The following is a 57,671-nucleotide window of genomic DNA, read 5'->3' as shown; positions in this document are numbered from 1 at the left end:
AAAAAGTTTAAGAAAAGATACTAATGATATTGACTTTATGAAGACCATAGCTCCTGCTTCTGGATTACATTTATACAAGGTAGATTTCAAAAAATAAGCCCATCTTTTTTGATGAGCTTATTGATTGTTTTTATATCAACGGTTAACCTTTGATTAAACTTCTTGAAATTACAATTTTTTGAATTTCTGAAGTCCCTTCGTAAATCTGTGTAATTTTAGCATCGCGCATTAAACGTTCAACATGGTATTCTTTTACAAAACCATTTCCTCCATGAATTTGAACAGCTTCAACTGTATGTTCCATCGCTACTTTAGAAGCATATAATTTTGCCATGGCACTTTCGCGATCGTAATTTTCACCCGCATCTTTTTTACAAGCGGCTTCCATTACCAAGTGACGAGCAGCGGCAATTTCTGTATACATGTCTGCTAACTTAAAGGCAATTGCTTGATGATTGCAAATCTCCGTTCCAAAAGCTTTACGTTCTTTAGAGTATTTAAGCGCGAGTTCATAAGCACCAGATGCAATACCTAACGCTTGTGCAGCAATACCAATACGTCCGCCAGACAAGGTTTTCATGGCAAACTTGAATCCGAATCCATCTTCACCAATACGGTTTTCTTTAGGAACTTTTACGTCGTTAAATTGCAACGTGTGCGTATCAGAACCACGGATTCCCAATTTATCTTCTTTCGGCCCGATATCGAAACCTTCCATACCTTTTTCAACGATAAAAGCATTGATTCCTCTATGTCCTTTACTTCTATCCGTTTGTGCAATTACTAAATATGTATTTGCACGACCACCATTGGTAATCCAGTTTTTAGTACCGTTTAGTAAATAGTAATCACCCTTATCAATGGCAGTAGTTGCTTGTGAAGTAGCATCAGAGACCTGCTTCGGGCTCACTCAAACAAAAAGCTCCGATATGCTCACCAGTAGCTAGTTTCGTTAAATATTTTTGTTTTTGTTCTTCGGTACCATAGGCTTCTAAACCATAGCATACTAATGAATTGTTAACAGAAACCATAACAGAAGCTGAAGCATCAATTTTAGACAACTCTTCCATAATCAATACATACGAAACAGCATCCATTCCGCTTCCTCCATATTTAGGGTCTACCATGATTCCCATAAATCCTAATTCACCCATTTTTCGAACCAGTTCGTCGGGAAATTGTTGTTTTTCATCTCTTTCTATAACTCCTGGTAATAACTCTGTTTGAGCAAAATCACGTGCGGCATCACGAATCATTAAATGCTCTTCTGTAAGATTAAAATCCATTATTTATTTTATATATTATTAAATTCGTAAAAAATGTGCTCAAAGATACTTTTTTAATAGCAATTTTTCAATAGACTTCCTATTTTTACTTTATGAAAGAAACATATATTTATGGCATCGGGGTAATGTCTGGAACTTCATTAGATGGTATTGATATAGCGTACATTAAAATACATCAAAATATATACAAAGATTTCAAAATTTTAAAGGCAGAAACGATTTCGTATAATAGCTATTGGAAAGAAAAACTTCAAGAAGCTATTAACTACAATGCTGCTGATTTAGAAGAATTAGACATAGAATATGGTAAGTTCTTAGGGCAGGTTATTCATAATTTTATAACAAAGCATACTGTTTCAAGGTTAGATTTTATAGCCTCACATGGGCATACAGTATTACATCAGCCTGAATTAGGAGTAACATTACAAGTGGGGAACGGGCAAGAAATAGCCAATATCACTAAAAAAGAGGTTGTTTGCGATTTTAGAACACAAGATGTGGCATTAGGAGGGCAAGGGGCTCCACTAGTACCTATTGGAGACAAGTTGTTATTTGCTGATTATGATTATTGTTTGAATTTGGGAGGTTTTGCAAATATTTCATACGAGAAGAACAATAAAAGAATAGCTTTTGATATTTGCCCTGTAAATATTGTTTTAAATCACTATACAAGAAAGTTAGGACTTGATTTTGATGAAGGAGGAAAAATAGCCTCAAAAGGGAAGATAAATGATGCGTTATTAGAAAGTCTTAATTCACTCAACTTTTATGCTACAGAGCCACCCAAATCTTTAGGTTTAGAATGGGTAAAAGAGCATGTTTTTCCTTTAATAGATCGTAAAGAGACCGATATTTCTACTATTTTGAGAACTTTTGTAGAACATTCGGCAATGCAAATAGCCAAGATAATAACAAAAAAATCGAAGATTTTAGTAACAGGAGGCGGAGCTTTTAATAGTTTCTTAATGGATAGAATTGCGTTTTATTTAAAAAAGCCAATTCCGTTGGTTACGAGAGAGTTAATTGACTATAAAGAGGCGTTGGTTTTTGCATTTTTAGGATTGTTGAAAAGGAAAGGCGAAGTAAACTGTTTACAATCTGTAACAGGAGCGAAAGAAAACCATTCCTCGGGAAAATTTTTTTACCCACAGAAATAATTTTAAACTATTTGAGTAATGTAGTTTTTTATGATAAATTTGTTCGGCAACAACTACGCTTAAAAACCAGTTATAATGAATCAACTTTAGCTTCCCTTTTTGGGAAAAACAGCAGAGGACTTTTTAAATGTGAAAAAGAAACAGATAAAGTTGAAAATCATCTATTATAAAACTACAAATGAAAGAATTACTAAAAAAATACGAAGAAAAACAACCAGAAATAGTATTTAATTGGAAAGACCCAGAAACAGAGGCAGAGGGATGGACGGTTATCAATTCATTAAGAGGAGGTGCTGCAGGTGGTGGTACACGTATGCGTGAGGGTTTGGATAAGTATGAAGTAATGTCGCTTGCTAAAACAATGGAAGTGAAATTTACCGTATCAGGTCCTGCGATTGGAGGAGCAAAATCGGGGATTAATTTCGATCCGCACGACCCGCGTAAGAAAGGAGTGTTAGAGCGTTGGTACAAAGCAGTAGCACCTTTGTTAAAAAGTTATTACGGAACTGGGGGAGATTTGAATGTTGATGAGATTCATGAGGTAATTCCTATTACTGAAGATAGTGGAGTTTGGCACCCTCAAGAAGGCGTTTTTAATGGACATTTTAAACCTACCGAAGCAGATAAAATCAATCGTATAGGGCAATTGCGTCACGGAGTAATAAAGGTATTGGAAGATGAAGACTTATCGCCGAGTGTGGCTAGGAAATATACGGTAGCTGATATGATTACGGGGTATGGAGTTGCTGAAGCAGTACGTCATTATTACGATATTTATGGAGGAACCGTAGAAGGAAAACGTGCTGTCGTACAGGGTTTTGGTAATGTAGGGTCTGCAGCAGCATACTATTTGGCACAAATGGGAGCAAAGGTTGTAGGAATTATTGATAGAGTAGGAGGCGTAATTAAAGAAGAGGGCTTTTCTTTTGAAGAAATAAAAGAGCTCTTCTTGCATAAAGATGGAAATACCTTAGTTTCAGAAAATATGGTTCCTTTTGAGGAAATGAATGAGCGTGTTTGGAGTTTACCATGCGAGATTTTTGCACCTTGTGCAGCATCTCGATTAATTACTCAAGACCAAATTAACACAATGATAAGCTCAGGGTTAGAAGTGATTTCATGTGGTGCGAATGTGCCTTTTGCAGATAAAGAGATTTTCTTTGGTTCAATCATGGAAGATACCGATAAAAAGGTTAGTTTAATACCCGATTTTATTTCAAACTGCGGTATGGCAAGAGTTTTTGCCTATTTTATGGAGCGTAGAGTAGAAATGACCGATCAAGCTATTTTTGAAGATACTTCAAATACTATCAAAAAAGCATTGCAAAGAACGTTCGCAAGAAGTGCTTCTAAAACTAAAATAAGCGAAACAGCTTTTGAAATAGCTTTGAAAGAACTATTATAAATTTATAAATACATCAACTATGTTTAAATATTTTTTAGGGAATAGTCCTAAATGGTTTAAAATGACCATGATTAGCTTTTTAATCTTTAACATTTTTTCTTTCTTTTTTATTGGAAAAACAGTAACAGCATGGCTTTTCATTGGAGAGTTTATTTTTACCCTAGCAATGGCTTTAAAATGCTACCCTCTTCAATCAGGAGGGCTTTTAGCAATTGAAGCATTAGCATTAGGGTTAACTTCACCAGAAAAAGCGTATCATGAAGTAGACCAAAACTTAGAAGTGATTTTGCTTTTAGTTTTTATGGTGGCGGGAATTTACTTTATGAAACCACTGTTAATGTATATTTTCAGCAAAGTATTTACCAAGATAAAGTCTAAAGTAGTTTTATCGTTACTATTCGTTTTTTTGTCTGCAATACTATCAGCGTTCTTAGATGCCTTGACGGTTACAGCTGTTTTAATTAGTGTTGCGGTTGGTTTTTATGGAGTGTATCACAAAATTCACTCTAAATCAACATCAGATTATGATAATGATGGTGTTTTAGATAGAAAAAGTTTAAGTGGTGAAACCTTAGAACAATTCCGAAGTTTCCTTCGTAGTTTAACAATGCACGGTGTTGTTGGTACTGCACTAGGAGGAGTATGTACATTGGTAGGAGAACCTCAAAATTTATTAATTGGGGAACGCATGGGATGGGATTTTATTGAGTTTTTCATGAAAATGGCCCCAATTACGATTCCAGTACTTATAGCAGGAATGATTACTACCGTAATTCTTGAAACAACAGGATGGTTTGGTTTCGGAGCGAAATTACCAGATGTAGCTGCAAGAATTATAGAGAAATACACCGAAGAAGAAGATGCCAAACGTACACACAAAGAAAAATACGGTTTAATGGTGCAAGGAATTGCAGCAGTTTTGTTAATAGCAGGATTGGCAACCCATATTGCCCCAGTAGGTTTTATAGGCTTAGGCTTAATCATTATACAAACTGCTTTTATGGGTATTATTGAAGAGCACCAATTAGGACCTGCTTTCGAAGAAGCACTCCCATTTACAGGGTTATTAGTAGTGTTTTTCGTAATTGTAGCCATGATACACGACCAACACTTATTCAGTCCTATTATTGCATGGGCATTAGAACAAGACCCAGCATCACAACCAGGATTATTCTATATTGCTAACGGAGTGTTGTCTGCAATTAGTGATAATGTTTTCGTCGCTACCGTATATATTGGCGAGGTGCAAGAAGCATTTAAAAATGGCGTAATTTCAAGAGAACATTTTGAAAAACTGGCAATAGCGATTAATACAGGGACAAATTTACCTAGTGTCGCTACACCTAACGGACAGGCAGCATTTCTGTTCTTGCTCACCTCTTCTTTAGCACCTCTAATCGATCTGTCGTATGGTAGAATGGTAAAAATGGCATTACCGTACACTATTGTTTTAGGAGGCTTAGGTTACATTATGGTAAAAATAGTATTAGGATAGTCGAATAAAAACAATCTATTCAAAATCCTGAATTTTAAAAATTCAGGATTTTTTTAAACAATTAAAAAAGAAGTCATTCGTTAATACTAAAATAGATTTAAAAACAATTTAATGGTAGCATATTTTCAAGAACAAGAAGCGTTATTAGAAGAAGTTGCACAAGAAAAAACATTATCAATCTATAATTTGATAATGGATGGAGGTGTAGGAGGACAAATCATAATAGCCCTACTGTTTGTATTATTAGCGGTAGCCTTATATATTTATTTTGAACGATTTTTTGCCATAAAAGCAGCATCGAAAGTAGATATAAACTTTATGGATCAAATTAGAGATCACGTTACTAGCGGAAGAATCGATAGCGCAAAATCACTTTGTGACAATACCAATACACCCACAGCAAGATTAATAGGTAAAGGAATTTCTAGAATAGGAAAACCTTTAGAAGATATTAATACGGCGATAGAAAATGCGGGGAAGTTAGAAGTATATCAACTCGAAAAAAACGTATCAGTACTAGCAACCATTGCAGGAGCAGCTCCTATGATTGGTTTTTTAGGAACCGTAATTGGAATGATTGTTGCAATACACGAAATAGCAAACTCTGGAGGGCAAATTGATATTAAAATGTTATCAGACGGTTTGTATACAGCAATGACAACTACTGTTGCAGGTTTAATTGTGGGGATTATAGCCTATATCGCATACAACCATTTAGTGGTTAGAACAGATAAAGTAATCTACCAGATGGAAGCAAAATCGGTAGAATTTTTAGATTTACTAAACGAGCCAGTGTAACTAAGTGTAAAAGTTACAAAGTTTTAAAGTGGTAAAGTAACTTTCAAAACTTTCAACTTTTAACTTTCAAACTAAATCCGAATGAACTTACGAGGAAGAAATAAAGTCAATCCAAATTTCAATATGTCATCTATGACTGATATTGTTTTCTTGCTATTGATATTTTTTATGCTAACGTCAACATTGGTAACCGTTAGTGCTATTGATGTACTATTGCCTAAGGCTGGTGGAAAAACAGAGAACAATACTTCAGTAGCAGTAACCATTACTAAAGATGCTTCTTTCTATATAGATAAAACCAAGGTGAGTAATGCTAATTTGGAAAGAGAATTGGTAACAAAAGTAGGAAGCGATAAAAAGAAAACTGTTGTAATTCGAGGAGATCAAAATGTACCCTATAAAAAGGTAATGCAAGTAATTGATATTGCGAATAGAAATAAGTTAAAAATGACTTTAGCAGTAAAAGGAGGTAAATAAATGAAAGTTTTAGATACCCAACATAAACGTAAATCGGCTGTAATCACAGCTATTATTCTAATACTCTTATTAATTGGAATATATAACTACGGAATGAAATATCTCGATCCGCCTATTGAGTACGGATTAGCGATTAATTTTGGGAATTCAGATGTAGGAAGTGGTGAACCTGTTGAAAAAACAAAAGCTCAAGCTACTCCACAACAAGAAGAAGTGGTAGAAGAACAAGAAGAAGAAGTTTCTGAAGAGACAGTTAAAGAAGAAATGATTACAAATGATACTGCGGAAGAGGTGCCTGTAGTTGAAAAAAAGAAAGAAGAAAAAAAAGTAATTAAAGAAGCTCCGAAAGAAACAAAACCAAAAGAAAAACCCAAGCCAAAACCCTCGAAAGAAGCAACAGATGCCTTAAACAGTTTGCTAAACGGTACTTCAAATAACGGAGCCAATAAAGGTGAAGGAGACGATAACCAATCTGGAGTAAAAGGAAACGAACAAGGAGACCCTAGTTCAGATAAATATTATGGAAACTCGGGCAGTGGTTCAGGAGGAAATTATAACTTAGCAGGAAGAAAAGCACTCTCGAAACCTATAGAAAAGCCAGACTGTCAAGAAGAAGGAACGGTGGTAGTAATTATAGAAGTAAATCAAAATGGAAAAGTAATCAAAGCTACTCCCGGAGCCAAAGGAACCACCAATTCTGCTTTTTGTTTATACGACGCAGCAAAAAAAGCAGCATTGAAAACAACATGGAATGCCGATGGAAATGCACCATCAAAACAAAGAGGAACAATCATCTACAAGTTTTCTCTTTCAAAATAACATATCTTTGCAGAAAATTAGTAAATAAAGAAGTTCGATATCAAATTTAATTAACTAAAAATCAAAAGTGTGTCATCTCAATAATAAGAGTTACTTGTTTAAATGAGATTTTTTTCTCTTGTCAGAATGACACTCAAATGATTTTAAAAGGTATAATAAAAAATGAAAACAGGAATTACTTTCAGTGCATTTGATTTATTGCATGCAGGACATATTAAAATGTTAGAAGAAGCCAAGCGCCAATGCGATTACTTAATCTGTGGTTTGCAAACAGACCCAACCATCGACAGACCCGATAAAAACAGACCCGTACAATCGGTAGTTGAGCGATATATCCAGTTAAAAGGCTGTAAATATGTCGATGAAATCGTTCCGTATGCAACTGAGCAGGATTTAGAAGATATTCTTCGTTCCTTTCATATAGACGTACGAATTATAGGTGATGAATATGCCAACAAACAATTCACAGGAAGAGATTTTTGTGAGAAGAAAGGAATCAAATTGTACTTTAATAAAAGAGAACACCGTTTTTCTAGCAGTGGGTTGCGAAAAGAAGTTCATGATAAAGAAAGTTTGAAATCAAAAGATAAATAATAAATATGAAACTAGCTGTTATCGGAACAGGCTATGTAGGCTTGGTATCAGGAACCTGTTTTTCAGAAATGGGAAACAAAGTTACCTGTGTAGATATCGACCCCAAAAAAATAAGTAAGCTTCACCAAGGAATTATACCAATTTACGAACCAGGTCTAGAAAAGATGGTATTGAAAAATGTAGAGAAGAACAACTTATTCTTTACAACCAAGTTAGAAGAAGCCCTTGAAGAAGTTACTATTGTTTTTATAGCCGTAGGTACTCCTATGGGAGAAGACGGTTCGGCAGATTTGCAATATGTGTTGGCAGTGGCTAAAGAAATTGGTCAAAAGATGAACCACCGATTGATTGTCGTAAATAAATCTACCGTACCTGTGGGAACAGCCGATAAAGTAAGGGTAGCTATTCAATCGGAATTGGATAAAAGAAATGTGGCTATTGAATTTGATGTAGTTTCTAATCCCGAATTTTTAAAAGAAGGCGATGCCATCAACGATTTTATGAAACCTGATAGAGTGGTAATTGGAGCGGAGTCGGACTATGCTTTTGAAAAAATGCGCCAGTTGTACACTCCTTTTACAATGACCAACGACCGATTCATTACCATGGATGTACGTTCCGCAGAAATGACCAAGTACGCCGCCAATGCAATGCTAGCCACCAAAATATCGTTTATGAACGAAATCGCCAACATTTGCGAGCGCGTGGGAGCTGATGTAAACAATGTACGTGCAGGAATAGGGTCCGATTCACGAATTGGTTATAGTTTTATTTATCCCGGTGCAGGCTATGGAGGTTCTTGTTTCCCGAAGGATGTGAAAGCATTGAAAAAGATAGCAGAAGAACATGGTTATGAAGCCCAATTGATCAAGTCAGTAGAAGAAGTGAACAACCGCCAAAAATTTGTGATTGCAGAGAAAATCATCAAAAGATTTGGAGAAGATTTAACAGGAAAAACATTTGGTTTATGGGGATTGGCATTCAAACCAGAAACCGACGATATGCGTGAAGCCCCAGCGATTTATGTGGTAAAAGAACTGGTGAAGAGAGGGGCAAAAGTACAAGCATACGACCCAAAAGCGATGGAAGAAGCAGCACATTTTTATTTAAAAGATGTGGAGAACATCACTTACAAGAAAGCTAAATATGAAGTATTGGCTAATGCAGATGCGTTGATTTTATTGACAGAGTGGAAGGAGTTTCGTTCACCAGATTTTTCAGAAATTCAACAGCAACTGAAAACCCCAGTTATTTTTGATGGAAGAAATCAGTACCATAGCTATCATTTAGAAGAAAGAGGATTTGAATATTATCAAATAGGAAAGAACTCATGAAGATTTTAGTTACAGGAGCAGCAGGGTTTATCGGGTTCCATTTAAGTAAAAAATTACTAACTGAAGGACATGAAGTAGTAGGAATCGATAATATTAACGACTATTACGATGTCAATTTAAAATATGCTCGGTTACAACAATTAGGAATAGATAGAAAAAAAGCTGAGGTATTTCATCAAGAAATGACAAGTGCTACTTTTAATAATTTTAAGTTTATACGATTGAACTTAGAAGATAAAGAAGCACTATTTCAATTATTCACTACCGAAAAATTTGAAGTAGTTTGTCACCTAGCAGCCCAAGCAGGAGTGCGTTACAGTATCGAAAATCCCGATGTGTATATTCAAAGCAATATTGTTGGGTTTTTAAATATTTTGGAGTGTTGCCGACATCATGAAATCAAACATTTGGTGTATGCCAGTAGCTCAAGTGTGTACGGCTCCAACAAAAAAGTGCCTTTTTCCGAGGGAGATAGGGTTGATACTCCCGTGAGTTTGTATGCAGCTACGAAGAAAAGTAACGAATTGATGGCTCATACCTACAGTCATCTATATAAAATGCCCACTACAGGATTGCGATTTTTCACGGTGTACGGACCATGGGGACGACCCGACATGGCACCTATACTGTTTGCTGATGCCATTTCAAACAACCGTCCCATCAAAGTGTTCAACAACGGAGATATGGAACGAGATTTTACTTATGTAGATGATATAGTAGAAGGGGTACAAAGAGTACTAGAAAAATCGGTTGAAGATAGAGAAGAACTCTATAAAATCTATAACATAGGTAACAACGATTCAGTAAAATTGTTAGATTTCATTACAACAATGGAAGCCAATTTAGGAAAAGAGGCGGTTAAAGAAATGTTACCCATGCAACCAGGGGATGTCAAAAAAACCTGGGCAAATGTGGATGGTTTAATAAAGGATTATAACTACAAACCTCAGGTAAAAATAGAAGAAGGAGTACGTCGTTTTGTACAATGGTATCAAGAATATCACAGTTAATTTTTCATCTTAATTTGTTTTAAAATTCACATGACTTACGAACAAGTACTAGACTGGATGTTTGCACAGTTACCCATGTACCAACGTCAGGGGCAAACAGCATTCAAAAAAGACTTAACCAATATTATTGCGTTTTGCAACGAACTTGGAAATCCACAGCAAAAGTTCAAAACTATTCATGTAGGAGGAACGAATGGAAAAGGCTCTACCAGTCACATGATAGCTTCCATACTACAGGAAGCAGGATATAAAGTAGGCTTGTATACCTCTCCTCATTTGAAAAGTTTCACAGAACGCATTCGAATCAATGGAGAAGAGATTTCTAGAGAAGCAGTAGTTGAGTTTATCGAAAAAAACAAAGCTTTTTTAGAAAAGCAACGATTGTCATTTTTTGAAATGACCGTAGGAATGGCATTTGAAGAATTTGCCAGTCAAAAAGTAGATATCGCCGTGATTGAAGTTGGTTTAGGAGGTAGGCTAGATTCAACGAATATCATTACACCTGAAGTTTCAGTAATTACCAATATCGGATTAGACCATACCCAGTTTTTAGGAGAAACCCTACCTGAAATAGCTTTTGAAAAAGCAGGAATCATCAAAAAGAATGTTCCCGTAGTGATTGGTGAGCGACAAAAAGAAACAGAAGAAGTGTTTGTTATGAAGGCAAACGAATGCAATGCTCCCATTGTATTTGCTTCGGATACTAAGCAACACTATAAGACTGATTTATTAGGTGACTATCAACAAAACAATGTAACCACAGCAGTAACCACCATTCATCAATTAAAAGAATTTACAATTTCCGAGGAAAACATCACAAACGGATTGTTACATGTGGTTTCCAATACCAACTTAAAAGGTCGCTGGCAAGTATTGCAAGAACATCCAAAGGTAATCTGTGATACAGCACACAACAAAGAAGGGTTGTTGTACACATTAAAACAGTTAGAAAAAGAAAAATACAAGCAATTGCACATTGTTTTAGGAGTCGTTTCTGATAAGAATTTGAACGAAGTTTTACCGCTGTTTCCAAAAAAAGCAAGCTATTATTTTTGCAAACCCAATATTCCCCGAGGATTGTTTGTAGATAAATTAAAAGAACAAGCAGATGTGTTTAGTTTGAAAGGAAAGGTGTTTGATTCTGTAAATCAAGCTTTTGAAAAAGCAAAAAATAATGCTTCCGAAGAAGACGTTATTTATGTGGGCGGAAGCACGTTTGTAGTAGCGGAAGTTTTATAGAAAAAAATAAAAAAAGTTATTGTCAATCTCTAAAACTGTTATATATTTGCATCCGCAATTAACAAGTAAGGGCGCGTAGCTCAGTTGGTTCAGAGCACTTGGTTTACACCCAAGGGGTCAGGGGTTCGAATCCCTTCGCGCCCACAACTCTTACAAAAGTTAATTTCAAACGGGCGCGTAGCTCAGTTGGTTCAGAGCACTTGGTTTACACCCAAGGGGTCAGGGGTTCGAATCCCTTCGCGCCCACTAAAAGTCTAATCATTTAATGGTGAGACTTTTTTTGTTTTATAATCTTTTGTTCATACTATTTTTTGTAGTTTTGCGGACTTAGAAAGTGGAAACATGAATAATCAAAAAATTGCCGTAATAGGGTTAGGGTATGTAGGATTGCCTTTAGCAAGATTATTTGCAACAAAATACTCTGTAGTAGGCTTCGATATAAATAAGGAAAGAGTTGCAGAGTTAATGTCTGGAGTAGATGCTACTTTAGAAGTTGAAAATGAAGTGTTACAATCGGTACTGGTAGAAAAACCATCGGATGTGAATGGGCTTTTTTGTTCAGCATCGTTAGAAGATATTAAAGATTGTAATTATTATATTGTAACAGTGCCTACCCCGGTAGATAAGAATAATCGTCCTGTACTTACTCCATTAATTAAAGCGAGTGAAACGGTTGGGAAGGTTTTAAAAAAAGGGGATATTGTTATCTATGAATCAACAGTATATCCTGGAGTGACTGAGGAAGAATGTATTCCAGTATTAGAACAGGTTTCTGGATTAAAATTCAATGAGGACTTTTATGGAGGATATTCTCCAGAACGTATTAATCCTGGAGATAAAGAACATACGGTTGAGAAAATTTTAAAAGTAACTTCTGGTTCTACACCTGAGATAGGTAAGAAAGTAGATGATTTGTATAAATCGGTGATTACTGCAGGAACGCATTTAGCACCAACGATTAAAGTAGCAGAAGCATCTAAAGTGATAGAGAATTCTCAACGAGATATCAACATTGCTTTTATAAATGAGTTGGCAAAGATTTTTGGATTGATGAATATCAATACTAATGATGTGTTAGCAGCGGCAGGAACCAAATGGAACTTTTTACCGTTTAAACCCGGATTAGTTGGAGGACATTGTATAGGAGTAGATCCGTATTATTTAGCACAAAAAGCACAGGAGTTTGGGTATCATCCAGGGATTATTTTAGCAGGAAGAAGAATGAATGATGGAATGGGAGAGTATGTAGCTTCTCAGGTTATTAAGTTAATGATTGATAAAGATATCAAAATTAAAAAAGCTGAAGTATTAATTTTGGGAATTACGTTTAAAGAAAATTGTCCAGATGTACGTAATACCAAGGTTGTAGACGTGGTTAAGAGCTTGAAAGAGTATAATACAAATGTAACAATCTATGATCCTTGGGCTGATGTAGAAGAAGTAAAGAGAGAGTACAATTTACAATCAATAAAAGAATCGCCACAAGGTAAATATGATGCGGTTGTATTAGCTGTAGCACATAATGAATATAAAGGCATGGATTTAAAATCAATTATGAAAGATGGAGCTGTGGTGTATGATGTTAAAGGAGTATTACCTGAAGAAATAGTTGATAGGACGTTGTAATGAAAAATTTTTTGCTTATTATGAGTATCAGGATATGTTGTTCCACTTTATTTAAAAATGGTTAAAAATGCAAGTAATGTCATGTAGCTGAATTGGGAAAAATGATAAGTAATATTAGGAAGTTATTTTTTCAAAAGCTGATTTTTTTGTGGAGTTTGAGCATTTTGATAGTTATATTAAAAAATTAAAGCATCAGTGAAATGTTTAGTTAGATATGACTATAAATAGAGAAGAGATTTAGTTCAGCTCATGGTTTCGATTTACAGACTACAAGTCGTCGAGAGGTGTTGATAGAGATGGATTAGGTTTACAAGATGCTAGGTAATAGATGGAGGTTGTTCATGATATCCGAAATATGGAGTTGACAAATATTGGAAAGTAGCATTGCTTTTTTATAAAAATATGAATAAGTAAATTATTGAAAACAGGAATTACTTTCAGTGCATTTGATTTATTGCATGCAGGACATATTAAAATGTTAGAAGAAGCCAAGCGCCAATGCGATTACTTAATCTGTGGTTTGCAAACAGACCCAACCATCGACAGACCCGATAAAAACAGACCCGTACAATCGGTAGTTGAGCGATATATCCAGTTAAAAGGCTGTAAATATGTCGATGAAATCGTTCCGTATGCAACTGAGCAGGATTTAGAAGATATTCTTCGTTCCTTTCATATAGACGTACGAATTATAGGTGATGAATATGCCAACAAACAATTCACAGGAAGAGATTTTTGTGAGAAGAAAGGAATCAAATTGTACTTTAATAAAAGAGAACACCGTTTTTCTAGCAGTGGGTTGCGAAAAGAAGTTCATGATAAAGAAAGTTTGAAATCAAAAGATAAATAATAAATATGAAACTAGCTGTTATCGGAACAGGCTATGTAGGCTTGGTATCAGGAACCTGTTTTTCAGAAATGGGAAACAAAGTTACCTGTGTAGATATCGACCCCAAAAAAATAAGTAAGCTTCACCAAGGAATTATACCAATTTACGAACCAGGTCTAGAAAAGATGGTATTGAAAAATGTAGAGAAGAACAACTTATTCTTTACAACCAAGTTAGAAGAAGCCCTTGAAGAAGTTACTATTGTTTTTATAGCCGTAGGTACTCCTATGGGAGAAGACGGTTCGGCAGATTTGCAATATGTGTTGGCAGTGGCTAAAGAAATTGGTCAAAAGATGAACCACCGATTGATTGTCGTAAATAAATCTACCGTACCTGTGGGAACAGCCGATAAAGTAAGGGTAGCTATTCAATCGGAATTGGATAAAAGAAATGTGGCTATTGAATTTGATGTAGTTTCTAATCCCGAATTTTTAAAAGAAGGCGATGCCATCAACGATTTTATGAAACCTGATAGAGTGGTAATTGGAGCGGAGTCGGACTATGCTTTTGAAAAAATGCGCCAGTTGTACACTCCTTTTACAATGACCAACGACCGATTCATTACCATGGATGTACGTTCCGCAGAAATGACCAAGTACGCCGCCAATGCAATGCTAGCCACCAAAATATCGTTTATGAACGAAATCGCCAACATTTGCGAGCGCGTGGGAGCTGATGTAAACAATGTACGTGCAGGAATAGGGTCCGATTCACGAATTGGTTATAGTTTTATTTATCCCGGTGCAGGCTATGGAGGTTCTTGTTTCCCGAAGGATGTGAAAGCATTGAAAAAGATAGCAGAAGAACATGGTTATGAAGCCCAATTGATCAAGTCAGTAGAAGAAGTGAACAACCGCCAAAAATTTGTGATTGCAGAGAAAATCATCAAAAGATTTGGAGAAGATTTAACAGGAAAAACATTTGGTTTATGGGGATTGGCATTCAAACCAGAAACCGACGATATGCGTGAAGCCCCAGCGATTTATGTGGTAAAAGAACTGGTGAAGAGAGGGGCAAAAGTACAAGCATACGACCCAAAAGCGATGGAAGAAGCAGCACATTTTTATTTAAAAGATGTGGAGAACATCACTTACAAGAAAGCTAAATATGAAGTATTGGCTAATGCAGATGCGTTGATTTTATTGACAGAGTGGAAGGAGTTTCGTTCACCAGATTTTTCAGAAATTCAACAGCAACTGAAAACCCCAGTTATTTTTGATGGAAGAAATCAGTACCATAGCTATCATTTAGAAGAAAGAGGATTTGAATATTATCAAATAGGAAAGAACTCATGAAGATTTTAGTTACAGGAGCAGCAGGGTTTATCGGGTTCCATTTAAGTAAAAAATTACTAACTGAAGGACATGAAGTAGTAGGAATCGATAATATTAACGACTATTACGATGTCAATTTAAAATATGCTCGGTTACAACAATTAGGAATAGATAGAAAAAAAGCTGAGGTATTTCATCAAGAAATGACAAGTGCTACTTTTAATAATTTTAAGTTTATACGATTGAACTTAGAAGATAAAGAAGCACTATTTCAATTATTCACTACCGAAAAATTTGAAGTAGTTTGTCACCTAGCAGCCCAAGCAGGAGTGCGTTACAGTATCGAAAATCCCGATGTGTATATTCAAAGCAATATTGTTGGGTTTTTAAATATTTTGGAGTGTTGCCGACATCATGAAATCAAACATTTGGTGTATGCCAGTAGCTCAAGTGTGTACGGCTCCAACAAAAAAGTGCCTTTTTCCGAGGGAGATAGGGTTGATACTCCCGTGAGTTTGTATGCAGCTACGAAGAAAAGTAACGAATTGATGGCTCATACCTACAGTCATCTATATAAAATGCCCACTACAGGATTGCGATTTTTCACGGTGTACGGACCATGGGGACGACCCGACATGGCACCTATACTGTTTGCTGATGCCATTTCAAACAACCGTCCCATCAAAGTGTTCAACAACGGAGATATGGAACGAGATTTTACTTATGTAGATGATATAGTAGAAGGGGTACAAAGAGTACTAGAAAAATCGGTTGAAGATAGAGAAGAACTCTATAAAATCTATAACATAGGTAACAACGATTCAGTAAAATTGTTAGATTTCATTACAACAATGGAAGCCAATTTAGGAAAAGAGGCGGTTAAAGAAATGTTACCCATGCAACCAGGGGATGTCAAAAAAACCTGGGCAAATGTGGATGGTTTAATAAAGGATTATAACTACAAACCTCAGGTAAAAATAGAAGAAGGTGTGCATTGTTTTGTTAGATGGTTTATAAGCATTCAAGAATCTAAATTTATAATATTTAATGGGTGATTTAAAGAAAAAGATGTTAAAAGGATCTTTGTGGTCTTTAACAAGTCAGTTAGGATATTTGATAATTATACTTTTAACTAATATTATCTTTACAAGAATTTTACCCCCAAGTGAATTTGGTAAAATAGGGGTTGTTATGTTTTTTATTTTAGTTTCAGGAGTCTTTGTAGAAGGAGGGTTAGGAGCAGCACTTGTTAGGAAAGAAAAAATAAAAAAAATAGACTATTCTACAGTATTTACTTTTAATTTAATACTTGGTGTTTTTTTCTTTTTTATTATTTGTTTCATCAGAAAAAATAGCGGATTATTATGAAGATAATAGCTTTATAAACTACATAAAATTATCATCTGTAATTCTTATAATTAACTCTTTTCAAGTTGTTGGTAGTACAATGTTGATAAGAGATTTTAAGTTTAAAGAAAGAGGAATTTATCGTTTTTTTTCTATGCTTTTTGCGTCAATAATTGGGGTGTTATTAGCTTTATATAGTTTTGGAGTATGGGCATTAATACTTATTCAATTATTATATTCTCTTTTTTTTCGATTTTATTAATAGTTTCACAGAAATATTTTGTACCTCTTAGGTTTAATTATACATCTTTTAAAACTTTATATAAGTTTGGTATAAATACATCAATAACTTCAGTTTTAAGTTCTATTTATGATAATATTTATCAAGTAGTATTGGCTAAGTATTTTTCTCAGACTCAAGCGGGGTTTTATTATCAGTCAAAAAGATTACAAGATGTTCCTAATAATTTAATCAACTTGCTTTTGCAGAGCGTAGCTTTTTCAGGACTTTCTAAAGTACAACAAGATTCAAAAAAAATGAATGCGGCTTTTTTTAAAATATCAACATATGTCTCCGTTATCATGGGAATTTTAATAGTTGTTGTAGTTTCTTATGGAGACGATATATTAAAATTAGTATATGGAAGTGAATGGAGCGAAGGATATTTTTTTATACAAATATTATCAATATCTTCTTTTTTCTTTTTACAAGAAATGTTAAGTAGAGTTTTTTTTAAGGTTATTAATAAAACTGAAAAGATATTACATATTGATTTATTAAAAAAAGCATACAAGCGATATCTATTCTTTTAGGAATATTGTATAGAAGCATAGAGTTTTTATTGTTAGGACTTTTAATAACAAATATTTTAAGTTATTTAATTAGTTTTTATTCTTCATCTAAAGAAATGGTCATCAAAGATAACAGGTTTAAGGAAGTATTTAAAATAATTTTTACTTCGTTAATATTAATTTTTTGGTCTTTCTTCATAAAGGCGTATTTTTCATTTTGGATATACAGTATTAATGTGCTGTTTATAATTATAGTTTACTTTTTAGTGTTAAGAACATTAAATATATTTGATATTTTTATTGAGTTAAAACAAATAAAAAAAGTCATTAAATAATATATGGAACAATTAAAACATAGATTCTTAATTTTTATATTTTTAATTTTAAGTTTAACTTTCTTGTTGTTAGGGTTTTATATTTTGTCTATTTCTATGCTTTTTATTACTTCGATAATAATTAGTAAAATATATATAAATTATTCATCTTTTATATTGCACTGGGTTAATCCTTTCATGTTATTACATAACTTTAGTTATTATATATATTTACTGATAATAGTAGATAATCAAAGTTTAAACCAAGGATTTATTAGACCAATGCTAATAATGGGGTATATCTCATTTACAACATTTAATTTATTAACTATTTATTTTTTTGAAAGAAATAAAAAAAGAATGAGTAAGTTAAAAAAAATTAAAATAGATCCATATGTGTTCAAGATTATTTGGATTTTATCTCTTTTATCTGTTTTAATTTACTTAAGTGTTATTTATACAACAAATAGCTTAAATACTAAGAGAATGATTAAAAATTTTATTGCTGATAATCCAGTTTTAAGATATTTATATGCTATTACAGGTTTGCTAGTTACACTTTCAATTTATAATGTATATAAGAATGGGTATAATAGAAAATTAATGTTGCTCTATGGTTTTTTATTTTGTTTTATATTTTTGTTTTTAGGGGAACGAGATTTATTATTTACTTATATCATAGGGGTGATTTTTTTTTATGGTTATAAAAAAAAATGTTTTCCAATATTTATCTATTATTCCTTTTTTATATTTGTAGCTTTATTGGCTCCTTTAACACAGCAGCTCAAGTCAGTATTAGTGTCTGAAGATAAATTAAATATTGAAAGTGATTTTAAAAGTATGGGGTTTAATGAATTTATGACTGTGGGCAAGAATATTCATAGAGTATACGGTGTAAATAAACTTAAAACAATTGAGGATAAAAAATTGATTATAGATGATTTTGGTAATTTTTTAGGGATAACAAGAAATTCAGGTAATTGGTATAATAGAGTTTTCCTTGAACGGCCTCAAGGTTCTACAGGTTTAGGGTATTCCTTACAACTGTCTGGATATATGGATTTTGAATATTTTGGGGTTTTTATTGTTTATTTTATTGTGTCAATTTTTACATCAAAGTATTATAATTATCTCAATTCATCAGTTTTAGGGCTATCTTTTTTGGTAACCCTTGTTTCACTGTTAATTTATGTCCAAAGACAAGATTTGGCATACTTTTTAAACTTTTCAATAAAGTTTATTGTCGTCCCCTTCATAATTTTAACAAAAACTAAATTGGTTAAAAAATAATAAAATAAATAATAAGAAGAGTGAGAAATGAAAGCATTATTTATACATGATCATTATTTTGTACATGATAAAGTTAATGATAAATATTATGATGGATCTGGAGGTAGTTTTACCAAATATATGTGGGATAGGTATTTGTCAGTTTTTGATGAGTTATTAGTTATAGGAAGAGAAAAGGAAAATTTACCAAATAAATTAGTGATTTCTTCTTCTAATAATGTGGGTTTTGTACTTATTGATGATATTAAATCTTCTAAAGATAAAATTCTAAAGTATAAGATAATAAAGAAAAAAATAAAAACAGAAATAGAAAAGGTAGATTTTGTAATATCTAGGTTGCCTAGTACTTTAGGTTTTTTTGCTATTGATATATGTAAAGAAATAAATAAGCCATACCTGATTGAAGTCGTAGGCTGTCCTTTTGATGCCTATTGGAATTATGGTGGGATGCTGACTAAAGTTATAGCACCAATACAGTATTTTAAGTTAAGAAATTATGTCAAAAAGTCTGAAAACATAATTTACGTTACACAGAAGTTCTTACAATCAAGATATCCAAATAAAAAGCAAACAATAGGAATATCAAATGTAAATTTGAAAGAAGTACAAAATGTAGGTTCTGTATTAAGCTTTTATAATAAAAGTTTTGAAACTTTTAATATAGGATTAATAGGGTCTTTTCATGTTAAATATAAAGGACATGTTGAAGCTATAAAGGCTTTAAAATATCTTGTAAATAAAGGACAAAAGAATATAAGGTTAAATTTAGTTGGAACAGGAGACTCTGGGTGGTTGCTGGATATAATTCAAGAATTAAATTTAAATCAATTTGTGAATATAATAGGTTTACTTGAAGCAGGAGAAAAAGGAATTTTACCTTTTTTGGATAAACAACACCTGTATATTCATCCATCTAAACAAGAAGGATTACCTAGAGTTGTAATTGAAGCAATGAGTAGAGGGCGTTTAGTATTAGGAGCATCTGTGGCTGGAGTTCCAGAACTTTTAAGTGAAAAATTTTTACACAAACCAGGAGATTGGAAAAAGTTAGCAAATCAGATAGAATATATTTATTCATCCAAGTATATGTGGGAGAAAATGATAAAAGAGAATATTGAAATAGCATTAAAGTATAAAGAAGGAATTCTTCAAGAAAAGAGAGTAAGTTTTTTTAAAAAAATAATGAATGAAAGAAATTAAAAATCAGTTAAGATATGTTTTACCATTGTGGCTTGTTTCTTTAATAACTAGCTGGCTGCCAGATAACAGGATTGTGATTAGAATTAGAGGTTTTTTGATGGGTTTTTTCTTAAAAAAGTGTGGGAAAAATTTTACTGTAGGTAGAGATGTTACGTTGTTAAATACATTTAATTTGACAGTTGGGGATAATGTGTATCTAGCTAAAGGGTGTTGGTTAAATGCGATGGGTGGTTTAGAAATAGAAGATGAAGTTGTTTTTGGTCCTTATGTAGTTATTAGTACTTTACAGCATACTTTTAAAAATAAAAGTGTAAAGCAAGGAGGTAGTATTGCGAAAAAAGTACATATAAAGAAAGGAAGTTGGTTGGCAGCAAATAGTTCTGTAAAGTGCGGTGTTACTATAGGGAAAGGAAACTTAATAGCAGCTAATTCCTTTATTGTAGATGATACTGAAGATAATAAAGTATTAGGAGGTGTGCCAGCCAAAGTAATAAAAGAAAATGTAGATACAAATGATACAAACGTGTTTTATTCAAGAAATAAACTAAATAAATAATTTTGAAAGTTTTAATAGCAGTATCGGATTCTTTTTGTGGTAATTTTATCAGGGGGCAGGCAAGGTATTTAAAAGAAAAAGGCAATGAAGTAGTATTAGTTTCACCAAAAGGAGCTGAAGTAGAAAAGATAGTGAAAAGTGAAGGATGCAAGCATATTGAAGTATCTTTTTCAAGAGAAATATCAATAATTAATGATATAAAGTCTTTCTTTAAGGTAATTAAAATACTTTTAAAGGAAAAACCTTCAATAGTAAATGCAGGTAACCCAAAGACAGGATTACTTTTTACTCTAGCGGGTGTGTTTTTTCCCAGTAGACGAATTGTTTTTACTTTGCGAGGTGTAAGATCAGATACATTAAAGGGGGTAAAAAAAGAAATTGTCAGGTTTACTGAGTTTATTTCATGTTATTTAGCAGACAAAGTAATTGTAATTAGCCCTTCGCTTTTCGAGCATGCTGTAAAAATTAAAATTTTAAAAATAGATAAAGGGATTTTAATAGGTAAAGGAAGTAGCAATGGAATAGATACATCAAAATTTATGTTGTCTGAGCGTAATGTTATAAAAGGGAAGAAGTTAAGAGATAATCTGTCTTTAAATCAAGATGATATACTAATAGGTTTTGTAGGAAGAATTGTTAGAGATAAAGGAGTTGAAGAGCTATATGAAGCATTTAAAATAGCATCTGAGAAAGAAGAAAACCTTAAGTTAATATTAGCTGGGCCAATTGAAGAAAATGACACTATAAGCTATAAGGTTTTAATTGAAATGAAACAAAATAAGAATGTTTATTTTTTGGGGAAGAAAGAAGATGTCACAGAAGTTTTTGCAGCAATAGATGTTCTAGTTTTATATTCTTATAGAGAGGGTTTTGGGAATGTAGTACTTGAAGCATCGTCTATGAAAAGACCAGTTATAGTTTCTGATATACCAGGAGCAAGAGATACTGTTTCAGATAAAAAAAGTGGTTTTTTGATCCCTTTAAACAACATAGCATTGCTGTCTGAAAGCATCTTGATTTATGCTAGGAATCCTGAGTTGAGAAATATGCATGGAGATTATGGAGAGAAAAGAGCAAGAAAATTTTTTAAATCTGAAGTAATCTGGGAGGGCCAACTTGATTTATATAAAACGTTGGTATATGAAACATAATTTAATAATTACTGGAATTTCTGGCTTTGTAGGACAAAACTTAGAAAACTATTTAAATAAGCAATATGTTTTGGATGGTGTTTCCAGAAGTAAAATTGACAATAATTTAAGTTATAAAGACTTATCAAAAGAACTATTATCATCATATAATACTTTTATTCACCTCGCAGGGAAAGCACATGATTTAAAAAACACATCAGAAGAAAAAGAATATTTTGAGGTAAACACTGAGTTGACTAAAACTTTATTTGATAATTTTTTAAACAGTGACTGTGAAGTTTTCATTTATATGAGTTCTGTAAAAGCTACTGCTGATGAAGTTGAAGGTATACTTGATGAAAATCATAAGTCAAATCCGGTTACAGCCTATGGAAAATCAAAGTTAGCTGCTGAACAGTATATTTTGTCAAAAGAAATTCCGGAAAACAAAAGAGTTTATATTTTACGTCCTTGTATGATTCATGGACCTAATAATAAAGGAAACCTGAATTTGTTATATAATTTTGTATCCAAAGGAATTCCTTATCCTTTAGGGAAATATGAAAATAAACGATCATTTTTAGCAGTTGAAAATCTTTGTTTTGTAATCAAAGAATTAGTAGAAAATAAAGATATTCAGTCGGGTGTGTATAATGTAGCAGATGATGAATCCTTATCAACAAATGAATTGGTGAAAACAATAGGTGTAGGAGTTAATAAAAATGTGAGGATATTTAACACTCCTAAAGTATTCATTAATATGTTAGCAAAACTTGGAGACATATTATCATTTCCAATTAATTCAGAAAGAGTTCAAAAATTGACAGAGGACTATGTGGTTTCAAACAAAAAAATAAAAAGTGCCTTAGGAATTAATGAGTTCCCATTGAGTACAAGAGAAGGAATAATAAAAACAATTAAAAGCTTTACGGAATAACTATGATACGATTTTTTGATTTTGTATTTTCACTTTTTGGAATTTTACTTTTATGGCCAATAGGGTTAGCCATATATGTATTAGGGTTGTTTGATACTGGTTCACCGCTTTTTAAACAAGAAAGAGTAGGTAAAAATCAAAAGTCATTTACGCTATTAAAGTTCAGGACTATGAGTGTTAGTACTCAATCAGTAGCAACGCATCTAGCTAATAGTAGTTCAGTAACAAAATTAGGAACTTTTTTAAGAAGTTCAAAATTAGATGAATTACCACAACTTATTAATGTATTAAAAGGAGATATGAGCTTGGTAGGACCGAGACCTAATCTTTTTAATCAAGAAGAGTTAATTAAAGAGAGGAGTAAAAGAGGAGTATATAACTTTTTACCAGGTATCACTGGTTTAGCTCAAATAAATGAAGTAGATATGTCTACTCCTAAAAAGCTTGCAGAGATTGACGCTGAAATGTTAGAATCGTTAACGGTAAAAAAATATTTTCATTATATTTTAGCAACAGTTGGAGGTAAAGGTTCTGGAGATAGAATAAAAGAATAAATCTATATGAAAGGCATCATACTAGCAGGCGGATCAGGAACACGGTTATATCCTATCACTAAAGGAGTCTCTAAACAGCTGCTTCCTGTGTACGATAAACCGATGATTTACTATCCTTTATCGGTATTGATGTTGGCTGGTATTCGAGAAATTTTGATTATTTCTACTCCAGAAGATTTGCCAAGTTTTCAAAAGTTATTAGGAGATGGAAGTGACTTAGGGATTCAACTGAGTTATGCCGAACAACCTTCACCAGATGGATTGGCGCAAGCATTCATTATTGGTGAAGAGTTTATAGGAAGTGATGATGTATGTTTAATCTTAGGAGACAATATCTTCTACGGACATGGATTACCTGAACTATTGCAAGCTGCGATAAACAATGTTAAGAAAGAAAATAAAGCCACTATTTTTGGCTATACTGTCAAAGACCCACAACGCTACGGTGTGGTGGATTTTGATGATGATGGAAGGGCGATTTCTATCATCGAAAAACCAACGAATCCAACGTCTAATTATGCCGTAGTTGGCTTGTATTTTTATCCGAATAATGTGATAGAAGTAGCTAAAGATGTACAACCTTCTCAAAGAGGAGAATTAGAAATTACGTCCGTGAATCGATATTATTTAGAAAACGACCAGTTAAAAGTTGCATTGATGGGTCGTGGCTATGCATGGTTAGATACAGGAACGCATGATTCTTTATTAGAAGCAAGTCAGTTTATTGAAACTATAGAAAAACGTCAAGGGTTAAAAGTAGCTTGTATAGAAGAGATAGCTTTGTATATGGGGTATATCAATAAAGAACAAATTAGAAAATTGGCAGCACCCTTGCAAAAAAGTAGCTACGGACAATACTTAGTTAACATAGGAAAAGAGTAACGATGAATTTTACAAAAACGGATATTCCTGAAGTTGTTGTTATTGAACCCAAAGTTTTTGGAGATCAAAGAGGGTATTTTTTTGAATCGTTCAACCAGAAAGAATTTGAAGAAAATATAGGGCAAGTAAACTTTGTGCAAGACAATGAATCGAAATCGACTTTTGGTGCTTTACGAGGCTTGCATTTCCAAAAACCACCGTATGCTCAAGCAAAGCTAGTGCGTTGTGTACAAGGAAAAGTCTTAGATGTAGTAATAGATGTTAGAAAAAACTCGCCTACTTATGGAAAGCATATTGCTGTAGAATTATCCGAAGAAAATAAAAAGCAAGTGTTTATTCCGAGAGGTTTTGCTCATGGATTTGTAACTTTATCTAAAGAAGCTATTTTTGCATATAAAGTAGATAATTGGTATGCCCTTGAATACGACTCAGGAATTGTTTGGAACGACACAACGTTAAATATCGACTGGAAAATCAATCCAAAGAAAGTGATACTTTCTTCAAAAGACCAACAGCTTTCTACTTTTAAAGCATTACAAACTCCATTCATTTATTAGTAACTTTGAGGAGTTTATATACTAAACTTTTTATGAAATACATTTTAATAACAGGAGGAGCAGGTTTTATAGGTTCACATGTAGTTCGCTTATTTGTGAATACCTACCCTGAATATCATATTGTTAACTTAGATGCGTTGACTTATGCAGGCAATCTAGAAAATTTAAAAGATATTGAGGGGCGTCCGAATTACACCTTTGTTAAGGGTGATGTTTGTGATGAAGATTTGGTAAAAAAACTGTTTACTAAGTATATATTTGATGGTGTCATTCACTTAGCTGCAGAGTCGCATGTAGACCGTTCTATTACCAATCCATTATCATTTGTAAGAACGAATGTTTACGGAACATTGAATTTGTTAGAAGCGGCGAAAAATAGTTGGAATGGTAATTTTGAAGGAAAACGTTTTTATCATATTTCTACCGATGAGGTCTATGGAAGCTTGGGAGACGATGGCTTTTTTACAGAACAGACTCCTTACAATCCAAAATCGCCTTATTCAGCATCCAAAGCATCGTCAGACCATTTTGTAAGAGCTTATCACAATACCTATGGATTGCCGATTGTAATTTCTAACTGCTCCAATAATTATGGTTCGCATCAATTTCCTGAGAAGCTAATTCCATTATTTATCAATAATATTTGTAAAAACAAGCCTTTACCAGTCTACGGAAAAGGAGAAAATGTTCGAGATTGGTTATATGTAGAAGACCACGCTCGAGCAATCGATCGTATTTTTCATCAAGGAAAATTAGGAGAAACCTATAACATTGGCGGATTTAATGAGTGGAAAAATATCGACTTGATACATCTTCTTATAAAAACAGTAGATAAGCAGTTAGGTAGAGAAGAAGGAACTTCTGAAAAACTAATTACGTATATTAAAGATAGAGCAGGGCATGATTATCGTTATGCAATAGACGCATCAAAACTTAAAATGCAGTTAGGTTGGGAGCCTTCTTTACAGTTTGAAGAAGGAATTAAAAAAACGGTACAGTGGTATTTGACAAATGAAGATTGGGTACATAATGTAACGAGCGGAGACTACCAAAAGTACTATCAGCAGCTATACGAATCATAAAAAAATCCGAAACTAATGCTATAATTTCGGATGTGATTACTTTTATTTGAAGTAGGTTATCTTAATCTGCTTAAACTAAGATCTCTATTATATTTAATAACAAACAAACCCCTATTGTAGCTGCTTCCAAGGACTTTCTTTTTATAATCAAACTTATTTTCAACACGTAAAGAAACTCCCTTTTCGAAGGTTTCTTTCAGGTCATTTCCAGAAGCCAAACGCATGAGAATATCATACGTAATGTCAAATCCTTTGATAGCATAATCGGTGGGAATTGTATTATTCTTCTGGAAGTATTTCTTGTTAAAAGCTTTTGTTTCTATAGCATCTTCATCTGTATACGTGTTAGAAACATACGTAAAGTTAATTTGAGCTAACTTATTATTATCAATTTTGTCATAAGCTTCACCCTTGTCAATAGCAAAAACTTGCACATTGATCTTGTCAGGTAGGCTAATCATACTGTTCAAAGCATCTGCCACAACGACATTATCATCAGAAGCAATAATGACCCAATTATGTCTTTCCGTAGGCATTTTTTCAGTAAATCGTACTCTTTTTATATAGCCATTTTTTGGTTTTAAAACATGAATATCATGAATACTATCATGTTTTTTTAATTCGGAAATGATTTTAGAAACTCTTGTATTTGTTGCTTTTTCATCATCACTTACAATGAAAATCTCTTGATCTTTATAACTAGCTTTTAAGTAGGAAGCTAGGTAATTTGTATAGCTTTCTTTTTCTGGTGAGGTTTTTATCAACTTAGAAGAAGAAAATTTATTTTGTTTGCTAGAGTAGTGAGGAAAAACAACGGGTACATTTATATCACGAGCCACCTCTTCTGCTTTATCAGAATAAAAAGGACCAACAATCACATCGGTATTCTCTAACTTGTTGTCATTCAGTATGTCAGTAATATTTTCTCCTCTATTACCTGTGTCAAAAACAGCTACATTAATCTGTATTCCTTGTTTTATAATAGAATCAATAGCTATTTCAGCACCCATATAAAAATCGGTTACCATATTTGCTAGTTGATTTCCATCAAAAATATCGTTACTTGTTTTTTCTGAATATTCATCAGCTTTGAAAGGAAGTAAAATGGAAAGGTTAATAGAGGTGTCTTCCATTATTTCATCCTTGTAAAAGGTGTAATTTTCCTCTTCGTTTACTTCTTCAATAGGTTTAATTTTAAGTAATTGCCCAATTGAAAGATTGTTGTCAACTAAATCAGGATATTCAGGATTCAATCGTAGTAAATCTTCTTTAGTGATATTATAGAAACGAGTTAAGCCAAAAACAGTTTCATCCTTAACTACAGTATGAGTTAAAAAATTCTTTAAAACCGCTGCTTTATCTATCGTAATTGTTTTTTCGATAGCTTTTACTTTCAATACCTGACCGATGCTTAAATTGTTGCTTTGAATATTGGTGTATTCAGGATTGTATTTAATTAAGTCGTCCTTAGTAATACCGTATTGTCTCGTAATTCGATATACGGTTTCTCCTTTTTGCACCGTGTGAGTTTCATATTCAACCACGGTCTGCTTGAAAATAGTATCGTTAGCTTCAGAAGTAAGGTCTTCATTATTGGTATTATCATCTACTGTTTCCTTTTCTTTTGATGAAGAAGCAGTATCACTAGATGAAGAAGTACTTTTTTTAATTTTAGGATTCGGAATTACAATTACCGTATTGGCACCTGGGTTTCTTCCAACATCGGGATTTAAACGTAATAAATCCTTTGTCTTTATATCCAAGCGATTCGCAATATCTCTCATAGTTTCTCCTTCTTGAACTTTATAAGAGATGTAGCGTTTTTGCTGCCCACAAGAAATGGTGAAGGTTAAGATAAAAGCTAAAAATAAAAACTGTAATTTCTTCATCTAATTTGTTGTTATTTGTAAAAAACTATTCCCACTCTATAGTTGCTGGCGGTTTTGAGCTGATATCATATACAACTCTATTCACACCTTTCACATTATTTATTATTTTATTCGATGTTTTTTGCAAAAATTCATAGGGCAAATTTACCCAATCTGCAGTCATACCATCGGTACTTTCTACGGCACGTAACGCTACTACTTTTTCGTAGGTTCTCTCATCACCCATTACCCCTACAGAATTTACAGGTAATAAAATGGCACCTGCTTGCCATACCTTGTCGTACAAACCATTTTCTTTCAATCCATTAATGAATATAGCGTCTACTTCTTGTAATATACGAACTTTTTCTGCCGTAATATCTCCTAAGATTCTGATACCTAAACCAGGTCCAGGAAATGGGTGACGTCCTAACAGCTCTTTGTCAATCCCCATAGAAGCACCTACACGACGCACTTCGTCTTTAAAAATCATACGTAATGGTTCTACTACTTTTAGCTTCATAAAATCAGGTAAACCACCTACATTATGATGACTTTTTATCGTTGCCGATGGTCCTCCGTTTACAGAAACCGATTCAATTACGTCAGGATAAATGGTTCCTTGCGCTAACCATTTTGCATCTTCTATTTGATGTGCTTCGTCGTCAAAAACATCAATAAAAACTTTACCAATAGCTTTGCGTTTAGCCTCTGGTTCACTCAAACCTGCGAGTTCATCCAAAAAACGTGCCGAAGCATCTACACCTTTAACGTTCAATCCCATTCCTTCGTATTGTTTTAATACATCGGAAAATTCATTTTTACGTAACAATCCGTTGTTTACAAAAATACAATGTAAATTAGCACCTATTGCTTTATGTAATAATACTGCTGCAACGGTTGAATCTACACCTCCAGAGAGTCCTAAAACAACTTTATCATCACCTATCTTTGCTTTTAACTCAGTAACCGTTTCATCAACAAAAGAATCTGGTGTCCAAGTTTGAGCAACTCCAGCTATAGTAACTAAAAAATTCTGTAATAATTGTTTACCATCTGTAGAATGATACACTTCAGGATGAAATTGAATGGCATAGGTAGTTTCATTCTCTATTTTGTATGCAGCATTCTCAACATCGTGAGTACTTGCTAATAAGATACCGCCTGTTGGTAATTCTTTAATCGTATCTGAATGACTCATCCAAACTTGACTTCCTTCTGAAATATTTTTAAAGAAATCTTCACCTGCTTTTACATAAGATAAATTAGCTCTTCCATATTCACGTGTATTGGAAGGAGCTACCAGTCCACCAGAAAAATGCGCTAAATATTGTGCTCCGTAGCATACTGCCAATAAAGGTTTTTTACCTCTAATTTCTGATAAATCTGGATGTGGAGCTTCTTCTGAACGAACAGAAGATGGACTTCCTGAAAGAATTACGGCTTTAAAATCGTTTAAATTTTGTGGTATTTTGTTGTAAGGATGAATTTCACAATAAATGTTTAATTCTCTTACGCGGCGTGCAATTAACTGTGTGTATTGCGAGCCGAAATCTAATATAAGTACGTTGTGTTGTTGCATGCGCAAAAATAGTACTTAGATTTTAGATTTGCGAGAATATTTAATAAGAAATTAATACGACTGAAAAACTATCAATACTTGTAAACAATTGCATTAATATTCATACCAGCACCTACTGAGGCTAGAATAATAACTTCTCCTTTTTTTACTTCTTGGTTTTCAATATTTCCTTTTAAAACAAGGTCGAGTAGGGTAGGTACTGTGGCTACTGAGCTATTTCCTAATTTGTGAATACTCATAGGCATTACTCCTTCAGGAATCGGTTTTTTATACAGTCGATAAAAGCGTTTGATAATAGCTTCGTCCATTTTCTCATTTGCCTGGTGAATAAAAACCTTTTTAACGTCGTCAATACTCAACCCACTTTTATCTAAAGCGATCTTCATTGCGTTTGGAACGTTGTTTAATGCAAATTCATAAATTTTTCGTCCGTGCATTTTTATATAGCGAATATCCTTGTCTTTGTTCTTGTCAAAAGAGTTGCCAAAGAATAAATAATAAGCTTCCTCTTTTGTATGGGTTTGTGAGGCATGACTTAAAATTCCGCTGTCATCTTTATCCGAAGCTTCAACTATACATGCACCAGCACCGTCACTATAAATCATAGAATCTCTATCGTTTACGTCGATAACTCTAGAGAGTGTTTCGGCTCCGATAACCAAGCATTTTTGAGCTATACCAGCTTTTATAAAAGCTTGTGCTTGAATAACGCCTTCAATCCACCCAGGACAGCCAAATAAGATATCGTAGGCTACACAATTAGGGTTTTCAATTTCAAGCAAGTATTTTACACGGGTTGCCAAACTGGGGAGAATATCGCTTTGAATAGCTCCTTCTTTTACATCTCCGAAATTATGAGCAAAAATAATATAGTCTAATTCTTCAGCAGTAATATTGGCATCTTCAATAGCTTTTTTTGCTGCAAAAAAACCAAGGTCAGACGTGTTGTACTCAGCTTTTGCGTAGCGTCGTTCTTCGATACCAGTAATCGATTTAAACTTTTCAATAATTACAGCATTCGGATTGCTGAAGGAAGTACCATCAGCATTTAAAAAGACGTTATCGTTAAACTTACTGTTTTCTTTTATGATTGAAGGTATAAAAGTTCCTGTTCCTGTAATTGCTGGTTTCATTAGAAATACTATTTTTAAATGTTGAGGACTTACAAATAAAGCATTTTTATTGTCGATAACCTCTTTATTTTACGTCGATTTTTTAAAATTATCATATTCTTAAAAAAGAAAAACTGTATTTTCTTTTTTATAAAAAACAACGTTTTTTTTGTCATTTTAATGACAGGTTAGCTATAGATAAGAGCTGTCAAAAGAAAAAGGCAATAAAGAAAGCAAGGACTCAGTTTTTATAATTTTACCAACTTCTCCCATAAAAATAATTTCAATAGGGTGTTTTTGATTGATTTCATATTCAGATAATGTTTGTCGACAAGCACCACAAGGTCCAACGGGTTTGTTAACCGTAGTGTTTTCTGAGGCAGCCGTAATGGCTATTTTTTTTACCTTCATGTTAGGGAATTCTGAGCCAGCTTTCCAAATAGCAACCCTTTCTGCGCACATGCCCGAAGGGTAAGCGGCACTTTCTTGATTGTTGCCTAAAATAACATGCCCATTATCTAGTAGAATAGCTGCACCTACATTAAATTTTGAATACGGAGCATACGCTTTTTGTCTTGCTTCTACTGCTTTTTGTATTAAAAATGCATCTTCTGTTGTTAATTGCGAAACATCATCAAATATCGTAGCGGTAGTAGTTATCTCAATTTTTTTCATGATAAAACGATTAGTCAAAAAAAGCAGTCTTAGAGACTGCTTTAGTATTCTGTGATTACGAATTTATAAAAAAATACTGTTTTTAATAAACTTCGTATAGTTCTCCTAAATCAAATGACAAAGAGAAACGTAAGGTGTTTTCTAGTGGATTGTTAACAGCGGCTGTATTTACAAGATATGATAAATCTAATGTAAAAGCTCTAGCAGAAAACCCAGTACCTAAGGTAAAATACTGTCGCTGTCCTTTTTCTTCACTTTCGTGAAAATAACCGGCTCTTAAGGCAAAAGCATTGTTATAAAGATATTCTGCGCCTAACGCCCAAGTAGTTTCTTGTAATTCTTCACTAAAACTACGGTCTCCTAAAGAAGTAAACATACCTTCAAACCAACCTCTTTCTGAGTCAGGGCTCGATGGAACTAATAGTTTTGTAAACTCTAAATTAAGTCCTAAGACATTAAAATCATTAAGAATAAAATCAAAACCTCCACCAATTTTAGCATTCGTTGGTATGAAGTTGGGATCACCAGCAGAATATTCAACTTTAGGGCCAATATTTGCAATGTTAAAGCCAAATCGATAACGACCGTTAAAATTTCCAAAGTTTTTTTCTTCAGATTGGTAGTATCCAGAAACATCAACTGCAAAAGAGTTTACAGGATTCAAACTAGAATTATTGCTTCTTATCTTGTAGTTAGAGTGAATATATTTTAAACCAATACCCATAGAAAATGTTTCACTAAGCTTTAATGAATAAATTCCTGTAATGGCTAATTCGTTAGGGTTTTCTATTCCATTAGAAGTACCATCATCGGTAGTTAAGTTTACTTGCCCTAAAGAAAAATACTTTAAATCAACTCCCCATGCCGATTTTTCACTATACCTGTTCACATAAGAACCACCACCAACAAAAATATCATCCGTTAAATTTCTAAGCCACGGGGTATAGTTTATCCCCATACTTATTTTGTTTTGATTGAATGCAGTTTTTGCAGGGTTATGAAAAATTGAATAAGCATCAGAAGAGGTCGCCACTCCAATATCTCCCATACCACCAGCGCGAGCATCAGGTACAATCAATAAAAAGGGCATTGCTGTTGTATTTATTGATGTTTGGGCTTGTGCTTTATCTAATAAGGTTAAGCACACAAAAAATAATATGATCGATAATTTTTTCATGTAAAATTTGATTAATTATTTAGCAAATATATAATTTTATTATAATGAGTTCACAATATCTCTTTTTTTTAGCCTATTCATAGCTTAAAAATTAAAACAATTAACGTTTTTCTAAAAAATATATTATATTTTCCTTCTAAATTATTAATTAACTTTTTACAATTCTACAAATATTAAATCTTAAGACCGTATTATTTTAATCTTTTTCTTAGATTCGTAATACTAAAGAGCAAAAACTATCGTTTCTATCTTGCGTAATAAGAGTCAATGAATATGATTTTATGGTTAAATTAGTTGTAAGAAATTAGAAATATTGTAAATTGCGACACCCTTAAAAACAATAAGAAATACATGAAAAGTACGTTAAAATTATTTAGTTTATTGGCGATTGCTAGCTTGTTAGTTGCTTCTTGTAAAAGTAACAGTCGTGGCGGGTCTAGTAAATCTTCGTTAACTGGTTGGAACTTTAATGATCCTAATTATGGAGGATATATTAAAGGAGAGTATAGAGAAGGAAAAAACGTTCCCCCGGGTATGGTGCACATTGAAGGAGGTACTTTTACGATGGGATTAGTGCAAGACGATGTTATGTTTGACTGGAACACAACACCAAAACAAATGCACGTGCGCACCTTTTATATGGATGAAACTGAAGTGACAAATGCCGAGTATGGTTTGTTTATGCAATATATGAAAGATGTATTTTCGCCAGACGACCCTCAGTTTAAAAATATTTACCCTTCAATTTTACCAGATACATTGGTTTGGAGAAAAGGATTAGGAAATACCAATTTGCTTTCAGAAAGTTACTTAAGACACCCGTCTTATGCAGAATACCCAGTGGTTGGAGTTAGTTGGATACAAGCGAACAAGTATTGTAAGTGGCGTACCAATGCAGTAAATTTAAAGATTTTGATGGATAAAGGGGTCATCAAAAATATATTCAAAGAAGATTCAATAAGTTTTAAAGGGGAAAACAATTTTGATACAGATACTTACTTAACCGATCCGTATGCTATCTTCGATGGAGATTCTACTATATACAAAAAAGGATTACCAGTACCAAGAACTAAAGGTGAACCTAAGCCAGAAAAAGGAAAGTTTACAGGACGACAAGTAACTTCTTCTGACGGAATCCTATCTCAAAAGTTTAGATTACCAACTGAAGTAGAATGGGAATATGCAGCAAAAGCACTTTTTGAAAATAGAGAATATAACAATATTAGAGGTAGAAAAAAATATGCTTGGACTGGAAAATATACACGTGATAGAGATAAGAGAAGGAGAGGAGACCAACTAGCGAACTTTAAACAAGGAAAAGGAGATTATAGTGGTATTGCAGGATGGAGTAGCGACGGAGCAGATATTCCTAATGCTGTGATGAGCTATCCACCGAATGCATTTGGACTTTACGATATGTCTGGGAATGTAGCAGAATGGGTAGAAGACGTATACCGACCAATTATAGACTCAGAAGCTAACGACTTTAACTATTTTAGAGGAAATATATTCACTAAAAAATTAATTAATGAAGATGGAAAAGTTGTAATTGTTGGAGACGGAGAGGTAGAATACGATACTTTAGAAAATGGTAGAGTTGTACCTAAAGATTTACCTGGAAGTGTAAAATATATTCCTATTACGAGAGAAGATACGTATATGAGAAGAAATTATAACTTAGCGAACAACTCAAGTTTAGGCGATGGAGATCAGGCTTCATCTAAATTCTACGGTTTAGATAAAGATCAATTAGATCGCTCTTCTAGAATGTATAACTCACCTCAAAAACCAGAGGCAGAATTAGACTCTTTAGGAAACGTTATTAATAATTATAAATACGATGACAAAAGAAGAACTACTCTAATTAGTGATAAATCTAGAGTGTTTAAAGGAGGTTCATGGGCAGATAGAGAATACTGGTTAGATCCAGCCCAAAGAAGATATTTCCCAGAGTATATGGCAACAAATTATATTGGTTTTAGATGTGCTACAGACAAAATGGGACCAATGGTGTTAAATGATAGGAAAACTCCAACACCAAAATACGTTAAGAGAGTAAGAAGATAAATAATAATTATTGAATAAATTTAAAAGAACCTCATTGACCACTCAATGAGGTTTTTTATTTTTACAAAATGAATACAGAAGATTTATACCAGTTGTATGCTGTTCATGGTTTGGTTGATACAGATACAAGGAACATTAGGAAGAATACCCTGTTTTTTGCATTGAAAGGGGCAAACTTCAACGGTAATAAGTTTGCAGAAGAAGCACTACGAAAAGGAGCTAGTTATGCAGTAGTAGATGAGGAAGCTTATAAAACTTCAGATTCGATAATTTTAGTAGATAACGTGTTAGAAACGTTACAAAAATTAGCTACTTATCATAGAAATCAACTAAATATTCCAATAATAGCTTTAACGGGTAGTAATGGAAAAACAACTACAAAAGAGCTTATAAATGTAGTTCTTTCAACAAAATATAAAACAAACGCAACCAAAGGAAATTTAAACAATCATATAGGAGTGCCGTTAACATTGTTGTCAATGGTCAAAAATACGGAAATTGGTATTGTTGAAATGGGTGCAAATCATGCAAATGAAATAGCATTTTTATCTGAAATAACCAATCCAGATTATGGATACATAACAAATTTTGGAAGTGCTCATTTGGAAGGATTTGGTTCTTTAGAGGGGGTTGTAAAAGCTAAATCTGAATTGTATGATTTTTTAGAAGTACACCAAAAAAAAGTATTTGTAAATCCTGAAGACGAAAAACAAGTAGCAAGAACCAATGCTATTGAAAGAATTTTTTTCGATGACGAAATACAGTTTATAGAAGCGAATCCGTTTGTAAAAATATCATTCAAGAATGAAGCTATTTTGAGTAACCTAATGGGAACATACAACTTTGCAAATTTGTCGGCAGCGATAACTATAGGGAATTATTTTGGCGTTTCTTTCGAAGAAATTAAGAAAGCAATAGAAAGCTATATTCCTTCCAACAACAGGTCGCAAATGATTCATACCGATAATAACACGATTGTTCTCGACGCTTACAATGCCAATCCAACAAGCATGAGGGCTGCTTTAGAAAGTTTCAGCTTACTTAAAGCTGCACAAAAAATAGTTATTTTAGGTGATATGTTTGAGTTAGGTGCCTACAGTGCAAAGGAACATCAAATCATAGCAGACATAACCCAAAACAGTAGTTTTGATGCCGTTTTTTTAGTGGGTAAAAACTTCTATGAAGTAGAAACCAAAAATGACAGGGCAATCAAGTTTGAGACCTTCAAAGATTTAGAGTCACACTTAAAAGACAGTGAAATAAAACACAGTACTATTTTAGTAAAAGGATCAAGAGGAATGGCTCTTGAAAGGGTGTTAGATAGTATTAACTAAAGTTTGTTTTTATGATACTCTAATAAGTTATCTATGGGTCTTTGAATTATTCCAGCTATCCTTAAGTCATATTTGTCGGCAACACTTTCTAAGATATCATTAAAATAAAAAGCGATAGACCCTATAAAATAAATAGGTGTCGTGTTGTCTTTTTCAAAAGGAAGTATTCGACACTTAAAAAATTTTTTAAATCCTTTTCTGATTAATTTCTTAATATATACATCTTCTTTAAAGTCGAACATAAACTTAGCAAAGTTCGCTAAAAACATGTTCGGGTTGCTTTCTCGGTATAAATGTTGCTTAATATAATCGGCATCTAAGTTATAAGCGTCACCAAACTTCTTGGCGATTTTTTTCGGCATTTTTTTATAATAATAATCTCGAATAAGTTTTTTACCAAAGAAATTTCCACTAGCTTCATCCATGATGGTATATCCTAACGAGGGCACGAGCATTTCAATGTTGTTTCCATCAAAATAACAGCTATTAGAGCCAGTACCTAGTATGCATACAATGGCCTCTTTATCTCCAGCACTGGCATATACAGCAGCAAGCATATCTTCATTAATAGAAACTTTAGCATTGGTAAAAATAGATTCTAATAATTCTTTTAAGATATTAACTGCTTTTGGGGTACCACAGCCCGCTCCATAAAAATAAATTTCAGAAACTTGCTCTTTAATATTTATTAACTGGAACATATTGATAATTCTATTCCTAAGTTCTTCTACTGATATTACAGCAGGATTAAGTCCTAAAGTTCTTACTCTAAAAACCTCTTCTTTGTTGTCGTTTATAGCAATCCAATCCGCTTTGGTAGATCCGCCATCTGCTATTAAAACCATATCATCATAATTATTAATACCCAAATATAGACGTTCTATTTTGTACAGGCAATAGCCATGCAAAACTCAATCGTTTTCGTTGTTAACTTTTTTTATTTTGCAATATATTTGTAGAAATTATAACATAACTTTGTATAAAAATTAATCGTTGAATATGCTCTTTTTTAAGAAGAAAGAAATTCCACTTAATGAATTTTTTCCTGAAGGATTTGTAGATATACATTCACATTTACTTCCAGGTATTGATGACGGTGCAAAAAATATAGAAGATTCAGTTTCCCTCATTTCAAAAATGTACTCTTACGGAATCAAAAATTTTGTTACAACACCGCATGTTTTAGGAGACGTATATCCTAATTCTTCTGAAACAATAAAGAGTAAATTGTCAGAAGTTAGAAAGGCTTTAGACAATAAAGGGTTTGCCGATATTTCTATTAGAGCTGCTGCTGAATATATGATGGATGAGCGTTTTGTAGAAAGGTTAGAGGCTGATGATATCTTAGTTTTAAAAGATAAGTATATACTTGTAGAGATGTCGTATTTTAATGCTCCTTACAATTTATACGATATACTGTTTGAAATACAATTAAAAGGATACAAGCCAGTTTTGGCACATCCAGAGAGGTATAATTTTTATCATCATGACTTTCAAAATTTTTATAAATTGAAAAAAGCAGGTTGTCTTTTTCAATTAAATTTTCTTTCTCTAACAGAGCAATATGGAAAAGGGGTTCAAAAAGTTTCAAAAAAACTATTAAGCGAAGGAATGTATGATTTTGTTGGAACTGATGCACACCATCACAACCATTTGAAACTTTTACAGAAATTAGGTGATGTAAAAATTAAAAAACAGCTAGAAAAATTATTAGAGAACAATAAGATCTTTAAATAAAAATTATTTCCATTTCATTCCACTAATTTTACTCGAAGAGACAACGGGTTTAAATGCGAAATAGCCACACATAAATCGCATAAGATATATCATCACTACTCGTACTTCGTTCTATCGATATGACACGCTTATTCTTATTTAGAAGGAGGTGTCAACCCGTTTTCGATATCGAGTTCAATTGCTTTTTCTAATGAATCTAAGTATGGTTTTCTAACTTTTAACTTGGTTTCTTTATGTGCTTTTTTATTGAGTTTAGCAAACATTGAAGCTACTTTTATTGCCGTAGGTACTAACTGTTCTTGAGGAACAACGGTGTCTAAAAAACCAGCAGTAACGGCATCTTTAGGAGTGTATATTTCTGAACAACTGACACTTCTTTCAAAGTAAATAGGAGCCAAGCGTGCTTTGGCAATTTCAATGCCTGCGTTGTGCATGGTCATGCCAATCATAACTTCGTTCAATCCAATTTTAAAATCTCCTTCTATACCTATTCTATAATCAGCAGAAAGTAATAAGAACGCTCCTTTGGCAACGGCATGTCCTGAACAAGCAGCGATTATGGGATAAGGATATGATAACATTCTATGCGATAACCTAGAGCCTTTAGTTACCAACTCTAAAGCCGATTGAGGAGATTGCGTCATGCTCTTCAAATCGTATCCTGCCGAGAATATTCCTGATTGCCCTGTTACTATTACGGTTTTTTCTTCTTTTTCAGCCTTGTCTAAACAAGCGTTTAAAGCGTCGATTACTTCATGAGAAATTGCATTGGCTTTTCCGTTGGTAATCGTAAGCATTACATAATTTTCGGCTGAGGTATAGTGTATAAGTTCGTTCATTTGATGTATGATTTTTTCGATAGTGTGGTTACAGTCTTTTTTTCTGAAACTAATTTAGGTGTTTTATGTATTTGGTAAAAGGAAGTTTGTGAAGTAAATTCCTGCAAAAACAGCTAAAAAACCAATAACAAAGCTTGCAATGGTGTACAGTGCAAAAGAGCTAAAGTCTCCTGATTTTAAAAAGATATGATTTTCATAAGCAAACGTAGAAAAGGTAGTAAAGCCGCCACAAAAACCTGTTGCCAATAATAAGGTGTGGTTTTGTGTTAAGGCGTTATTTTTAGCGGCAAACCCTAAAATAATTCCAATAAGTAAACTCCCTAAAATATTTGCGGTAAAAGTTCCGTAAGGAAATCCTGTTTGCGAAGTGTTGAGTGCTTTTCCTATGAGATAGCGTAATACGCTTCCTGCACCACCACCAATAAAAACGAAGACTAATTGTTTCACAAAAATAAATATATATAAATTGATTCCTTTTTTTAAAATACGCTAATAGCATAGCATGTCTTTGCGAAAATAAGAAAACCTCACAAATTCTGTGAGGTTTTCGTTGTATATAAAATTACGTGGTCTTTACAATGTTACATCATCAGCATCTGTCCAATTCCATTTTCCTACAATAATTCCTTTTTTAACGGTAACAATACCAGGGTTTGCTCTAATTACAGTTTTTAAAGCAGTTTCATCACAAAAAGCAAAGGTGTAAGGAAGTCCATATTTTTTTTGAGTAGCTTCTTGGTCTTCAACATAAGAAGCGGTTAAAACATAAATTTCATATCCTTGTTCTTTGGCTTTTTTTGCAACCTTAGCTACTTCTGCAATCCCTTCTTCTTCAGTTTTATCAAAATTATACATAACGACGAGCATTGCTTTTTCTTTTGCTAGCATTTCTTCTAGCTTATCGCCTTCATCTGTTTCAATCATAAAATCGTGAATAGGAGGTATTTCGTCGCTTCCCTCTTGGTATTTCATTCCTTCTGCAATATCGGTGCCTACTGCATACGCCCTAAAATCTATAATTGGCAGGTGGTTTAGTACATAAAAGGTAACCATTAAAGATAGTGCCAGCGAAATAAATGTTGTAATAGAGGCTATTTTGTTTGAAATAAGAGGTTTGATATACTGAATTCCTAAAATTAGAATAACAATAAATACCATAAGAATTACATTTTTATAAAAGGTTTCTTCTGGTGTAAGTTTTATCGCATCGCCAAAACATCCGCAGTCAGTAACTTTGTTATAAGTATGCGAGTACCATGTTAAGAACAAAAAGATTAAGTTTAAGCCAAACAAACTCCAAACCGTTAATTTTGGTTTATAACCCACCAAAAGCATTACACCTAAAACCAATTCAGAAATAATTAAAAGAACAGAAAAAGGCAGGGCAAGGGGTATTAAAAATTCTAAGTTTAGTACACCTTCGCTAAAATATTCTTGAAATTTGTATTGTGAGCCAATGGGGTCTACTAATTTCACAAATCCAGAGTAAATAAAAAGAATTCCTACGAGTACTCTTGAAATATGAGTTAACGCTTTTAAAATCATATTAGGGGTGTTTTAAGTTAATTATCTGATTCAGATAGATGAATCATGGCAAAAATAGCATAATTAATCATATCTTGATAATTTGCATCGATTCCTTCAGAAACTAAGGTTTTGCCTTGATTATTTTCAATTTGTTTTACACGAAGTAGTTTTTGTAATATTAAATCGGTTAATGAAGAAACGCGCATTTCTCTCCATGCTTCGCCATAATCATGGTTTTTGTTTTCCATTAACTCTTTGGTAATTTTTATGTGTTTGTTATATAAATCGGTCGCCTTTTCGGTGTTTAAATCAGGTTGCTCTACAACCCCTAATTCTAGTTGAATCAATGCCATTACCGAATAGTTGATAATACCAATGAATTCTGATTTTTCTCCTTCATCAACTTTTCGTTCAGTATGTTCTTGTAATTGTCGAATACGTTGTGCTTTGATAAAGATTTGATCGGTTAACGACGGAAGTCTTAAAATTCTCCAAGCACTACCATAATCACTCATTTTTTTTACAAACAAATTTCTACATTCTTCAACGACAGCATCATACTGTTTAGAGGTGTTCTGCATCTTTTTTAATTAAAAGTATTCGACCAAAAATAGTAAATATTACAAGCTTTTCATTTATTTTTACTCGGAAATTTAGCAGCATGACAATTAATTGCAAAGGAACCCTAGTAGATGTAAGTACTCCGAAGGTAATGGGGATTTTAAACATTACACCCGATTCTTTTTTCGATGGTGGAAAGTATACGAATGAACGAGATATGCTTACGCAAACTGAAAAGATGCTTAAGGAAGGGGCTACTTTTATCGATGTTGGTGCCTATTCGTCAAGACCGGGTGCAACGCATATTTCTGAAGAGGAAGAGTTGCAAAGATTGGCGCCTGTGGTAAGGTTATTGGTAAAAAGCTTTCCGGATATACTGCTGTCTGTAGATTCTTTTAGAAGTAGGGTAGTAGCGGAAGCAATCGGTTTAGGGGCGGCAATTGTGAATGATATTTCTGGAGGTAAAATGGATGCGAAAATGTTTGAAACGGTGGCGAAATTACAGGTTCCGTATATTATGATGCATATGCAAGGAACGCCACAAAACATGCAGCAAAATCCGCAGTATACCAATGTAGTAATCGAGGTATTGTCTTTTTTTGCTGAACAGCTCTTTGCCTTACGTCAGTTACAAGTTAACGATGTACTCATTGATGTTGGTTTTGGTTTTGGAAAAACGATTGACCAAAATTATGAGTTGTTACAACAGTTATCGCTTTTTAAAAGTTTAGAGGTTCCTATTTTAACAGGAGTTTCTCGAAAATCGATGTTGTATAAATTGTTAGGCATTACACCTCAAGAGGCATTGAATGCTACTACTGTTGCCAATACGATTGCCTTGTTAAACGGAACAAACATTCTAAGAGTACACGATGTAAAAGAAGCAATGGATGCCGTTAAAATTACTGGGCAGTTATAAGGTATAGATATTATGAAAAAAACGTAGGTATGTTTTACCAAAAACACTACTACGTTTTACTAAAATCATTACTACGTTTTTGCAAAAACATTACTATGTTTTGTTGCATATAAAATATCATAAGTTTTTATTTACAAGACAAAGGAAAGCATAAAAAAATAGAAACTGGTAAGTCACTGACTTACTTTTTTGCCTTTTTTGTACGGAGGGTGTACGATTTTCGCTTTTTTGGGGGTAAAAGAGTGTTTTTTGTTTAAAAAGAAGCGTTGGTGTATAAAGACCAAATGTTTTATAAAATGAGTACTTTTACAGAAACAGGAATACCTATATGAATTTAGATTTTATCAACTTTTCGTTTCTCGATGTATTAGATATTTTTTTAGTAGCGCTGTTACTGTATTACATCTATAAATTGTTAAAAGGAACGGTGGCGATTAATATTGTGATAGGAATTGCATTTATCTTTTTAATATGGAAAATTACGCAAGCACTGAATATGGAAATGCTAAGCGGAATTTTAGGATACCTGCTTTCTGGGGGAGTTATTGCCTTAATTATCGTATTTCAACAAGAAATACGAAGATTTTTGTTAATGATTGGAACCACTAATTTTTCTACGAAAAGAGGTTTTTTAAATCAGTTAAAGTTTTTAAAAACAGATGTTAGCTCTGATATCGATATTGATACTATTTTAAAAGCGTGTACTAGTTTGTCGAAAACCAATACAGGTGCTTTGTTGGTCATTGAAAAAACCAATAACCTAGATTTTTTAGTAAATACAGGCGATAGAATGAATGCTTTGGTTAACGAAGCAATTATAGAAAGCATTTTTTATAAAAATAGTCCGCTACACGATGGAGCTACGATTATTCGTGATAACTATATCATTGCAACAAGAGTGGTGCTGCCTATTTCTAACAGTACAAAAATACCTTCGAGATTTGGGTTACGTCACAGAGCAGCGATAGGAGTTAGTGAAAAAACAGATGCTATTTGCTTGCTGGTTTCAGAAGAAACAGGGGAGATATCATATATAAAAGACGGTGAGTTTGTGCTATATAACTCTATAAGTGAATTACACGATAAGTTAGAAAAAGATGTAATGACATAAAAAAAGCTCGCAATTTGCGAGCTTTTTTTTCCGTTCTAAAAATTAGTTAGCAGGAGCCATTTTAGCTTGAATAGCAGCCATGGTGCTGTTGAATTTTTTAGTAGCTTCTTCGTCTAAGTTAGCAAGAATTTCTTTAGCTTCTTCAGCTAATTTTGCGCTTTCTTTTACTAATTCAGAATTTTTAACTACATCTCCTTTTGCTTCGATATAATCTTTAGCATGTTCTGTGTAAGACTGTAAGTACTCACCAACTTTAGGATCTTCAAATTCAGGAATTGTAATACCTTCGATTGCAGATTCTACAGAATTAGCCATATCTTGAGCAGCTTCTTTTGTTTCTTCGGCAGCATTTTGTACAGCTTCTTTTGTTTCTTCGGCAGCATTGTCTACGGCCTCAATAGCATCATTGGCAGCGTCTTTAGCGTCTTCTTTAGTGTTTTTACAAGAGGTTGCTAATAAAGCACCAACAACAAATAGAGATAAGATTACTTTTTTCATCATTAATTGATTTTTTAGTTTTTAAGATTGAACAACAAATGTACTACTTTGATTGATGTAAACAAATTTTATTTACACTACAGTTTCACTATTAAACTGTTTTTCATATAAATTCTTGTAATAGCCTTCCTGTTTTTTTAATAGTTCTGTATGAGTTCCTTTTTCAACAATATTTCCTTTGTCCATTACAATAATCATATCTGCTTTTTTTATTGTTGCCAAACGGTGTGCAATTACAATTGAAGTTCTGTTTTTAGTAATTTCATCGGTAGCGTATTGAATCATTTGTTCTGAATGCGCATCTACCGAAGAAGTAGCTTCATCTAATATTAAAATACTAGGCTTGCTTACATAAGCACGCAAAAATGCAATTAATTGGCGTTGCCCAGAAGATAGCATACCACCACGTTCTTTTACATTGTAATGATAGTCGTTAGGTAAGCTCATTATAAATTCGTGAATTCCTATTTGTTTTGCAGCGGTTTGAACTTCTTCAAGAGAAATCTGATCGTTTTTTAAAGTAATATTATTTAAAATACTATCTGAAAACAAAAATACATCTTGCAATACTACGGCTACTTTTTGGCGTAAAGAATCAATTTTATACTCTTGTACAGGTATTCCATCAATAGAAATTTCGCCGCTGTCAATTTCATAAAAGCGATTTATGAGATTAATAATAGTTGATTTACCCGCTCCTGTAGCTCCTACAATAGCAATGGTTTGTCCTTGTTCAACATGAAAACTAACGCCTTTTAAAATTTCTTCGTCTTTTATATAGCTAAAATGAACCTCTTTAAAATCAATATTACCTTGTATGTTTTCAGCAGTTATTGTTCCTGTTTTATCTATTGAACTTTCAGTATCTATAATATTAAAAACGCGTTCGCCAGCAACGATTCCCATTTGTAGTTGGTTAAATTTATCAGCTATTTGGCGTAAAGGGCGAAAAAGCATTTGCGCCATTTTTATAAAACCAATAATGGCTCCAACGGTAACGACCTCCCCCTCAATAACCTGCAAACCTCCGTACCAAACAATTAACCCGATAGCAATAGAAGATAATATTTCGGCAATTGGAAAAAAAATAGAGTAGTACCAAACCGTTTTTATATGTGCTTTTTTATGCTTGTTATTAATATCAATAAAGTTTTTATACTCTATTTTTTCTCTGTTAAAAAGCTGAACAATTTTCATTCCTGTAACACGCTCTTGTACAAAACTATTAAGATTTGCTACTTGATTTCGAACATCTTGAAAGGTAGATTTTATAGCTATTTGAAATAGTTTGGTAGCGTATATTAATACTGGTAAGGTTGCCAATGCAATTAGAGCAAGCCTCCAGTTTGTATAAAACATTACCACGATAACGATTAGCATTAAAAGAATGTCGCTTACAATCATAAAAACACCTTGGGTAAAAAAATTGGCAATAGTTTCTATGTCTGAAACAACACGTGTTACTAATTTTCCTACCGATGAATTATCAAAATACCCCATTTTAAACTGCAATATTTTTCTAAAGGTTTTCGCTCTAATATCTCGAATAATATGTTGCCCAACCCAATTTGCATAAAAAATAAAGCTAAATTGAAATAACACCTGAATAACTAAAATAATAATTAAGACTATGGTAAAATACAAGAGCCTTGTTGGGTTTTTAGTGGTGGTAAAATCGTCTATCGCTGTCATTAAAACGACAGGGGTTAGTACTGAAAAACCTGCTAGTAAAATAGTAGATAAAGCAGCAATGGTAAATCGTACACGGTACTTTTTTGCAAAACTCATAAGTCTTGCAAAAATTTTAATGTCAAATGCGTTTCCTGTTGTTTTGCTCACTATATATAATCGTATGTTATTTTTGTTAAAAATAGTCCTTTTGCTGGAACTGACACTCCTGCGTTGCTTCGATTTTTACTTTCTATAATTTTTTTAAAGTCATTAACGGTAATTTTTTCTAAACCAACATCAATTAAAGTACCTACAATAGCGCGAACCATATTTCTTAAAAAACGATTGGCACTAATATAGAATGTTAATTCATTGCCTTTTTTAATCCATTTAGCATTTGTTACTGTGCAGTTAAAGGTACGTACATCTGTTTTTACTTTCGAAAAACATTCAAAATCTTCGTATTCATATAAAATGGCAGCAGCGGTATTCATCAATTCTATATTTAATTGTTGATGGTGTAATTGCCAGGAGGTTTCTAACAAAAAAGGATTTCTACCCAACCAAATTTTATATTCATAGCTTCTACTAACCGCATCAAAGCGTGCGTGTGCCTCATTGTGTACTAGCTGTGTATTAAAAATAACGATGTCATTAGGTAAAATTGCATTTAATTTATAGGTAAAATTATCATTTAATGCAGTTGCTACATCAAAATGAGCAAACATTTGCGATGCATGCACGCCAGCATCTGTTCTTCCTGCCCCGACAATGGTTATTTCTTGTCTTAAAATAGTACTAATAGCCTTATTTAGTACTTCTTGAACCGAAATTGCGTGCGGTTGTGTTTGCCAGCCATGATAATTTTTTCCGTTGTATGCTAATTCAATAAAATACCTCAAGAAGTCTTAATTTTAAAGGGCTAAATTATGAAATTCTAATTTGAAAAGAGACAAGGAAAGAGGTTAAAAAACAGTATTTTAAAAAAATTAACATAAGTAAACAAAAATTAATATTTTTTGCTTTACTTTTGTGTACACAATTAGTGAATTCCCCTATTCATTAAAAATTCCCTTAACAAAAAGAAATCCATGAAATTATTTCATGGATTTTTTCATCTTACAAATCACTAGTTTTTTTAATGAAGAAAATTTTATTACTTTCTGATACACATGGTTTTATTGACGATCAAATTGTAAAATTTGTTAAGCAAGCAGATGAGGTATGGCATGCTGGCGATATCGGTACTTTAGAAGTAACCGACACTATTAAAAAGCTAAAGCCTCTTAGAGCAGTGTATGGCAATATTGATGATAAAAATGCTAGAGCAGAATTTCCGTTAGATAATAGGTTTGAAATAGAAGGGGTATCGGTTTGGATGACTCATATCGGCGGATACCCAACCAAATACAACCAACGAGTTCGAGAAGCATTACAAAAAAACACTCCGCAATTATTTATTTGTGGGCATTCGCATATACTAAAAGTACAGTTTGATAAAAAACTGAATTTACTTCATTTAAACCCTGGGGCAGCAGGTAACCACGGATTTCATAAAGTTAGAACCATGCTTCGCTTTGAAATAGAGAATGGTAATATAAAGAATATGGAAGTTATAGAGTTAGCCCACAGAGGTTAATACAGTACTCTTTTCTTTTCTTAAAATAGGAACTTTAACGAAAATGGAAGTACCTACATTTTCTCCTGATTTAATGGTTAATTTCCCGTTCATCATACGAACTCGGGCTTCTACTTGATTCAAACCGATGCCGTCTGAAAAAGAAGAAGATGAGGCAGAAAATCCTACCCCATCATCTTTTACAAGAATGGTTAGTTGATCCTTCTCTTCTTTTAATTCTATTTGTGCGTAGTTGGCTTTACTGTGTTTTAAGATATTGTTAATTAGTTCTTGAATCACATTAAAAATTCGTATTTCAAATTCTTGGTTATACCTATTAATATTTTGGGCATCGATTTCAAATTGTAATTGACTGTTAGAGTATTTTTTAATTACATCTTTAACAGCATATTCTAACCCAAATTTTAATAAAACAGAAGAGACTAGGTTGTGCGATAAGTCTCTTACCTTTTGTGAAGCTTCTAAGATAATGGCTTGTGTTTTTTCAATTTCTTGCGGCGTCTCTCCATTAAATTGTTTTCTAGTAGCTGTTAAATGCATGTTGGCAGACGATAGCAAGGCACTCACATTGTCGTGTAGTATTTCTGCAATGAGTTTGCGTTCGGTTTCTTTTCCGTCGATGGTAGCATTTAAAATTTTAACCTGTGCTTCTGATTTTACTTTTTCTAGATTTTGTTGTTGTAATAATTTGCTTTCAGAGAGCTTCAAACGCAAGTTTTTTTGACGTAGTTTGTAATTGTAAATAACAACGCCAGAAACAAACAAGACCAAAACGCTCAACGCTGCGAAAAGCAGCGATGTTTTTGCTTCTTGTGCTTCTTCAAGTTTTCGTTGCTCTTCAACTAAAGCTGTTTTTTCTTTTTCTAGATCTACCTTTTGTTGAGCATAGACCTGCTCTACAGTTTTTCTAATTTCTTTATCTCTCCTATCGTCCTTAATTAAATATGATTTTTCTTGATAGTCGTAGGCTGTATAGTCTTTCATCTTATACAATGCCCAAGCAAGGTTAAAATACAAATCTTCCTTAAATCTAACGGCTTCGTCAGAAGTGTTTTTTTCTATCAAATTTATTGCGCTTAAATAGATTGATTTGGCATCATTGAACTTTTTCTCTTCTAAATAAATACTGGCCAAATTCCCTAATGCTGCCGCTTCGTATATTTTATTATTATATTTTCTTCTTATTTCAATAGCTTTTCTTGCATACTCCCTAGCTGTTTTGTATGAAGATTCATGAAGGTAAATTCCTGATAAATTATTATAAGCAGATGCTTTTATGTTTTCTAATTCAGTGCTATGAAAATTTAAGTCAATTATCTTAGAGTAATAGTTTTTAGCACTATCTAAGTCCTGTAACCTGAAAAATTCATAACCGGCTCTTAGTAGACTTTTTGCATATTTGATTTCATTTTTAGAGAGGATGTTATTGTTTTCGTTAAAGCCACCATTTATAAGAGCTATTTCTAAAGATTTCTTAAAATGAAATAAAGCTTTTTCATGATTATTAATTTTTCTAAATATTTCTCCTATCTGGTAATGGCACAAGTAGCTTAATTCGGGATCTTCGTTAGTATCTATTTTATTTAGTAAGGCTAACGCATTCCTTAGTGATTGAGAGTACTTTTCGCTAGAGTATAATTTTTTTATAATTTTAAATTCTTGATTCAGTATAGAATCACGTTCTTGAAAATGAGAATAATCTTTGAAATTGTTTGCTTCAATTGATAAGCAACAACCAAATATTAAAAGAAAAAATATAAACCTATAAAGTTTAAAAGTTTAGGTTTGTAGCTTTTAGTAGGCATTAAAATTTTGTTAAATTAATTCTTGGATGATTCTAGGTTTCCTTTCAGCTGTCTCTTCTTCGGTTCTTCCAGAATATTTATGATTGACAAAATCCAACTTTAGCATTTTGTCAGAATTCACTTCAAAATGTCTAGAAAATGTTTTTTGAAGGCTTTCTCCAGCAGATAGGTGTATTTCATATACATCTAAGTTTTCATTATAAACGAAATCTGTGCTTACATTATCATTAACTGTAAAATCTAATTGATAGGTGCCATCTTCATTGGCGGTAATACTATACGAGTTTAAAAACTCTGTAACTCCTTTGGCAAAGGTAATATTTTCGTCTTCAATGTATATGTTCGTTCTTTTTCCATTATTAGCTTCAAAAAAACCAATTTTTAACTGGTCGTTTTCAATCGAAAAATCATTAGAATGTTTGGTAGCTGTTTTGTGCGATGCTTCGGCTAAAATAATCTCGTTGGTATTGTCTACATTGGTTACTGTAGTAACATCGGTATTGTCAGTCGTATGAAAATCAATCGAATAAGCTCCAGAAGAATCTCTCTTAAGGGTATACGATTGCAATAGGTTTTCGGGGGCTTCGTTTATAATTTCTGTGTCATTTGAAGAACAAGAGGCAAATAATAATGCGCTTAAACCTAAAGTAACTAAAAATTGAGTATTTTTTTTCATGACAGGTAAATTTATTATTTAAGGAAGAATGATTTTAGTTGGTTTTTTTAAAAATAGCGGCGTACTTTAGGATAGATAACTTAAGAGACGGGGGACGTAAACCTCTTAATTGGATAAAAGAAAACAAAATGAAGGGGTTTTCTATACTATGTTTAATAACGCGTACACCGCTATTGATTTTTTGTTTTTTTGCAATTTTTGTAGTTTGATTAGCGATGCATAGATTCCGGGGGAACGATTCTTTAAAATTGTTGATTAAAGAATAAGATTGGAAGGGTTTGTTGTTGTCTACACTATATTGTTTTTGACAGCATACATCGCTAAACCTACTACATTTTTTACTTTTAGTTTTTTATATAAATTTCTTCTATATGTTTCTACTGTTTTTACACTAATATTGAGCTTTTCTGCAATTTCATTAGAGCTTTTTTCGTTTGCTACTAATTTAAGTACAGCAATTTCTCGTTCGGTTAAATCTGTATGTAATAAATCAGGCTCATTTGTTTCTTTATTATCAGAGGCATATAAGTCTAACAATTTAACTTTAATGTCCTCACTAATGTATTGAATGCCATTGTGTACTACTTTAATAGCATCAATTATTTGTTCATTAGCCCAACTTTTATCTACAAAACCATTGGCACCAAGTGCAATCATTTCTTGAACGAGTTTTGGGTCGCTTAAACTAGAGAGTATAATTGTTTTAATAGTAATGTTACGTTTTTGAAACGTTTTTAAAACTTCTATACCATCCATTTCAGGCATGTTAATATCTAAAACCAATACATCTGCTGTATTTTTAGAAGACCAGTTAATAACTTCTCTTCCTGTTAAAGAGTAACCCTCTACCTCAATATCGTCTTCAGTATTTAATAAAGCAATTACACCATCTATTAAAATCTTATGGTCGTCTGCTATGTGAACTTTTATCTTGTTGTAATTCATCATTGTTTTACGTTTACAAATCTATGGCATAAAAAGAGTGCGCACAATACCCAATACCCCTATTTGTTTTATTATCGACTCAGGGTTTTCCCTGAGTTTTCTTTAACATTTCTTTAACATTTAAAGCTGTAGGTCTTGTAAACACTAAAGATACAAAAAATAAAAAACCGAGATTTTAATCTCGGCTTTTTTCGCACTAAATATACTAAGATGTTAGGTTTATCGTAATCTATCAACAGATTTTACAAGATCTTCATCCTTCTTAATGGCTTTGTTTGCTAAAACTAATAACAAAATAACAACGATAGGAAAGAACATCCCAATACCTTTCTCAGAAACCGAGGCTTCTCCAGATAATGTTTGTGATAAATATATCAATAGCCCTAATAAAAAAAGGTTTATCAATATGTTTAAACGGTTTAGTACAAATTGTAATTGACGATTTTTAAATAAAAAGATAGTTACAATGGCTACTAAAGCCGAAATAAAAAATAAAATTGGCACACATTTTTGTAACAATGTGTTTTCTAAAAATAAATCGATACTATATACATTGGCATTGGTTTTAGCATTCGTCCAAAGACCAGCCCAAAAAGGCAAAACTCCAGCTACAATTGCTGCTATAAATAGGTATATAGATTGTATTCTTTGTATCATAATTTTATCGGTGAGCAAATGTAATACTTATTTTTTTTAAAAGAAATATTAGAAGTTAAAATATTTGTATATATTTGCCTTGTAAGTAACCGCACAAGATTTTTATATAGCCCCTATATAATTATATAATTAGCTCTCAAAAAAACTTAATAAAAGTAATTCTTTTGCGATAAAAAGAATTTAAGTAACTTAATTATTTTAACGAATGTTCGATATTTCGGAATTAAAAACGAAGAAATTAGCTGATTTACAAATTATTGCCAAATCAATAGGATTGACTAAAACGAGTCAATTGAAAAAATTAGATTTAGTATACAAAATTTTAGATGCACAGGCAGAAGCTAGTGCCAATGAAGCTAAACCCAAGCCCACAACTAATACAGAAAAGCCTAAACGAAAGAGAATTGTAAAGGCTAAAGCAGAACCTAAAGCTAAACCTGCACCTGTAAAGACCGAAGAAAAGGTAGTGGTAAAGAAAGAGGAGAGAAAAGAGGCTCCTGAAAAGAAAGATGCTGTAAGTACACCCCAAAAGAAGCAAGACGATACTAGGCAAAAACAGTCTTCAGAAGATAAAAAGCAGCAACAACCTCAACAACAGAAACAACAACATAATAACAAGAACCAGAATCAGAACCAGAATAGAGGTAATAAGCATAATAACAATAACAATAATAATAAGAACCAAAATAATAAACATCATAAGAGTGGCAATAAATACCGTGATCCAGATTTTGAGTTTGATGGAATTATTGAAAGTGAAGGCGTCTTAGAAATGATGCCTGATGGTTATGGTTTTTTACGTTCTTCTGATTACAACTACTTATCATCACCAGATGATATTTATGTATCGCAGTCTCAAATAAAGTTATTTGGCTTAAAAACAGGAGATACTGTTCGTGGTAATGTGCGTCCGCCAAAAGAAGGGGAGAAGTATTTTCCGTTAATTAGAGTTTCAAAAATTAATGGATTGAATCCGAATATAGTTCGCGATCGTGTTTCTTTCGAGCACTTAACTCCATTATTTGCAGATGAAAAATTTAATCTAGCAGAAAAAGGAAGTTCTTTGTCTACAAGAATTATCGACCTATTTTCTCCGATAGGAAAAGGACAGCGTGGTATGATTGTGGCGCAACCAAAAACGGGTAAAACTGTGCTATTGAAAGATGTAGCAAAAGCAATTGCGGCGAATCATCCAGAAGTATATCAAATCGTTTTACTAATTGATGAGCGTCCGGAAGAAGTAACAGATATGCAACGTAGTGTTCGTGGAGAGGTAGTCGCATCTACTTTTGACGAGCCAGCAGACAAGCATGTACGTGTTGCTAATATCGTGTTAGAAAAAGCAAAACGTTTGGTAGAATGTGGTCATGACGTTGTAATTTTATTAGATTCTATTACACGTTTGGCAAGAGCTTACAATACAGTAGCACCAGCATCGGGTAAAATTTTATCGGGTGGTATCGATGCGAATGCATTGCACAAGCCAAAACGTTTCTTTGGTGCGGCACGTAATATAGAGAATGGAGGTTCTTTAACTATTATTGCTACAGCACTTACAGAAACTGGATCGAAAATGGATGAGGTTATCTTTGAAGAGTTTAAAGGTACAGGTAACATGGAGTTACAGTTAGAGCGGAATATTGCCAACCGTAGAATTTATCCTGCTATCGACTTAATTAAGTCGAGTACACGTCGCGATGATTTATTATTAGATGAAAAGACGGTACAACGTATGTGGGTATTGCGTAAATATTTAGCAGATATGAACCCTATTGAAGCAATGGAGTTTATTCAAGATAGAATAAAAAGGTCGTTAAACAACGAAGAATTTTTAATTTCGATGAATGGATAACAATCGTATATATGTATAAGAAAAATCCCGCCGAAAGCGGGATTTTTTTATGTTTAGGTGGTAAGATGTATTTATCTCTGGATTATTACTGTAAAATTATTCGTAAATCGTATTAATCATAAGAGTTGCTTTTTTGAATCAGTCAGTTCAATATAAAACAGTATAGTTCATAAGCTCAACATATACCGAACACAACTAGTGCAGTGCAAATTATGAACGATATCTTTTTATTCAGGCTTCTCATACGCCATGACTCCGGCTTTAATTTCTGTATCTAAATAATTATCTTGTGGGGTAATCGGGCAAGAATAACGATCGCTATACGCACAATAAGGATTATATGCCTTATTAAAATCGATAATTATAGTACCGTCATCTTTTATATCTGTAGTATACAGATCAATAAATCGCCCACCTTTATAAGATGTCTTTCCGTTGGTAGTATCTAAAAAAGGCAAAAACAAATTATTTGCATATTCAGGCTTCGGATTTACATTTTTATAAATAGAAAGCTTAAAACTTTCTCCTTTAATAGAGAAAGATAAAATTCCATATTTTTTATATACAGCAATTCTACTTGTAGTCGTAGGAAAATTAAAAATAGGAGCGTCGGGAGTCTTTTCTAACGTAGCTTTTACCTTATATTTGTCATCAATAGGAAAAAACGCCAATCCTTTAAACTCCTTTAATCCTTTTTTTGTCAAAGGTGATTTGGAAGCATCTTTAAACTTCGCATTCATTTCTCTTTGAAAGTCAGAATCTCCTAAAACAGCTCTCTTACTCTGACTTTTGCATGAGATTACAGTAGTTATAAAAACAAATAAAAGTATTTTTTTCATGTAGTTGTATATATTGTATGGCTTACAAAAATACTGTATTCTAACCAAAACGCTACAATTCTTTGCGTAATCTTTAAATAGACAGACGTGAATTGTTAATTTTTTGCTAATAGATTGAAATAACAAAATAAAATTCTTACATTTATGTTTATAGATTACATCTATAGTAGAAAAAAATAGAAAAAAGACTTGTAGTATAGAAAAAAATTATTTACAAATAAGACAAATTTATGTATTTGTTTGTTTGTAAACGAAAGTTTCCTATATATTTGTTGCCCCAATAATTTTTAAGGCATTCTATTTTTTTTTGTAAAATAATAGCCTAAAAGAAAATTTAAAATCTAAATTGGTAAATTTCATGAATTCAGAATTAATCAATAAAGCAGAAGAATTTGAAAATAGAAAATTCAAATTTGTTACAACAAGTGATAGGATATTGGCCTCTAGAGAAGCTAAAGCTTTAATTTTAGAGATTAATGAAGTATATAAACAAACAAAAGACAGTAAGTTAATGGATTTAATGAAACGGTTAACAGCTGTAAAACAGCGTATTGAAAAACGTTTAAAAGGGAAACCTTTAACTGCTTAAACAATAAAAAGCTGTTACTTGCGTTAGTAGTGTATATATAAGAAGAGTAGTTTCATCAGCTACCAAATCTCATTATAATATTTATTCTTGATAAAGTTCTAAGTTTATTTGCTTAGAACTTTTCTTTTTGAATATATTTGCAGCATCGGGATGTAGCTTAGTCCGGTTAAAGTGCTGGTCTGGGGGACCAGAGATCGGTGGTTCGAATCCACTCATCCCGACTACTTTTTTTTCTATTCATTTTCCCCCTTTCAAAAACAAAATAAACTCAATTTCAACAACTTAAAAAACACTTCTCAGAAACACTAAAAACCGCCCCTTAAAATTTTTAAAAAAAGTTTTTTCTGTTTTGAAAAATAATATATATTTGCCACGCTTTTGAAGCAAATGCCGATGTAGCTCAGCTGGCTAGAGCAGCTGATTTGTAATCAGCAGGTCGTGGGTTCGAGTCCCTCCATCGGCTCAAAATTAAGAGTGCTAACAACAAGTTAGCACTTTTTTTATGCACTTATTTTAGTAAATTTGTCACAACGTTATTATACAACACTTAATGAAAAATATATTTGTTATTGGTATTGCTGGAGGTACAGGAAGTGGAAAAACCACGGTTGTAAACCAAATAATTAACGAACTTCCAGCCGATGAAGTTTGTGTAATTTCTCAAGACTCATACTACAAAAAAACCGATAACCTTACGTACGAAGAACGTACTAAAATAAATTTCGATCATCCGAGAGCAATCGACTTTGACTTAATGGTTCAACACATTACCGACTTAAAAAACGGTAACATTATAGAGCAACCTGTATACTCTTTTGTAGCGCATAACAGAACTAAAGATACTATTAAAACTCACCCAAGAAAAGTTATTATTATTGAAGGAATTTTAATATTTAATAGCGAAGAACTTCGTAACTTGTGTGATATTAAAGTATTTGTACATGCCGATGCCGACGAGCGTTTAATCAGACGTGTAAGAAGAGATATAAAAGAGCGAGGTAGAGATGTTGATGAAGTTTTAAACCGCTATCAAAGCACTTTAAAACCAATGCATCAACAGTTTATCGAACCCACTAAAAACTATGCTGACATCATCATTCCTAATGATAGATACAATACCGTTGCGATAGATATTGTAAGAACTGTAATTAACGATCGCTTGTAAATGAATTTGAAATCATTAAAAAATAAATCACCCTTTAAAATTGCTACCAATATTTATGTGGTCATACTCTCTGTATTTGTAATATGGATGCTGTTTTTTGATGAAAATTCGTATCTCACACATAGAGAGTTTAACAAAGAAATTGACGAATTAAAGAGTTGGATTGAGTACCATGAGAAGAAAATAAAAAAAGACAAGGAAACCATACAGCAACTTCAAGACTCTCTGCAACTAGAACGCTATGCTAGAGAAAAATACTTGATGAAAAAAGAAGACGAAGATATTTATATTATTGAATTTGATACCATAAAAAAGCAATGAGCAACTATTTATTTGACGAATTTCAAGGTGTTACACCAGCCGAATGGAAGCAGAAAATACAGGTAGACTTAAAAGGTGCCGATTATAATGAAACGCTATTGTGGAAAACAAGAGAAGGTATTTCAGTAAAACCTTTTTACACCAAAGAAGACAGAAACAATAGCAACGTCAACACTTCTAACAAAGGTTTTGCTATTTGTCAATCTATACACATCGAAGACGAAGAGAAAGCAAATTTGGTTGCTATTGATGCACTGCAAAGAGGAGCCTCTGCTCTTAAATTCATAGCTACAAAAGAGTTTGACTATAAAAAACTTTTAAACGAGATTGCTATTCAAAACACAACCTGCTATTTTTCATTTGAGTTTTTATCCTCAGAATTCATCACAGAGTTAGCTCATTTTATAAATTCTGAAAACTGTTACTTCAATATAGATATTATAGGTCATTTAGCCAGCTCAGGAAACTGGTATGCAAACCTTAAAAACGACCATACACAATTAGAAGAAATAACAAAAGCAACAGAAAATGCTATAACTGTAAATGCTTCAATTTATCAAAATGCAGGAGCAACTATTGTGCAACAATTAGCGTATGCACTAGCACACGCAAATGAATATTTGAACCACTTCGGAAGTGCTATGGCAAAAAATATTCATTTTAATTTTTCAGTAGGAAGCAATTACTTTTTTGAAATAGCTAAGCTCAGAGCCTTTAGAATTTTGTGGGATGCCCTTTTAAAAGAATACCATACCGAAGCTACCGCTCATATTTTTGTACAACCTAGCCTACGCAACAAAACCTTGTACGACTACAATGTAAACATGCTTCGCACCACTTCAGAGTGCATGAGTGCTGTTTTAGGAGGGGCAAACACCATTGCCAATAGCGCTTACGACACTATTTTTCATCGACCGAACGAATTTGGAGAGCGTATTGCAAGAAATCAACTACTAATTTTGCAACAAGAAAGCGAACTAGCAGAAGCTCAAAATATAGCCGACGGAGCCTACTACATCGAAACCATTACCCAACAACTTGCTCAAAAAGCTTTAGAAGTTTTTAAATTGATAGAAAAAGGAGGCGGTTTCTTAAAACAACTAAAAGAAGGCATTATTCAACAAAAAATAAAAGAAAGTGCCGATAAAGAACAACAATTATTTGATACAGGAGAACTAGTTTTGTTAGGAACAAACAAAATTCAAAATGAAAACGACCAAATGAAAAACGACATAGAAGTATCTCCTTTCTTAAAAAGTCGTAACGAAAAGACCCTAATTCAGCCTATTATTCAAAAACGATTAGCCGAAAAGCTCGAACAAGAACGTTTACAAAATGAGTAGGAAACTAGTGCATATAGCTGTTTTAATTTCATTCCTTTTTGGAGTACTAACCTTAAATGCTCAAAACTTAAGTGACATTCCAAAAACTGGGCTTATTAAATTGATGGTTGATTCATTCGAGAATCAAATTTGCAGTTACTATTCAATTGAAAAAGAAAATTCTAATGAAGCTTTTTTTAAGTATGTTAATGATTTTAGAGCCAATAACATTAACTTTAAAGAGATTACATCAAAAGAAGAATTAGAGCTTTTAGAGGTTTCAAACAAAACTTTAAAGGACTATATCTGGATAACTAACAAAGAAAAAAACGAAAGGTTTTTTAAAAATTACGAAGAAGAAAATCAAATACAAATAATTGAAGTTAATGACAGTAGAGAGAAGAACACAAAAGAACCTTTACATACAAATGAGGTAAGTGTAAATTATTTTGATGAATACTCAAATAAACTACTTGAAGAAACAAAAGTCAAAGATTTAAAAGAAATACTCGCAACTCTTAAAGAAATGCCAGATACTTCTCCATATACAACTTCTTTTTCCTTTACATACTTAAATAAAGAAAGCTATAATGACTCTTCTTTGAAAACCTTTATAGCGTTCGAATTGTACTACACTGTTTTAAACATATTGAACAAAAATGAGTAGAAAAGATATATCAAATATTCAAATAAACAACGGCCAACAACTAACAGTCAAGAGTTATAAACACGAAGATTTTGTAGCGGGTATTGCACCTAACTTACGTGGTCCTTATTCTACCATGTATGTTCGCAGACCTTGGACCATTCGTCAATACGCAGGTTTTTCTACCGCTGAAGAAAGCAACGCTTTTTATCGCAGAAATTTAGCCGCTGGTCAAAAAGGACTTTCCGTAGCTTTTGACTTAGCTACACACAGAGGATACGACTCAGACCATGAACGTGTACAAGGCGATGTTGGAAAAGCAGGTGTAGCTATAGATTCTGTGGAAGATATGAAGGTGCTATTCGACCAAATTCCACTCGATAAAATGTCGGTTTCTATGACCATGAACGGAGCCGTTTTACCAATCTTGGCTTTTTATATTGTAGCAGCAGAAGAACAAGGCGTAGCCCCTGAACTTTTATCAGGAACTATT

At 33.0% G+C, this 57,671-nt stretch carries 55 protein-coding genes, 4 tRNA genes and 2 pseudogenes (2 of these 61 cut by a window edge); 42 read left to right on the top strand and 19 right to left on the bottom strand.

The features are described from left to right. Window positions 1–97: the 3' portion of a tRNA pseudouridine synthase A gene (locus P8625_RS07630; RefSeq protein WP_279652856.1), read on the top strand. The gene continues 692 nt to the left of window position 1, outside the view; the window shows 97 of its 789 coding nt (coding positions 693–789); the start codon falls outside the window, past its left edge; its stop codon occupies window positions 95–97. Window positions 98–142: 45 nt separating this feature from the next. Here P8625_RS07630 and P8625_RS07625 read toward each other — a convergent pair. Then, a pseudogene (locus tag P8625_RS07625) lies at window positions 143–1,286 on the bottom strand (acyl-CoA dehydrogenase). 92 nt (window positions 1,287–1,378) lie between these two features. Here P8625_RS07625 and P8625_RS07620 point away from each other — a divergent pair. From P8625_RS07620 to rfbB, 26 genes and pseudogenes are all read left to right on the top strand, one after another. Beyond that, complete coding sequence (locus tag P8625_RS07620; RefSeq protein WP_279652855.1) at window positions 1,379–2,443, top strand: anhydro-N-acetylmuramic acid kinase; 1,065 nt, start codon at window positions 1,379–1,381, stop codon at window positions 2,441–2,443. 178 nt (window positions 2,444–2,621) lie between these two features. Next, a complete protein-coding gene (locus P8625_RS07615; protein WP_279652854.1) occupies window positions 2,622–3,848 on the top strand; it encodes a Glu/Leu/Phe/Val dehydrogenase dimerization domain-containing protein in 1,227 nt (408 codons plus the stop codon). A gap of 19 nt (window positions 3,849–3,867) precedes the next feature. After that, window positions 3,868–5,343: a sodium/proton antiporter NhaB gene (nhaB, locus tag P8625_RS07610; protein WP_279652853.1), complete on the top strand. Its 1,476-nt coding sequence runs from the start codon at window positions 3,868–3,870 to the stop codon at window positions 5,341–5,343. Between the two features lie 111 nt (window positions 5,344–5,454). Continuing rightward, window positions 5,455–6,141 (top strand): MotA/TolQ/ExbB proton channel family protein, encoded by a 687-nt coding sequence (locus P8625_RS07605; RefSeq protein WP_279652852.1) that lies wholly within the window; start codon window positions 5,455–5,457, stop codon window positions 6,139–6,141. An 81-nt stretch (window positions 6,142–6,222) separates the two neighbouring features. Next, entirely contained in the window at window positions 6,223–6,618 is a 396-nt protein-coding gene (locus tag P8625_RS07600; RefSeq protein ID WP_279652851.1) for an ExbD/TolR family protein, read from the top strand. Next, on the top strand, window positions 6,619–7,437 hold the full coding sequence (locus tag P8625_RS07595; RefSeq protein WP_279652850.1) for an energy transducer TonB: 819 nt from the start codon (window positions 6,619–6,621) through the stop codon (window positions 7,435–7,437). A gap of 162 nt (window positions 7,438–7,599) precedes the next feature. Then, window positions 7,600–8,031 (top strand): adenylyltransferase/cytidyltransferase family protein, encoded by a 432-nt coding sequence (locus tag P8625_RS07590; RefSeq protein WP_279652846.1) that lies wholly within the window; start codon window positions 7,600–7,602, stop codon window positions 8,029–8,031. A gap of 5 nt (window positions 8,032–8,036) precedes the next feature. Beyond that, entirely contained in the window at window positions 8,037–9,365 is a 1,329-nt protein-coding gene (locus P8625_RS07585; protein WP_279652845.1) for a UDP-glucose dehydrogenase family protein, read from the top strand. Further along, complete coding sequence (locus tag P8625_RS07580) at window positions 9,362–10,375, top strand: NAD-dependent epimerase (protein ID WP_279652849.1); 1,014 nt, start codon at window positions 9,362–9,364, stop codon at window positions 10,373–10,375. Before P8625_RS07585 ends, P8625_RS07580 begins: the two co-directional genes overlap by 4 nt. 30 nt (window positions 10,376–10,405) lie before the next feature. Then, window positions 10,406–11,614 carry a bifunctional folylpolyglutamate synthase/dihydrofolate synthase gene (locus tag P8625_RS07575; protein ID WP_279652848.1) on the top strand — a complete coding sequence of 403 codons (1,209 nt, stop codon included), beginning with the start codon at window positions 10,406–10,408 and terminating at the stop codon, window positions 11,612–11,614. A 69-nt stretch (window positions 11,615–11,683) separates the two neighbouring features. Beyond that, a tRNA-Val gene (locus P8625_RS07570) sits at window positions 11,684–11,758 on the top strand. Window positions 11,759–11,785: 27 nt separating this feature from the next. Continuing rightward, window positions 11,786–11,860 (top strand) — tRNA-Val (locus tag P8625_RS07565). A gap of 96 nt (window positions 11,861–11,956) precedes the next feature. Continuing rightward, window positions 11,957–13,240, top strand: coding sequence for a nucleotide sugar dehydrogenase (locus P8625_RS07560; RefSeq protein WP_279652847.1), 1,284 nt, complete (start codon window positions 11,957–11,959; stop codon window positions 13,238–13,240). Between the two features lie 418 nt (window positions 13,241–13,658). Beyond that, window positions 13,659–14,090 (top strand): adenylyltransferase/cytidyltransferase family protein, encoded by a 432-nt coding sequence (locus tag P8625_RS07555; RefSeq protein ID WP_279652846.1) that lies wholly within the window; start codon window positions 13,659–13,661, stop codon window positions 14,088–14,090. Window positions 14,091–14,095: 5 nt separating this feature from the next. Next, on the top strand, window positions 14,096–15,424 hold the full coding sequence (locus P8625_RS07550; RefSeq protein WP_279652845.1) for a UDP-glucose dehydrogenase family protein: 1,329 nt from the start codon (window positions 14,096–14,098) through the stop codon (window positions 15,422–15,424). After that, a complete protein-coding gene (locus P8625_RS07545; RefSeq protein ID WP_279652844.1) occupies window positions 15,421–16,458 on the top strand; it encodes an NAD-dependent epimerase in 1,038 nt (345 codons plus the stop codon). The genes P8625_RS07550 and P8625_RS07545 overlap by 4 nt, the downstream gene beginning before the upstream one ends. Next, a pseudogene (locus P8625_RS16345) lies at window positions 16,451–17,563 on the top strand (oligosaccharide flippase family protein). Before P8625_RS07545 ends, P8625_RS16345 begins: the two are co-directional and overlap by 8 nt. A 317-nt stretch (window positions 17,564–17,880) precedes the next feature. After that, window positions 17,881–19,146, top strand: coding sequence for an O-antigen polymerase (locus tag P8625_RS07530; RefSeq protein ID WP_279652841.1), 1,266 nt, complete (start codon window positions 17,881–17,883; stop codon window positions 19,144–19,146). A gap of 27 nt (window positions 19,147–19,173) precedes the next feature. Further along, window positions 19,174–20,346: a glycosyltransferase family 4 protein gene (locus P8625_RS07525; protein ID WP_279652840.1), complete on the top strand. Its 1,173-nt coding sequence runs from the start codon at window positions 19,174–19,176 to the stop codon at window positions 20,344–20,346. After that, window positions 20,333–20,902 (top strand): acyltransferase, encoded by a 570-nt coding sequence (locus P8625_RS07520; RefSeq protein WP_279652839.1) that lies wholly within the window; start codon window positions 20,333–20,335, stop codon window positions 20,900–20,902. Before P8625_RS07525 ends, P8625_RS07520 begins: the two co-directional genes overlap by 14 nt. A 2-nt stretch (window positions 20,903–20,904) precedes the next feature. Continuing rightward, window positions 20,905–22,053: a glycosyltransferase family 4 protein gene (locus P8625_RS07515; RefSeq protein ID WP_279652838.1), complete on the top strand. Its 1,149-nt coding sequence runs from the start codon at window positions 20,905–20,907 to the stop codon at window positions 22,051–22,053. Beyond that, window positions 22,043–22,969 carry an NAD-dependent epimerase/dehydratase family protein gene (locus P8625_RS07510; RefSeq protein ID WP_279652837.1) on the top strand — a complete coding sequence of 309 codons (927 nt, stop codon included), beginning with the start codon at window positions 22,043–22,045 and terminating at the stop codon, window positions 22,967–22,969. Before P8625_RS07515 ends, P8625_RS07510 begins: the two co-directional genes overlap by 11 nt. Before the next feature lie 2 nt (window positions 22,970–22,971). Next, window positions 22,972–23,523, top strand: a complete 552-nt coding sequence (locus P8625_RS07505; RefSeq protein WP_279652836.1) for a sugar transferase — start codon at window positions 22,972–22,974, stop codon at window positions 23,521–23,523. A 6-nt stretch (window positions 23,524–23,529) separates the two neighbouring features. Then, window positions 23,530–24,405 carry a glucose-1-phosphate thymidylyltransferase RfbA gene (rfbA, locus tag P8625_RS07500; protein WP_279652835.1) on the top strand — a complete coding sequence of 292 codons (876 nt, stop codon included), beginning with the start codon at window positions 23,530–23,532 and terminating at the stop codon, window positions 24,403–24,405. 2 nt (window positions 24,406–24,407) lie between these two features. After that, window positions 24,408–24,962 (top strand): dTDP-4-dehydrorhamnose 3,5-epimerase, encoded by a 555-nt coding sequence (gene rfbC, locus P8625_RS07495; protein ID WP_279652834.1) that lies wholly within the window; start codon window positions 24,408–24,410, stop codon window positions 24,960–24,962. Between the two features lie 32 nt (window positions 24,963–24,994). Beyond that, window positions 24,995–26,044: a dTDP-glucose 4,6-dehydratase gene (gene rfbB, locus P8625_RS07490; RefSeq protein ID WP_279652833.1), complete on the top strand. Its 1,050-nt coding sequence runs from the start codon at window positions 24,995–24,997 to the stop codon at window positions 26,042–26,044. 56 nt (window positions 26,045–26,100) lie between these two features. On the opposite strand, the gene P8625_RS07485 is transcribed toward rfbB, so the two are convergent. The 5 genes from P8625_RS07485 to porV all read right to left on the bottom strand — a co-directional run bounded on the left by P8625_RS07485 (window position 26,101) and on the right by porV (window position 32,458). Next, entirely contained in the window at window positions 26,101–27,933 is a 1,833-nt protein-coding gene (locus P8625_RS07485) for a muramidase family protein (protein ID WP_279652832.1), read from the bottom strand. A 25-nt stretch (window positions 27,934–27,958) separates the two neighbouring features. Continuing rightward, window positions 27,959–29,494 carry a glutamine-hydrolyzing GMP synthase gene (gene guaA, locus P8625_RS07480; RefSeq protein WP_279652831.1) on the bottom strand — a complete coding sequence of 512 codons (1,536 nt, stop codon included), beginning with the start codon at window positions 29,492–29,494 and terminating at the stop codon, window positions 27,959–27,961. Between the two features lie 71 nt (window positions 29,495–29,565). After that, entirely contained in the window at window positions 29,566–30,627 is a 1,062-nt protein-coding gene (locus tag P8625_RS07475) for a 3-oxoacyl-ACP synthase III family protein (RefSeq protein ID WP_279652830.1), read from the bottom strand. A 171-nt stretch (window positions 30,628–30,798) separates the two neighbouring features. Continuing rightward, the gene (cdd, locus tag P8625_RS07470; RefSeq protein WP_279652829.1) at window positions 30,799–31,281 is read right to left on the bottom strand and encodes a cytidine deaminase; all 483 of its coding nucleotides are present in this window, start codon (window positions 31,279–31,281) and stop codon (window positions 30,799–30,801) included. Window positions 31,282–31,363: 82 nt separating this feature from the next. Then, window positions 31,364–32,458 carry a type IX secretion system outer membrane channel protein PorV gene (gene porV, locus P8625_RS07465; protein WP_279652828.1) on the bottom strand — a complete coding sequence of 365 codons (1,095 nt, stop codon included), beginning with the start codon at window positions 32,456–32,458 and terminating at the stop codon, window positions 31,364–31,366. A gap of 351 nt (window positions 32,459–32,809) precedes the next feature. On the opposite strand from porV, the gene gldJ reads away from it, so the two are divergent. Both gldJ and P8625_RS07455 read left to right on the top strand, forming a co-directional pair. After that, window positions 32,810–34,525 carry a gliding motility lipoprotein GldJ gene (gldJ, locus tag P8625_RS07460; RefSeq protein ID WP_279652827.1) on the top strand — a complete coding sequence of 572 codons (1,716 nt, stop codon included), beginning with the start codon at window positions 32,810–32,812 and terminating at the stop codon, window positions 34,523–34,525. A 68-nt stretch (window positions 34,526–34,593) separates the two neighbouring features. Continuing rightward, window positions 34,594–35,859, top strand: a complete 1,266-nt coding sequence (locus P8625_RS07455; RefSeq protein ID WP_279652826.1) for a UDP-N-acetylmuramoyl-tripeptide--D-alanyl-D-alanine ligase — start codon at window positions 34,594–34,596, stop codon at window positions 35,857–35,859. On the opposite strand, the gene P8625_RS07450 is transcribed toward P8625_RS07455, so the two are convergent. Beyond that, window positions 35,856–36,704 (bottom strand): N-acetylglucosamine kinase, encoded by an 849-nt coding sequence (locus P8625_RS07450; protein ID WP_279652929.1) that lies wholly within the window; start codon window positions 36,702–36,704, stop codon window positions 35,856–35,858. The two genes, P8625_RS07455 and P8625_RS07450, sit on opposite strands and share 4 nt — an antisense overlap. A gap of 154 nt (window positions 36,705–36,858) precedes the next feature. Between P8625_RS07450 and P8625_RS07445 the strand changes: the two genes are divergently transcribed. Beyond that, window positions 36,859–37,596 (top strand): tyrosine-protein phosphatase, encoded by a 738-nt coding sequence (locus P8625_RS07445; protein WP_279652825.1) that lies wholly within the window; start codon window positions 36,859–36,861, stop codon window positions 37,594–37,596. Between the two features lie 134 nt (window positions 37,597–37,730). Here P8625_RS07445 and P8625_RS07440 read toward each other — a convergent pair whose 3' ends face one another. From P8625_RS07440 to P8625_RS07425, 4 genes are all read right to left on the bottom strand, one after another. Further along, window positions 37,731–38,435, bottom strand: a complete 705-nt coding sequence (locus tag P8625_RS07440; RefSeq protein ID WP_279652824.1) for a crotonase/enoyl-CoA hydratase family protein — start codon at window positions 38,433–38,435, stop codon at window positions 37,731–37,733. Between the two features lie 63 nt (window positions 38,436–38,498). After that, complete coding sequence (crcB, locus tag P8625_RS07435; protein WP_279652823.1) at window positions 38,499–38,882, bottom strand: fluoride efflux transporter CrcB; 384 nt, start codon at window positions 38,880–38,882, stop codon at window positions 38,499–38,501. A gap of 126 nt (window positions 38,883–39,008) precedes the next feature. Beyond that, window positions 39,009–39,980, bottom strand: coding sequence for a DoxX family protein (locus tag P8625_RS07430; RefSeq protein ID WP_279652822.1), 972 nt, complete (start codon window positions 39,978–39,980; stop codon window positions 39,009–39,011). A 17-nt stretch (window positions 39,981–39,997) separates the two neighbouring features. Further along, on the bottom strand, window positions 39,998–40,543 hold the full coding sequence (locus tag P8625_RS07425; RefSeq protein ID WP_279652821.1) for a DUF1599 domain-containing protein: 546 nt from the start codon (window positions 40,541–40,543) through the stop codon (window positions 39,998–40,000). Between the two features lie 80 nt (window positions 40,544–40,623). Here P8625_RS07425 and folP point away from each other — a divergent pair, with 80 nt between their 5' ends. Together folP and cdaA are read left to right on the top strand one after the other, a co-directional pair. Further along, on the top strand, window positions 40,624–41,442 hold the full coding sequence (gene folP / locus P8625_RS07420) for a dihydropteroate synthase (RefSeq protein WP_279652820.1): 819 nt from the start codon (window positions 40,624–40,626) through the stop codon (window positions 41,440–41,442). 328 nt (window positions 41,443–41,770) lie between these two features. Beyond that, window positions 41,771–42,553: a diadenylate cyclase CdaA gene (cdaA, locus tag P8625_RS07415; protein ID WP_279652819.1), complete on the top strand. Its 783-nt coding sequence runs from the start codon at window positions 41,771–41,773 to the stop codon at window positions 42,551–42,553. 42 nt (window positions 42,554–42,595) lie between these two features. Here the strand turns inward: cdaA and P8625_RS07410 are convergent, their stop codons facing one another. From P8625_RS07410 to truA, 3 genes are all read right to left on the bottom strand, one after another. Further along, complete coding sequence (locus tag P8625_RS07410; protein WP_279652818.1) at window positions 42,596–43,054, bottom strand: hypothetical protein; 459 nt, start codon at window positions 43,052–43,054, stop codon at window positions 42,596–42,598. A 69-nt stretch (window positions 43,055–43,123) separates the two neighbouring features. After that, window positions 43,124–44,839 (bottom strand): ABC transporter ATP-binding protein, encoded by a 1,716-nt coding sequence (locus P8625_RS07405; protein ID WP_407704766.1) that lies wholly within the window; start codon window positions 44,837–44,839, stop codon window positions 43,124–43,126. Between the two features lie 50 nt (window positions 44,840–44,889). After that, window positions 44,890–45,624, bottom strand: a complete 735-nt coding sequence (gene truA, locus P8625_RS07400; protein WP_279652816.1) for a tRNA pseudouridine(38-40) synthase TruA — start codon at window positions 45,622–45,624, stop codon at window positions 44,890–44,892. Window positions 45,625–45,863: 239 nt separating this feature from the next. Here truA and P8625_RS07395 point away from each other — a divergent pair, with 239 nt between their 5' ends. Continuing rightward, window positions 45,864–46,361: a metallophosphoesterase family protein gene (locus P8625_RS07395; protein ID WP_279652815.1), complete on the top strand. Its 498-nt coding sequence runs from the start codon at window positions 45,864–45,866 to the stop codon at window positions 46,359–46,361. On the opposite strand, the gene P8625_RS07390 is transcribed toward P8625_RS07395, so the two are convergent. The 4 genes from P8625_RS07390 to P8625_RS07375 form a co-directional block, all read right to left on the bottom strand. Continuing rightward, window positions 46,344–47,906 carry a tetratricopeptide repeat-containing sensor histidine kinase gene (locus tag P8625_RS07390; RefSeq protein WP_279652814.1) on the bottom strand — a complete coding sequence of 521 codons (1,563 nt, stop codon included), beginning with the start codon at window positions 47,904–47,906 and terminating at the stop codon, window positions 46,344–46,346. The genes P8625_RS07395 and P8625_RS07390 overlap by 18 nt on opposite strands. 270 nt (window positions 47,907–48,176) lie before the next feature. Then, the gene (locus P8625_RS07385) at window positions 48,177–48,842 is read right to left on the bottom strand and encodes a hypothetical protein (RefSeq protein ID WP_279652813.1); all 666 of its coding nucleotides are present in this window, start codon (window positions 48,840–48,842) and stop codon (window positions 48,177–48,179) included. A gap of 288 nt (window positions 48,843–49,130) precedes the next feature. Then, window positions 49,131–49,790: a response regulator transcription factor gene (locus P8625_RS07380; RefSeq protein WP_279652812.1), complete on the bottom strand. Its 660-nt coding sequence runs from the start codon at window positions 49,788–49,790 to the stop codon at window positions 49,131–49,133. Window positions 49,791–50,006: 216 nt separating this feature from the next. Beyond that, window positions 50,007–50,444 carry a DUF4293 domain-containing protein gene (locus tag P8625_RS07375; protein ID WP_279652811.1) on the bottom strand — a complete coding sequence of 146 codons (438 nt, stop codon included), beginning with the start codon at window positions 50,442–50,444 and terminating at the stop codon, window positions 50,007–50,009. A gap of 205 nt (window positions 50,445–50,649) precedes the next feature. On the opposite strand from P8625_RS07375, the gene rho reads away from it, so the two are divergent. Further along, window positions 50,650–52,296, top strand: coding sequence for a transcription termination factor Rho (rho, locus tag P8625_RS07370; protein WP_279652810.1), 1,647 nt, complete (start codon window positions 50,650–50,652; stop codon window positions 52,294–52,296). Window positions 52,297–52,523: 227 nt separating this feature from the next. On the opposite strand, the gene P8625_RS07365 is transcribed toward rho, so the two are convergent. Then, entirely contained in the window at window positions 52,524–53,135 is a 612-nt protein-coding gene (locus P8625_RS07365; protein WP_279652809.1) for a DUF1684 domain-containing protein, read from the bottom strand. A 358-nt stretch (window positions 53,136–53,493) separates the two neighbouring features. Here P8625_RS07365 and P8625_RS07360 point away from each other — a divergent pair, with 358 nt between their 5' ends. The 8 genes from P8625_RS07360 to scpA form a co-directional block, all read left to right on the top strand. Beyond that, window positions 53,494–53,724, top strand: a complete 231-nt coding sequence (locus tag P8625_RS07360) for a hypothetical protein (protein ID WP_279652808.1) — start codon at window positions 53,494–53,496, stop codon at window positions 53,722–53,724. 146 nt (window positions 53,725–53,870) lie between these two features. Further along, window positions 53,871–53,945 (top strand) — tRNA-Pro (locus P8625_RS07355). A 168-nt stretch (window positions 53,946–54,113) separates the two neighbouring features. Continuing rightward, a tRNA-Thr gene (locus tag P8625_RS07350) sits at window positions 54,114–54,187 on the top strand. A gap of 96 nt (window positions 54,188–54,283) precedes the next feature. Next, complete coding sequence (udk, locus tag P8625_RS07345; RefSeq protein WP_279652928.1) at window positions 54,284–54,889, top strand: uridine kinase; 606 nt, start codon at window positions 54,284–54,286, stop codon at window positions 54,887–54,889. After that, a complete protein-coding gene (locus P8625_RS07340) occupies window positions 54,890–55,210 on the top strand; it encodes an FtsB family cell division protein (RefSeq protein WP_279652807.1) in 321 nt (106 codons plus the stop codon). Then, window positions 55,207–56,553 (top strand): methylmalonyl-CoA mutase subunit beta, encoded by a 1,347-nt coding sequence (locus P8625_RS07335; protein WP_279652806.1) that lies wholly within the window; start codon window positions 55,207–55,209, stop codon window positions 56,551–56,553. Before P8625_RS07340 ends, P8625_RS07335 begins: the two co-directional genes overlap by 4 nt. Continuing rightward, complete coding sequence (locus tag P8625_RS07330; RefSeq protein ID WP_279652805.1) at window positions 56,546–57,199, top strand: hypothetical protein; 654 nt, start codon at window positions 56,546–56,548, stop codon at window positions 57,197–57,199. Before P8625_RS07335 ends, P8625_RS07330 begins: the two co-directional genes overlap by 8 nt. Further along, on the top strand, window positions 57,192–57,671 hold the 5' end (the start) of the coding sequence (gene scpA / locus P8625_RS07325) for a methylmalonyl-CoA mutase (protein WP_279652804.1). Its footprint extends 1,584 nt past the window's final position; only the first 480 of its 2,064 coding nucleotides appear in the window; the start codon lies at window positions 57,192–57,194; its stop codon lies off the right edge, out of view. The genes P8625_RS07330 and scpA overlap by 8 nt, the downstream gene beginning before the upstream one ends.

Origin of the sequence: Tenacibaculum tangerinum (assembly GCF_029853675.1) — a bacterium.
GTDB classification, from domain to species: domain Bacteria; phylum Bacteroidota; class Bacteroidia; order Flavobacteriales; family Flavobacteriaceae; genus Polaribacter; species Polaribacter tangerinum_A.
This window is presented reverse-complemented; position numbering and strand designations above follow the sequence as displayed.

Bases quoted from the DNA above. Each gene is read 5' to 3' on its own strand.
- P8625_RS07520 (WP_279652839.1), top strand. From the start codon at position 20,333: ATGAAAGAAATTAAAAATCAGTTAAGATATGTTTTACCATTGTGGCTT.
- P8625_RS07380 (WP_279652812.1), bottom strand. From the start codon at position 49,790: ATGATGAATTACAACAAGATAAAAGTTCACATAGCAGACGACCATAAG.
- P8625_RS07615 (WP_279652854.1), top strand. From the start codon at position 2,622: ATGAAAGAATTACTAAAAAAATACGAAGAAAAACAACCAGAAATAGTA.
- P8625_RS07560 (WP_279652847.1), top strand. From the start codon at position 11,957: ATGAATAATCAAAAAATTGCCGTAATAGGGTTAGGGTATGTAGGATTG.
- P8625_RS07445 (WP_279652825.1), top strand. From the start codon at position 36,859: ATGCTCTTTTTTAAGAAGAAAGAAATTCCACTTAATGAATTTTTTCCT.
- folP (WP_279652820.1), top strand. From the start codon at position 40,624: ATGACAATTAATTGCAAAGGAACCCTAGTAGATGTAAGTACTCCGAAG.
- P8625_RS07425 (WP_279652821.1), bottom strand. From the start codon at position 40,543: ATGCAGAACACCTCTAAACAGTATGATGCTGTCGTTGAAGAATGTAGA.
- cdaA (WP_279652819.1), top strand. From the start codon at position 41,771: ATGAATTTAGATTTTATCAACTTTTCGTTTCTCGATGTATTAGATATT.
- P8625_RS07585 (WP_279652845.1), top strand. From the start codon at position 8,037: ATGAAACTAGCTGTTATCGGAACAGGCTATGTAGGCTTGGTATCAGGA.
- P8625_RS07450 (WP_279652929.1), bottom strand. From the start codon at position 36,704: ATGGTTTTAATAGCAGATGGCGGATCTACCAAAGCGGATTGGATTGCT.
- P8625_RS07365 (WP_279652809.1), bottom strand. From the start codon at position 53,135: ATGAAAAAAATACTTTTATTTGTTTTTATAACTACTGTAATCTCATGC.
- P8625_RS07430 (WP_279652822.1), bottom strand. From the start codon at position 39,980: ATGATTTTAAAAGCGTTAACTCATATTTCAAGAGTACTCGTAGGAATT.
- P8625_RS07600 (WP_279652851.1), top strand. From the start codon at position 6,223: ATGAACTTACGAGGAAGAAATAAAGTCAATCCAAATTTCAATATGTCA.
- P8625_RS07395 (WP_279652815.1), top strand. From the start codon at position 45,864: ATGAAGAAAATTTTATTACTTTCTGATACACATGGTTTTATTGACGAT.
- P8625_RS07595 (WP_279652850.1), top strand. From the start codon at position 6,619: ATGAAAGTTTTAGATACCCAACATAAACGTAAATCGGCTGTAATCACA.
- P8625_RS07605 (WP_279652852.1), top strand. From the start codon at position 5,455: ATGGTAGCATATTTTCAAGAACAAGAAGCGTTATTAGAAGAAGTTGCA.
- P8625_RS07530 (WP_279652841.1), top strand. From the start codon at position 17,881: ATGGAACAATTAAAACATAGATTCTTAATTTTTATATTTTTAATTTTA.
- P8625_RS07340 (WP_279652807.1), top strand. From the start codon at position 54,890: ATGAATTTGAAATCATTAAAAAATAAATCACCCTTTAAAATTGCTACC.
- P8625_RS07590 (WP_279652846.1), top strand. From the start codon at position 7,600: ATGAAAACAGGAATTACTTTCAGTGCATTTGATTTATTGCATGCAGGA.
- P8625_RS07510 (WP_279652837.1), top strand. From the start codon at position 22,043: ATGAAACATAATTTAATAATTACTGGAATTTCTGGCTTTGTAGGACAA.
- P8625_RS07405 (WP_407704766.1), bottom strand. From the start codon at position 44,839: ATGAGTTTTGCAAAAAAGTACCGTGTACGATTTACCATTGCTGCTTTA.
- nhaB (WP_279652853.1), top strand. From the start codon at position 3,868: ATGTTTAAATATTTTTTAGGGAATAGTCCTAAATGGTTTAAAATGACC.
- P8625_RS07475 (WP_279652830.1), bottom strand. From the start codon at position 30,627: ATGAAACCAGCAATTACAGGAACAGGAACTTTTATACCTTCAATCATA.
- P8625_RS07550 (WP_279652845.1), top strand. From the start codon at position 14,096: ATGAAACTAGCTGTTATCGGAACAGGCTATGTAGGCTTGGTATCAGGA.
- P8625_RS07545 (WP_279652844.1), top strand. From the start codon at position 15,421: ATGAAGATTTTAGTTACAGGAGCAGCAGGGTTTATCGGGTTCCATTTA.
- P8625_RS07575 (WP_279652848.1), top strand. From the start codon at position 10,406: ATGACTTACGAACAAGTACTAGACTGGATGTTTGCACAGTTACCCATG.
- P8625_RS07485 (WP_279652832.1), bottom strand. From the start codon at position 27,933: ATGAAGAAATTACAGTTTTTATTTTTAGCTTTTATCTTAACCTTCACC.
- guaA (WP_279652831.1), bottom strand. From the start codon at position 29,494: ATGCAACAACACAACGTACTTATATTAGATTTCGGCTCGCAATACACA.
- rfbB (WP_279652833.1), top strand. From the start codon at position 24,995: ATGAAATACATTTTAATAACAGGAGGAGCAGGTTTTATAGGTTCACAT.
- P8625_RS07335 (WP_279652806.1), top strand. From the start codon at position 55,207: ATGAGCAACTATTTATTTGACGAATTTCAAGGTGTTACACCAGCCGAA.
- P8625_RS07385 (WP_279652813.1), bottom strand. From the start codon at position 48,842: ATGAAAAAAAATACTCAATTTTTAGTTACTTTAGGTTTAAGCGCATTA.
- P8625_RS07440 (WP_279652824.1), bottom strand. From the start codon at position 38,435: ATGAACGAACTTATACACTATACCTCAGCCGAAAATTATGTAATGCTT.
- P8625_RS07360 (WP_279652808.1), top strand. From the start codon at position 53,494: ATGAATTCAGAATTAATCAATAAAGCAGAAGAATTTGAAAATAGAAAA.
- cdd (WP_279652829.1), bottom strand. From the start codon at position 31,281: ATGAAAAAAATTGAGATAACTACTACCGCTACGATATTTGATGATGTT.
- gldJ (WP_279652827.1), top strand. From the start codon at position 32,810: ATGAAAAGTACGTTAAAATTATTTAGTTTATTGGCGATTGCTAGCTTG.
- P8625_RS07410 (WP_279652818.1), bottom strand. From the start codon at position 43,054: ATGATGAAAAAAGTAATCTTATCTCTATTTGTTGTTGGTGCTTTATTA.
- P8625_RS07525 (WP_279652840.1), top strand. From the start codon at position 19,174: ATGAAAGCATTATTTATACATGATCATTATTTTGTACATGATAAAGTT.
- P8625_RS07455 (WP_279652826.1), top strand. From the start codon at position 34,594: ATGAATACAGAAGATTTATACCAGTTGTATGCTGTTCATGGTTTGGTT.
- rfbA (WP_279652835.1), top strand. From the start codon at position 23,530: ATGAAAGGCATCATACTAGCAGGCGGATCAGGAACACGGTTATATCCT.
- P8625_RS07330 (WP_279652805.1), top strand. From the start codon at position 56,546: ATGAGTAGGAAACTAGTGCATATAGCTGTTTTAATTTCATTCCTTTTT.
- rho (WP_279652810.1), top strand. From the start codon at position 50,650: ATGTTCGATATTTCGGAATTAAAAACGAAGAAATTAGCTGATTTACAA.
- P8625_RS07580 (WP_279652849.1), top strand. From the start codon at position 9,362: ATGAAGATTTTAGTTACAGGAGCAGCAGGGTTTATCGGGTTCCATTTA.
- rfbC (WP_279652834.1), top strand. From the start codon at position 24,408: ATGAATTTTACAAAAACGGATATTCCTGAAGTTGTTGTTATTGAACCC.
- P8625_RS07375 (WP_279652811.1), bottom strand. From the start codon at position 50,444: ATGATACAAAGAATACAATCTATATACCTATTTATAGCAGCAATTGTA.
- P8625_RS07620 (WP_279652855.1), top strand. From the start codon at position 1,379: ATGAAAGAAACATATATTTATGGCATCGGGGTAATGTCTGGAACTTCA.
- porV (WP_279652828.1), bottom strand. From the start codon at position 32,458: ATGAAAAAATTATCGATCATATTATTTTTTGTGTGCTTAACCTTATTA.
- P8625_RS07505 (WP_279652836.1), top strand. From the start codon at position 22,972: ATGATACGATTTTTTGATTTTGTATTTTCACTTTTTGGAATTTTACTT.